Consider the following 57,671-nt stretch of genomic DNA (forward strand, 5'->3'; position numbering starts at 1 on the left):
CCGCGTGCACCATCTTGGCGCCGGCGTCCTGGTGCTGGCCCTCGCCCGCGAACGCGATGGAGAGGACCTCGCCCTTGGCGTGCTCGCCGGTCATCCAGACGGCCGGGTACTTCATCGTCACCTTGGAGCCGAGGTTGCCGTCGACCCACTCCATGGTCGCGCCCTCGTGGGCCACGGCCCGCTTGGTGACCAGGTTGTAGACGTTGTTCGACCAGTTCTGGATGGTCGTGTACCGGCAGCGCGCGTTCTTCTTGACGATGATCTCGACGACCGCGGAGTGCAGCGAGTCCGACTTGTAGATCGGCGCGGTGCAGCCCTCGACGTAGTGCACGTAGGCGCCCTCGTCGACGATGATCAGCGTCCGCTCGAACTGGCCCATGTTCTCGGTGTTGATCCGGAAGTAGGCCTGCAGCGGGATCTCGACGTGCACGCCCGGCGGCACGTAGATGAAGGAGCCACCCGACCAGACTGCGGTGTTCAGCGCGGCGAACTTGTTGTCACCGGACGGGATCACCGAGCCGAAGTACTCGCGGAACAGGTCCGGGTGCTCCTTGAGGGCCGAGTCGGTGTCCAGGAACAGCACGCCCTGGTCCTCCAGCTCCTTCTGGATCTGGTGGTAGACGACCTCGGACTCGTACTGGGCCGCGACACCGGAGACCAGGCGCTGCTTCTCCGCCTCGGGGATGCCGAGCCGGTCGTAGGTGTTCTTGATGTCGTCGGGCAGGTCCTCCCACGAGGCCGCCTGGGCCTCGGTGGAGCGCACGAAGTACTTGATGTTCTGGAAGTCGATGCCGGAGAGGTCCGAGCCCCAGTCCGGCATGGGCTTGCGGCCGAAGAGCTTGAGGGCCTTGAGGCGGCGCTCGAGCATCCACTCGGGCTCGCTCTTGCGCGCGGAGATGTCGCGGACGACGTCCTCGTCGACCCCACGTCGGGCGGAGGCGCCGGCGACGTCGGTGTCGGCCCAGCCGTACTCGTACCGGCCGAGCTGGTCGATCTGCTCGTCCTGGGTCAGCGGCGTGGTCACCGGCTGCTGCGTGCTGGTCATGCGGGCGTCCTCTCCCGGTCGTTCGTGGGGGCGGTGCTGGTGGACTCGGTCGTGCGGGTGCGCGCGCGGTCGGGCGCTGCTCGCTCACCTGGTACAGGGCGTTCAGGGGTCGATCTGTTCCCCTCGCGCATGTGGCCCCGGCCGCTGCCGCGGAGCACCGGCCCGGGGATGTGGGTGGTGCAGACCCCGTCGCCGTGGGCGATCGTGGCCAGCCGCTGGACGTGCGTGCCGACCAGCCGGCCGATCACCGCTGTCTCGGCCTCGCAGAGCTGCGGGAACTCCGCCGCGACGTGCGCCACCGGGCAGTGGTGCTGGCAGAGCTGCCCACCGCCGGAGAGCGCCGAAGCGGTGGCAGCGTAGCCCTCGGCCGTGAGGGCGGCGGCGAGCGCCTGGGCGCGGTCCGCCGGGGCACCGGAGCTGCCGGTCGTGGCCGCCTCCACCGCGCTGGAGGCGCGCGCCTCCAACCCGGCGAGCTGCTGCTCGGCGACGGCGCGGACGGCGTCGGGGCCACCGGCCGCCGCGACGTAGCGCAGCGCCGTGAGCGCGAGGTCGTCGTAGGCGTGCGGGAACGCCGAGCGGCCGGCATCGGTGAGGTGGAAGCGCCGGGCGGGGCGCCCTCGGCCGCGGTGGGCGTCCCGTACCTGCCGCTCCTCGACGCGACCGGTGGCGACCAGGGCGTCGAGGTGGCGGCGCACCGCCGCCGGGGAGACGCCGAGCCGGTCGGCGAGCTCGGTCGCGGTCTGCGGCCCGTGCTCGAGCAGCAGCCCGCTCACGCGGTCGCGGGTGCGCCCGTCGTCGGCGGTCGCCGACGGCCGGGGGTGCGCCGCGAGAATTTCCACAACACGAGTGTGTCCTATTTCGGGGACCTCGCAAGCAAGGCCGACCTAAGAAGGACGCCGACGGGACGCCTTCGTGATCAGCCTCACGGGGCCCGGGCTGCAGGGCCCCGCGGCGTGCTCGCGGGCCGCGGGGCAGCGGCGTCCGTCAACTAGCATCGGAGCGTGCCGGTCCTGCCCGCCTCCTTCTCCACCACGACCATCTCCCGGGTCGCCCTCGCCAACGTGGTGGCCAACGGGGCGATCGTGCTGACCGGGGGTGTCGTCCGCCTCACCGGCTCCGGCCTCGGGTGCCCCACCTGGCCCCGGTGCACCGACGAGAGCTTCGTGACGACGCCGGAGATGGGCATCCACGGTGTGGTGGAGTTCGGCAACCGGCTGCTGACGTTCGTCCTCGCCGTCCTCGCCGTGACGCTCGTCGTCGTGGTCGTCCGGTCGCCGCGCCGTGATCTCCGCCCCCTGGCCGTGGCCGCGTTCCTCGGCATCCCCGCGCAGGGGGTCATCGGGGGCATCACCGTCCTCACCGGCCTCAACCCGTGGACCGTCGCCGCGCACTTCCTCGTCTCCATGGGCCTGGTGGCGCTCACCACCGTGCTCTGGCTGCGCTCACGGGAGCCGGGGGTCGGGCAGCCGCTGCTGAAGCCGCCGTTCCGCCTCCTCGTCGGCGCCATCGCCGTCGTCACCGCGCTCGTGCTGGTCATGGGCACGGTCGTGACAGGCAGCGGCCCGCACAGCGGCGACCCCGACGCCGGGCGCACCGGGCTGGACCCCGAGCTGGTCAGCCACCTGCACGCCGACGCCGTCTTCCTGCTGCTGGGCCTCACCGTCGCCCTGCTCGTCGCCCTCTACGCGACCGACTCCCCCGGCCGGGTCCGCCGGGCCGCCCGCGACCTGCTCGTCGTCCAGCTGGCCCAGGGCGTCGTGGGCTACGCCCAGTACTTCACCGGCCTGCCGATCCTGCTCGTGCTGCTGCACATGCTGGGCGCCGTGCTCATCACCGCGTACACCGCACGGCTCGTCTGGTCGGTCCGCGGGCCGGCGTCCGAGCTGCCGGTGACCGCCCCCGCCGAGCCGGCGGTCGCCGCCCGCTGACCGGCGCGGATCGCTGAGCGTGTACGCCGACGCCCGGTTCGGGCCGGTGCAACCGGGCGTCAGCGCACGCCCTCGCGCAGAAGGCGTCGCCTCGCGGCGTGTACCGACCGCATCTCCCGGCGGCACTCCTCGGGCTCAGCGGTCAGCCGGCGGTAGCTGGAGCGGAGCGTCCGCCGGCCGGCGGTGGCCAGCAGCGCGTCCCGGCGGATGTCCCGCTCGCGCTGCTCCCGCGAACCGTGCCGTGCCGCGCCGTCCATCGCGACGGCGAGCAGGACGTCGTCGTACGCGGCGTCCAGGTGGTGGGTCCGGCCGCCGACGGTGACCTGCCGCTGCTGGGTGGAGCGGGGCATCCCCGGCGCGCGGAGCATTTCGACGCACCCCCAGATTCCCGGTTCGCTCTGGCACCCCTCCGCGAAGAGCTCGATCAGCTCGACCAGCGCCGCGCGCCCCGGCAGGCACGGTCGCCGCTCGATCTCGCCGAACAGCTGCCCGGGGAGGCACAGCCGTCGGCGGACGGCGGTGATCGCGGCGGCCCGGAGATCCGCCCGGCACGTTCCGTGCGGCCGGCCCCAGGTGTCCACGACCGCGCGTCCCGCGCAGGTGACCGGGAGCCCGTCCACCCGGCGGAGGAGCCCCCAGAGCACGAGAGCGGCGCGTGGTGGCTGAGCGCCCCGTCGCGCGCCTGCACCGCGGCACGGGCCCGGAGGCGCCAGTCGTCGGCCAGGGCGGGGAGCGCGTAGACGCCCGACTGGATGCGGCGGAGCCGGCCGGTCGACACCCAGGCGGCCAGGGCCTTCCGGTCGATCCGGGCAGTCGCGTGTGCGCTGGGGCCGGGTTCCGAGCGCTGGAACCGGGCGCCGGCGCGCACGCTCGGCGGGGCCGGGGCTCAGACGATGGCGTCGACGATGATCGCGACCGACAGCAGCGACAGGTACGAGATCGAGACGTGGAACAGCTGCATCGGCTTCATGTCGCCGCCGCGCTTGATGCGGCCCAGCAGCCGGTGGGACTCCACGACGAACCAGGCACCGAGCAGCGCCGCCGGGATCGCGTATCCCAGCCCGATGCCGTAGTCGGCGGCCACCGGCCAGAGCAGCAGCGAGACCACCGCGGTCGCCCAGGCCCAGGCCACCGACTGCCGGCCGACCGAGAGCGCGGTGGTCACGACCGGCAGCATCGGGACGTCGGCCCGGGCGTAGTCGTCCTTGAACCGGAGGGCCAGCGCCCAGAAGTGCGGCATCTGCCAGCAGAAGACGACGCCGAAGACCACGACCGCCGGCCAGTCCAGCGACCCGGTCACGGCCGCCCAGCCGATCAGCACCGGTGCCGCGCCGGGGACGCCGCCCCACTCGGTGCTGCGGCGGGTGTGCCGCTTGAACACCATCGTGTACAGGACGGCGTAGTAGAAGATCGCCGCCGCCGCGAGCACCGCGGCCAGCGGCGTCGTCGTCACGAGCAGCAGCACGATGGAGCTGACCGTCAGGACGGAACCGAAGACGAGGGCGGCCCGCGGCGTGACCTCACCGGTCACCAGCGGCCGCTTGCTGGTCCGCTGCATCAACCGGTCGATGTCCCGGTCGAAGTAGCAGTTGAAGACGTTGGCCGCGCCGGCGGCGAAGGTGCCGCCCAGCAGGGTCCAGAAGAGCAGCGACAGCGACGGCCAGCCCCGGTCGGCCAGCATCATCGCCGGCACCGTCGTGATCAGCAGCAGCTCGATGATGCGCGGCTTGGTGAGGCCGACGTAGGCGCCGACGCGGGCACGCAGCCGGCTGGTGAGGCGGGGAGCAGGGGCGACGCGCTCGGAGAGCGCCGTCACCGGGTGCCCTCGTGCGCGGTCGCGCGCGGGCAGCAGGGCACCACGGGATCCCTTCGAGCCTGGAGGCGGAACTCCCCCACTGTAGCCCCGGCCGGTCCCGACGCAGGCGCGCGGCATGACCTCGGATGACTAGGGTTGATCACGTTGCTGCCGCCGGTGCAGCGGGTAGGGGCGACGACGACGCCGTCACGCCCCCCGGTTCCGCACCGGTCCACCGCCGGCCGGCCGCGCGCCCGGGCACGACGTCAGGCCTACCTCGAGGGAGAACCGACCAGATGGACACGCGCAGCACCGGGCCGGAAGCGCCGGCCGAGGCCGCGACCGACGCGCCCACCGGCAGCCCGTCGCAGCCGCAGCCCACCCTCCCCCAGGACTTCGGCGACCTCGACCGCCGCGCCATCGACACCGCGCGGGTGCTCGCGATGGACGCCGTCCAGAAGGTCGGCAACGGCCACCCCGGCACCGCCATGAGCATGGCGCCCACCGCCTACCTGCTGTTCCACAAGTGGCTTCGGCACGACCCCAGCGACCCGCAGTGGATCGCCCGCGACCGGTTCGTGCTCTCGATGGGTCACTCCAGCCTGACGCTCTACGTGCAGCTCTTCCTCTCCGGCTACGGCCTCGAGGTGGAGGACCTGCAGGCGCTCCGCACCTGGGGCTCGAAGACCCCGGGCCACCCCGAGGTCAACCACACCCCCGGCGTGGAGACCACCACCGGCCCGCTGGGGCAGGGCGTCGGCAACGCCGTCGGCATGGCGATGGCCGCCCGCCGCGAGCGCGGCATGCTCGACCCCGACGCCGCCGAGGGCGAGAGCCTCTTCGACCACCACGTCTGGTGCTTCGCCTCCGACGGCGACATGGAGGAGGGCGTCAGCGGCGAGGCCTGCTCGCTGGCCGGCACCCAGCGGCTCGGCAACCTGACGCTGGTCTACGACGACAACCGGATCTCCATCGAGGACGACACGACCGTCGCCTTCACGGAGGACGTCGGCAAGCGCTACGAGGCCTACGGCTGGCACGTGCAGCACGTCGACGACGGCGAGGACCTCGCCGCCGTCGACGCCGCCTTCGCCGCGGCCAAGGCCGAGACCGGCCGGCCCTCGCTCATCGTGCTGCGCACGGTCATCGCCTGGCCGGCACCGACCAAGCAGAACACCGGCGCCTCGCACGGGTCGGCGCTCGGCGAGGACGAGGTGCGGGCCACCAAGGAGATCCTCGGCTTCGACCCCGAGCGGACCTTCGAGGTCGACGGCGAGGTGCTGGCCCACACCCGCTCCGTCGTCGAGAAGGGCCGCGCCGACCGGGCGGAGTGGGACGAGGCGTTCGCCGACTGGGAGCGGGCCAACCCCGAGGGCGCGGCGCTGCTGGCCCGCATGCGCGAGCGCCGGCTGCCCGACGGCTGGGCCGAGGAGCTGCCCTCCTTCCCCGCCGACGAGAAGGGCGTGGCCACCCGCAAGGCCTCGGGCAAGGTGCTGGCCGCCCTCTACCCGCGGCTGCCGGAGCTCTGGGGCGGCTCGGCCGACCTCGCGGAGAGCAACAACACCGCGGTCGAGGGCGAGCCGTCGTTCCTGCCCGCCGACCGGCAGACGAAGATGTGGTCCGGCGGCCCCTACGGCCGCACCATCCACTTCGGCGTCCGCGAGCACGCCATGGGGGCGGTGATGAACGGCATCGCCCTGCACGGCGGCACCCGGGTGTACGGCGGGACGTTCCTCACCTTCTCCGACTACATGCGGGGCGCGGTCCGGCTGGCCGCCCTCATGCAGCTGCCGGTGACCTACGTCTGGACGCACGACTCCATCGGCCTGGGCGAGGACGGCCCGACCCACCAGCCGATCGAGCACTTCGCCGCGCTCCGCGCGATCCCGGGGCTCGACGTCGTCCGGCCCGCCGATGCCAACGAGGTCACCGTCGCCTGGCGCACGATCCTGGAGAACAACGACCGGCCCGCCGGCCTGCTGCTCTCCCGGCAGAACCTGCCGGTCTTCGACCGCGAGCAGTTCGCCTCCGCCGAGGGCGTGGCGCGCGGCGCCTACGTCCTGGCCGAGGCCTCGGGCGGCAGCCCGGAGGTCATCCTGCTCGGCACCGGCTCCGAGGTGCAGATCGCGGTGGCGGCGCGCGAGCGGCTGGAGGCCGACGGCGTCCCGACCCGGGTGGTCTCGGTGCCCTGCGTCGAGTGGTTCGCCGACCAGGACCAGGCCTACAAGGACGAGGTGCTCCCGCCCTCGGTCCGCGCCCGGGTCAGCGTCGAGGCGGGCGTGCCCATGGGCTGGCGCGAGTTCGTCGGCGACGCCGGGCGGATCGTCGGGCTCACCCACTACGGAGCCAGCGCCGCCTACACCGTGCTCTACGAGGAGTTCGGCCTGACCGACCAGGCCGTCGTCGACGCCGCGCGCGAGAGCCTCGAGGCGGCCCGCTCCGGAGCGGCCGTCCCCGCCGGTCCGGTCGCCGCCACCGGCGGCCTCACCCACGCAACAGGCGATCGGTAAACCCTGGCCCCCTTGCAGGGTCCCGCCGCGAGCTCGCGAGTGGTGGGGGGCAAGGGGGTCCTTTCTCAGGAAGGCACCTGACATGGCACCGAACGAGAACCTGGCCGAGCTGTCGTCCGCGGGGGTCGCCGTCTGGCTCGACGACCTCTCCCGCGACCGCATCCGCAGCGGCAACCTCCAGTCACTGGTCGACGAGCACTCCGTCGTCGGCGTGACCACCAACCCGACCATCTTCGCCGCGGCGATCAGCGGCTCGAAGTCCTACGACGACCAGCTGCACGCCCTCGCGGTGCGCCAGGTGAGCGTCGAGGAGGCCCTGCGCACCGTCACGGCGGCCGACGTCCGCGACGCCTGCGACCTGCTGCGGCCGGTGGCCGACCGGCAGCCCGGTGACGGACGGGTGTCCCTCGAGGTCGCCCCCGGCCTCGCCGACGACACCGACGCCACCGCCGCCGAGGCCGCCCACCTGTGGTGGCTGGTCGACCGCCCCAACCTGTTCATCAAGATCCCCGCCACCGAGGCCGGCCTGCCGGCGATCACCACCTCGATCGCCCGCGGGATCAGCGTCAACGTCACCTTGATCTTCAGCCTCGAGCGGTACCGGGCCGTCATGGACGCCTACCTCTCCGGCCTGGAGCAGCGGCTCGCCGACGACCCGGAGGCCGACCTCTCCCAGCTGGAGTCGGTGGCCTCGTTCTTCGTCTCCCGGGTGGACAGCGAGATCGACAAGCGCCTGGACGCCGCGGGCGCCGACCCCTCGCTCAAGGGCAAGGCCGGCGTCGCCAACGCGCAGCTGGCCTACCAGGCCTACGAGGAGGTCTTCTCCTCCGAGCGCTGGCAGGCCCTCGAGGCCAAGGGCGCCCGCCGGCAGCGGCCGCTGTGGGCGTCCACGGGGGTCAAGAACCCGGAGTACTCCGACACCCTCTACATCAGCGAGCTCATCGCCCCCGGCACGGTCAACACCATGCCGGAGAAGACGCTCATGGCCTACGCCGACCACGGCGCCCCCGGCACCCCTGTGCAGAAGTCCTACGACGACGCCGCGGGGGTCATGCAGGCGGTGCGTGACGCGGGCGTGGACCTCGACGACGTCTTCCGGGTGCTCGAGGAGGAGGGCGTGCAGAAGTTCGTCGAGTCTTGGGACGAGCTCACCGAGTCGGTGCGCACGGAGCTGGAGGACAAGGCGTGACCCTCGGGGTCACCTGCACCGGGCTGGAGATCCCGCAGCCCCTCCGGGCGCAGCTCGAGCAGGACGGCGTCGCGGCCCGCCTCGTGCGGAAGGACGCGACGCTGTGGGGCCCCGACGCCGAGGACGAGGCCGCCGTCCGGCTCGGGTGGCTGGACCTCCCGGCCACCTCCCGGTCGTTGCTCGCGTCCCTGGCCGAGCTCCGCGCCCAGCTGGTCGCCGAGGGGCTGGACCGGATCGTGCTGTGCGGCATGGGCGGCTCCTCGCTCGCACCGGAGGTCATCTGCCGGACCGCCGGCGTGCCGCTGGTCGTGCTCGACACCACCGACCCCGGGCAGGTGGCGGCGGCCATGACCGAGCCGGAGCGCACCGTCGTGGTGATCAGCTCCAAGTCGGGCGGCACGGTCGAGACCGACAGCCAGCGGCGGGCGTTCATGAGCGCGTTCGCCCGTGCCGGCCTCGACGAGAGCCGGATCGGCGCGCGCTTCGTCGTCGTCACCGACCCCGGCTCGCCGCTGGCGGAGACGGCCCAGGCCATGGGCGCACGGGCGGTGTTCCTCGCCGACCCCACCGTCGGTGGGCGGTACAGCGCGCTCTCCGCCTTCGGGCTGGTCCCCTCCGCGCTCGCCGGTGCCGACGTCGCCGCGCTCGTCGAGGACGCCGAGCAGCTGGCCGAGCACCTCGCCGACCCCGCCAACCCGGCCATGGAGCTGGGGGTGGTGCTGGGCGCGGCGGTCTGCGCCGGCCGCGACAAGCTCGCCCTCGCCGACGCCGGCGAGACCCCGATCGAGGGCTTCGGCGACTGGGCCGAGCAGCTCATCGCCGAGTCCACGGGCAAGGAGGGGCGCGGCATCCTGCCGGTCGTCCTCGAGTCGCCCGAGGCGCCCGGTCGCTCCGGCGCCGACGTGCTGCTGGGTCTCGTGGGTACGCAGGCCACCGGCGCCGAGCCGGTGCTCGGGGTGACCGGGCCGCTCGGCGCGCAGTTCCTCGGCTGGGAGTACGCCACCGCGGTGGCCGGGCGGGTGCTGGGCATCAACCCCTTCGACCAGCCGAACGTGACCGAGAGCAAGGAGAACACCCGGGCGATCCTCGCCGCCGGGCTCCCCGACGAGCCGGCCGAGGCCACGATCGGCGCGGTGGAGATCCGCGGCACGGCGGCGGTGCTCACGGGGGTGGACCTGTCGTCCCACGACGGGCTCTCGCTGGCGCTGGACGCCCTCCTCGCCGCCGTGCCGCCGCGTGGCTACCTCGCCGTCATGGCCTACCTGGACCGGCTCCGCGACGCCCGCGCCGCCGCGCTGCGCACCGCGCTGGCCAGGCGGACCGAGCAGGCGGTGACCTTCGGCTGGGGCCCGCGCTTCCTGCACTCCACGGGGCAGTACCACAAGGGCGGACCGCAGGTCGGTGTCTTCCTGCAGATCACCGGCGCGATCGCCGAGGACCTGCCGGTGCCCGACCGGCCGTACACCTTCGGCACCCTGCAGGCGGCCCAGGCCGCCGGCGACCGGAAGGCGCTGGCCGACCGCGACCGCCCGCTGCTCCACCTGCACCTCACCGACCGCGCGGCGGGCATCGACCAGCTGCTCACCGCGTTGCGCTGCTGAGGACGCCGGAGCCGCTGCTCGACCCGCCTGCTGCACCCCGCCGTCCGGCTCCCCGGGGCCGGACGACGACCCCTCCGACCACGAGGACGGACGATGACATCTTCCCCGCTGCGTGGCCCGCTGATGACTCCTCCCCCGCTGTGCGGCCCGCTCGTGAACCTCTCCCCGCTGCGCGGCCCGCGATGATCCCCAACCCCCTCCGCGATCCCCGCGATCGGCGGCTGCCCCGGGTCCCCGAGCCCTGCGCCCTCGTCGTCTTCGGCATCACCGGTGACCTCGCGCGCAAGAAGCTCCTGCCGGCCGTGTACGACCTCGCCAACCGCGGCCTGCTGCCCACGAACTTCGCGCTGCTGGGCTTCGCCCGCCGCGACTGGGGCGACACCGAGTTCGCGGAGCTTGCCCGCGACGCCGCACGCCACAACGCCCGGACGCCCTGGCGCGAGGAGGTCTGGGAGCGGCTGGCCGGCACCGTCCGCTTCGTCCAGGGCAGCTTCGACGACGACAACGCCTTCGACGAGCTGGCCCACCACCTCGCCGAGCTGGAGGGCAGCCACGGCATCGGCGGGAACGCGGCGTTCTACCTGTCGATCCCGCCGGCGATGTTCCCCGTCGTCCTCAAGCAGATGCAGCGCACCGGGATGGCCGACAGCACGCCGGAGCGCTGGCGGCGGGTCGTGGTGGAGAAGCCGTTCGGCACCGATCTGGAGTCCAGCCGCGAGCTCAACGCGCTGGTGGACTCGGTCTTCACCGCCGACGACGTCTTCCGCATCGACCACTACCTGGGCAAGGAGACCGTCCAGAACCTGATGGCGCTGCGGTTCGCCAACACCCTCTTCGAGCCGGTCTGGAACGGCCACCACGTCGACTCGGTGCAGATCACCATGGCGGAGGACGTCGGGATCGGCGGCCGGGCCGGCTTCTACGAGAAGACCGGCGCCGCCCGCGACGTGCTGCAGAACCACCTGCTGCAGCTGCTGGCGCTGACCGCGATGGAGGAGCCGGTCGAGTTCTCCGCCGAGGAGATCCGCACCGAGAAGCTCAAGGTGCTGCGGGCGATCTCGCTGCCCGACGACCTGCGCCGGTCGGCCATCCGCGGGCAGTACCAGCAGGGCTGGCTGGCCGGGCAGCGGGTCCAGGCCTACCGCCAGGAGGAGGGCGTCGACCCGTCCTCGACGACCGAGACCTACGCGGCGGTGCGGCTGGGCGTGGAGACCCGCCGCTGGGCCGGGGTGCCCTTCTACCTGCGCACGGGCAAGCGGCTCCCCCGCCGGGTCACCGAGATCGCCCTGGTGTTCAAGCGGGCTCCGCACCTGCCCTTCGCGGAGACCGACACCCAGGAACTGGGAAACAACCAGCTGGTGGTGCGGGTGCAACCCGACGAAGGGGTCACCCTCAAGTTCGGGTCGAAGGTTCCCGGCAGCGTCATGGAGGTCCGGGACGTCTCGATGGACTTCCTCTACGGCGAGCAGTTCACCGAGAGCAGCCCCGAGGCCTACGAACGCCTGCTCCTCGACGTCCTGCTGGGCGACGCCACCCTCTTCCCGCGCAACGCCGAGGTGGAGGCGTCGTGGGCGGTCATCGACCCACTGGAGGAGTTCTGGGCCGGCAACGAGCCCTACCCCTACCGAGCCGGCGAGTGGGGCCCGCGGGCCGCCGACGAGATGCTCGCGGCCGAGGGCCGTCGATGGCGGCGGCCGTGAGCGCCGCCCGCCCGCGCCACCGACCGGAGGAGATTCCATGACCACGCTGTGGGACACCACGGGATCGGCCGTGGTGAAGGAACTGGCCGCCCAGCGGCGCACCGGCGGTGCCGTCCTGTCCGGGGTCGCGCTGACGCTGGTCGTCGTGGCCGACGAGAGCCGGGTCGCCGAGGCGGAGGAGGCGGCGACGCACGCGGCCGAACTGCACCCCTGCCGCCTGCTGATCGTGGTCCGCCGGCAGATCGACGCCCCCGGCCCCCGGCTGGACGCTGAGGTGCTCATCGGCGGCCGGCTCGGCCCCGGTGAGGCCGTCGTGATGCGCATGTACGGGCGGCTGGCCCTGCACGCCGAGTCGGTGGTGCTGCCCCTGCTCGCCGCCGACGCCCCGGTCGTCACCTGGTGGCACGAGGGCCCGCCGGAGCGGATCGCGACCGACGCCCTGGGCGTCTTCGCCGACCGGCGGATCACCGACACCGCTCTGGCGCAGGACCCGCTGGCCGCTCTGCGCATCCGGGCCGAGGACTACGCCCCCGGGGACACGGACCTGGCCTGGACCCGGAGCACCGCCTGGCGCGCGGCGCTCGCCTCGACGCTGGACTCCGTCTCCGGCCGCCGGGGCGACGCCGTCCGGGTGCGCGGCGGCACGATCGAGGGCGATCCGCACAACGCCACCGCCCAGCTGCTGGCCGGGTGGCTCGCCTCCCGCAGCGGCTGCAGCATCGAGATCACGCCGGCCGAGCAGCGGACCGGGCCGAGCGGCGTCGGGTCGATCGCCCTGCAGCTGGACCAGGACGAGGAGGTGCGGGTCCGGGCCGATCGCCGGGGCGGCGCCGTCATCTCCCAGCCCTACCGGCCGGACTCGAGCGTCGCCCTGCCCGAGCGGCCCCTCGGGGACCTGCTGAGCGAGGAGCTGCACCGGCTCGACCCCGACGAGCCCTACAGCGACGCCCTGGAGGCCGCGACCGGCCTCACCGGGCTGTCCGACCGGCCCACGGTCCGGAAGCACGTGTGGTTCGACCCCGCCGCGCCCGACGACACCGACCCCGAGGACGGTGCAGGAGGATGAGCCTCTCCCCCGGCGACCGGGTGTCCGCCGAGCTCCCCCACGCCGGCCGCCCCGTCCCCGACGTCGTGATCGAGCCCGACGCCGACCGGCTGGCCCGCGCGGTCGCCGAGGCGCTCGTCGCGCGGCTCGCCGCGGCCCAGGCGGTGCACGGCACCGCATCGGTGGTGCTGACCGGCGGCGGCATCGGCATCGCCGTGCTGGAGCGGGTGGCCGGCCTGGCCGCCGAGCCGGTGCGCGAGACCGTCGACTGGACCGCGGTCGACGTCTGGTGGGGCGACGAGCGCTTCGTGCCCGCCGGGGACGGCGAGCGCAACGAGGGTCAGGCCCGCACCGCGCTGCTCGACCGCGTCGGCGTCCCCGAGGAGCGGGTGCACGCGATGCCGGCGTCGGACTCCGGCTCCGGCTCGCCCGAGGAGGCCGCCGAGGCCTACCTGGCCGAACTCCGGGCGCACGCCGCCGAGGGTGCGGAGCTGCCCCGCTTCGACGTGCTGCTCCTGGGCATGGGGGCCGAGGGCCACACGGCCTCGATCTTCCCCGGCTCCCCCGCGGTGCGTGACGCGCGCCCGGTGGTCGCGGTGCGCGACTGCCCCAAGCCGCCGCCGACCCGCGTCAGCCTCGGCTTCCCGGCGATCAACAGCGCCGAGGAGGTCTGGCTGCTCGTCTCCGGCGAGGGGAAGGCCGAGGCGGTGGCCGCCGCGCTGGGCGGAGCCGACCCGGTCGACCTCCCCGCGGCCGGGGTGCACGGGACCCGGGCCACCCGCTGGCTGCTCGACGCCGGTGCCGCGTCGCGGCTGCCCCGCGCCGGGGGCTGAGTCAGCCGCCGCGGCGCACGCGGAGCCGGTCGAGGGCCTCCTCGAGCAGGGCGTCGCCGTCGGCGTCGCTGCGCCGTTCCCGCACGTACGCCAGGTGGGTCTTGTACGGCTCGATCCGCGGTGCCGGCGGCGGGGCCGTGCGGTCCTGCCCGGCCGGGAGCCCGCAGCGCGGGCAGTCCCACAGCTCGGGCACCTCGGCGTCGCTCGCGAGGACCACGCGCGTCTCGTGGCCGTTGGCGCACCAGAAGGGGATCCGCCGGCGGGGCGCGGACTCGCCGCGCTCGACCTCGCCGACCGGACCCGCCCCGACCCGGGTGCCCCGGATCGCATTCCCACCAGCCACGTGTGCCCCCTGATCGTCCGTCCGGGCGCGGCGACGCCGACCACCGCGGGAGGAGTCTAGGGCCTGGGAGGCTGTTTCCCGGTCACGATTGCGCGCCGGCTGTGAAGCAGGCCACGTGGGGCAAGGTCAGGGATTGACCTTGATCAGGATGCCCAGGGCGACGATGCAGACCGTCCAGACGATCGCGGTGAGCACGGTCAGGCGGTTGAGGTTCTTCTCCACGACCGACGACCCGGACAGCGAAGAGGACACCGAGCCCCCGAACATCGAGGACAGCCCGCCCCCCTTGCCGCGGTGCAGCAGGATGAGCACCACGAGCAGCAGGCTGCTGAGGACCAGCAGCACGTTGAGGACCAGCTCCATTGACCTCTCCGGAAGTGTCGGCGACCGGCGACGGACGCCAGCTCTCGGTTCGAGCGTAGCCGACGGGCGGCGGTGCACCGGTCAGCACTGCCGGTGCCGCCCGCCGCTGTCAGCGGACGCCGGCGGTGGCGACGTCGTAACCGTCGTAGGGGTGCATCACCAGGCCGTTGCGCAGCCGCTGCCCCGCCAGCAGCTGGATGCGGGTCTCGGCGAGCGGCACGTAGGCCGCCCGCGCCTGGGCCGCCGCGGCGACCTCGGCCCACTCCGCCTCGCCCGCCCGTGCCCGGTCGACCAGGGCGTCGACCTCCGGGTCGGCCAGCCGCGCGTAGTTCGGGTTGCCGACCCGGGCGATGCTGCGCCCGTCGACCAGCGGCACGAGGAACGACCCGGGCGTCGGGAAATCCGCGGTCCGGGTGGCCAGGATCAGGCCGTAGCCGCTGGCGGCGACGTTGTCGGGGTTGCCGACGTCGGTGGCGTAGAAGGTCGCGGGGTCCAGCGGGCGCACCTCGACGTCGATCCCGACCTCGCCGAGCTGCGCGGCGATCTCCTCGGCGACGTCGACGCTGCTGCTCACGTCGGGGACCGCGAGGACGGTGGCGAACCCGTCGGGCCGCCCGCACTCCTCCAGGGCGGCCCGGGCCGCGGCCAGGTCCGGGCCCTCGGCGCCGCCCTCGGGGCCGCCGGACAGGACCCGCGGCCACAGCGAGCTGCTGCGCACCGCGTCGACCGCCCCGCCGAGCGCATCCTGGACGGCGCGCCGGTCGACGGCGGCCGCGACGGCGGTCCGGCAGCCGGCGTCGTCCATGGGCGCGACGTCCGTGGGCAGCGCCAGCAGGCGGACGGCGCCGGTCGTGACGTCGTCCACCCGGTCCATCAGCTGCTCCCCGTCCTCACCGGCGAGGCGCACCGTGGTGGCGGGCATGACCCCGGTGCCGGAGATGTCCAGGTCGGCGGAGCCGGCGAGCAGCGCCTGGTCGCGCGCCAACCCGGAGAGCCCCGTGCGCACCACCACGCTGTCCGGCAGCGCCGTGCGCACCTCGTCGGTCGCCGGGTCCCACTCCGGGTTCCGCTCCAGCAGGATGCCGGTCTCCGGGTCCACCGAGGTGATCGCGTAGGGCCCGGAGGACACCGGGTCGGCACCGTACGCCCCGCGGGTGTCGGCCTCGGCCGGCACCGGGCCGGCCGACGGCAGCGCCAGCACGTAGGGCAGCTCCGGCTGCGCGGTGCGCAGCCGGAAGACGACGGTGCGCTCGTCGGGCGTCTCGATGGAGGTGAGGTCGGGGTCGTCCTCGTCGGTGGAGTACGGCCCCGGGTAGGGGTTGGCCGGGTCGTCGAGCAGGCCCACCAGGTAGGTCGGCCCACCGACGATCACGTCCGACGCGAACGACCGCTGGATCCCGTACTTCACGTCGGCGCTGGTGATGGGGCGGCCGTTCTCGAAGCGGACGCCCTCCTTCAGCGTGAAGGTCCACGTCAGCCCGTCCTCGGAGACGGTGCCGAGATCGGTCGCGAGGTCGGGCACCAGTTCGGTGGTGCCCCCCGCCTCGCTCGAGTACGTGACCAGGGTCCGGGTGTAGAGCCGCATGAGGTTCCACACGCCCGGCAGGTAGGAGCGCTGCGGGTCCAGGCTGTCGACGGCGGGCGCGACCACCCGCAGCGTGCCGCCGCGCTGGTCCGACGGCGACCGCACGCCCTCGACGCCGGCGTCGGGGCCGTCGGCGAGCACCGGCACGTCGGCCCGCCCACCCGTGCTTCCGAGGCAGCTCACGGCGAGGACCACGACCAGCGTGATCACCGCGGCGGAGGCCAGCAGGCGCCGGCGCGACCAGCCCCGCGCCCAGGGCGGGAGCCGGTCGGTCCACCGCTCCAGCGTCGAAGGCTCCACCTGCTGCCCACCCCCATCCGTGTCCGGCCGGCGGCGGGCAGCAGGGCTCAGCTACCCCCGGCGGCGATCCGGCAGATCTGCGCGAACTCCTCGGCGTCCAGGCTGGCCCCGCCGACGAGTGCGCCGTCGACGTCCGCCCCGGCCAGGATCCCGGCCGTGTTGGCGGCCTTCACCGACCCGCCGTAGAGGATACGGACCGTGGCCGCGCTGTCACTCCCGAAGCGCTCGGCGAGCCGCGCGCGCAGGGCGCCGCAGACCTCCTGCGCGTCCTCCGGGGTGGCCACCTCGCCGGTGCCGATCGCCCACACGGGCTCGTAGGCGATCACGACGCCACCGCCGGGCCCGGCGACCTGCTCGGCCGTGAGCCCCTCGAGGGCGGCGTCCAGCTGACCGGTGCAGTGGGCGACGTGCGTGCCGGCCTTGCGGACGTCGAGCCCCTCCCCCACGCACAGGATCGGCACGATGCCGTGCCGCAGGCTGCTGCGCACCTTGGCGGCGACGACCGCGTCGTCCTCGTCGTGCAGCGCGCGCCGCTCGGAGTGCCCGACGGTCACGTAGCGGCAGGCCAGGGCGCTCAGCATCGCGCCGCTGACGTCACCGGTGTAGGCGCCGGAGTCGTGGGGCGAGAGGTCCTGCGCGCCGTAGCCGATGTCCAGCTTGTCGCCGGCCACGAGCGTCTGCACGCTGCGCAAGGCGGTGAACGGCGGGAGGACGACGACCTCGGCCGCCTCGAGCGCCTCCTCCTTGAGCGAGAAGACCACCTTCTGGACCAGCCCGATGGCCTCCAGGTGGGTCATGTGCATCTTCCAGTTGCCGGCGATGAGCGGCCGGCGGCCCTCGCGGGCCGGGGTGGGACGCGTGCGTGCCATGTCCGCTCCTCGCTCAGTCGGCCAGCACCGCGAGGCCCGGGAGGTCCCGGCCCTCGAGGTACTCCAGCGACGCGCCGCCACCGGTGCTGATGTGCCCGTACGCGTTCTCGTCGAGGCCGAGCACCCGCACCGCGGCGGCCGAGTCCCCGCCGCCGACGACCGACAGCCCGGCGACGGCGGAGACCGCCTGCGCCACGCCGCGGGTGCCGGCCTGGAAGGGCGCCAGCTCGAAGACGCCCATGGGGCCGTTCCAGAACACGGTGCGCGCGTCGCCCAGGGTGCTGCCGAACAGCTCCACGGTGCGCGGCCCCACGTCGAGCCCCATCTGGTCACCGGGGATGGCGTCGGCGGCCACGATCGTGGTCGGCGCCTCCGCGCTGAACTCCGGCGCGCAGACGACGTCGACGGGGAGCACGATCCGGTCGCCGGCCTCGGAGAGCAGCCGGCGGCAGGTCTCCACCTGGTCGGCCTCCAGGAGCGACGTGCCGACCTCGTGGCCCTGCGCGGCCAGGAAGGTGAAGCACATCCCGCCGCCGACGAGCAGCCGGTCGACCTTGGGCAGCAGCGCCTCGATCACCGCCAGCTTGTCGCTGACCTTGGACCCGCCCAGCACCACCACGTAGGGCCGCTCGGGGTCTGTGGTCAACCGGGTGAGCACCTCGAGCTCGCGGGCGACGAGGCGGCCCGCGTAGTGCGGGATCCGCTCGGCGACGTCGAACACCGAGGCGTGGGCGCGGTGCACCGCGCCGAAGGCGTCGTCCACGTAGACGTCGGCCAGCGCCGCGAGCCGCTCGGCGAAGGCGGCCCGCTCGGCGTCGTCCTTCGACGTCTCCGCGGCCTCGAACCGCACGTTCTCCAGCAGGAGGACGTCGCCGTCCCCGAGGCCGGCGGCCTTGGCCTGCGCGTCCTCGCCGGCCACGTCGGTGGCCAGCGGCACGGTCGTGCCGAGCAGCTCGCCCAGGCGGGCGGCCACCGGCGCGAGCGAGAACTGCGGGTCCGGCGTGCCCTTGGGGCGGCCGAGGTGCGCCGCCACGATCACGCGGGCCCCGGCCTCCCGCAGCGCCTGCAGGGTCGGCAGGCTCGCGCGGATCCGGCCGTCGTCGGTGATCTCGCGCGTCTGCTTGTCCAGCGGGACGTTCAGGTCGGCGCGCAGCAGCACGCGCCGACCGGAGACGCCCTCGGCGATGAGGTCGTCGACGGAGCGCATCAGAGGGACTTGCCGACCAGGGTGGTGAGGTCGACGAGGCGGTTCGAGTAGCCCCACTCGTTGTCGTACCAGCCCAGGACCTTGACCATCGGGCCGAAGACCTTGGTGAGCTTCGCGTCGTAGATGCACGACGACGGGTCGGTGACGATGTCGGAGGAGACGATCGGCGCGTCGGTGTAGGTGAGGTACTTGCCCAGCGGCCCGGCGGCGGCCTCGCGGTAGGCGGCGTCGATCTCGTCGGCCGAGGCCTCGCGGGAGACCTGGACCGTGAGGTCGGTGGCCGAGCCGGTCGGCACGGGGACCCGGATGGCGTAGCCGTCGAGCTTGCCCTTGAGCTCCGGGAGCACCAGGCCGATCGCCTTGGCCGCGCCCGTGGACGTCGGCACCATGTTGAGGGCGGCGGCGCGCGCACGGCGCAGGTCCTTGTGCGGACCGTCCTGCAGGTTCTGGTCGGCGGTGTAGGCGTGGATGGTGGTCATCAGGCCGCGCTCGATCCCGAACGCGTCGTTGAGGACCTTGGCCAGCGGCGCCAGGCAGTTGGTGGTGCACGAGGCGTTGCTGATGATCGTCTGCGAGCCGTCGTACAGGTCGTCGTTGACGCCCATGACGATGGTGATGTCGTCGTCGGTGGCCGGCGCGGAGATGATGACCTTCTTGGCGCCACCGGCGTCCACGTGCTTGCGGGCGTCGGCGGCCTTGGTGAAGAAGCCGGTCGACTCGACGACGACGTCGACGCCGAGGTCGCCCCAGGGCAGGTTGGCCGGGTCGCGCTCCGAGAGGACCTTCATGGTCTTCCCGCCGATGGTGATGCCGTCGCCGTCGGCCGCGACCTCCTCCTTGAGGACGCCGAGGATGCTGTCGTACTTCAGCAGGTGGGCCAGGGCCTCGTTGCTGGTCAGGTCGTTGACCGCCACGATCTCGATGTCCTGACCGCTGGCCGCGGCGGCCCGCCAGAAGTTGCGGCCGATCCGGCCGAATCCGTTGATGCCTACCCGGACCGTCACTGCAGACCTCCCATGGAACCGTCACGTCGGTTGCCGCACGGACCGCGCGGCCTCGCTCGGTGCAGACCCTATCGGTCCCGCCGCGGCGCGGCCCCCGCTCCCTGGTGATCAGGTCACCTGATCGACAAGGGTCCTGGCCCAGCTCTGGAACGGCCCCGCCGGCGACGCTCTGGAACGGCCCCCTCGCAGGGGCCCGCGCCGAGGTACGAGGCGTGGGGGGCGAGGGGGTCCTTCTACTGGGCCAGCATGTCGTCGGTGACGACGGACTCCGTGTCGGGGATGCCGAGGTCCTTGGCCCGCTTGTCGGCCATGGCCAGCAGCCGCCGGATGCGACCGGCGACGGCGTCCTTGGTCATCGGCGGGTCGGCCCGCTGACCGAGCTCCTCCAGCGAGGCCTGACCGAACTCCAGGCGCAGCCGGCCGGCGACGAGCAGGTGCTCGGGCGCGTCCTCGCCGAGGATCTCCAGGGCGCGCTCGACCCGCGCGCTGGCGGCGACGGCGGCCCGCGCGGACCTGCGCAGGTTCGCATCGTCGAAGTTGGCCAGGCGGTTCGCGGTGGCCCGCACCTCGCGGCGCATGCGCCGCTCCTCCCAGGCCAGCACCGCGTCGTGGGCGCCCATGCGGGTCAGCAGCGCGCTGATCGCGTCACCGTCCCGGACGACGACGCGGTCGGCGCCGCGGACCTCGCGGGCCTTGGCGGCGATCCCCAGCCGGCGGGCCGCGCCGACGAGCGCCATGGCCGCCTCCGGCCCCGGGCAGGTGACCTCGAGCGAGGACGAGCGGCCGGGCTCGGTCAGCGAGCCGTGGGCGAGGAAGGCACCGCGCCAGGCCGCCTCGGCGTCGTTGATGCTGCCGGAGACGACCGCCGGCGGGAGCCCGCGCACCGGGCGGCCGCGCTGGTCGACCAGGCCGGTCTGGCGGGCCAGACCCTCGCCGTGCTTGGCGATGCGGACGAGGTAGCGCACACCGCGGCGGATGTTCCCGCCCGCGAGCACGCTGACACCGCTGGTGTAGCCGTAGACCTCGCTGATGTCCCGGCGCAGCCGCCGGGCGACCGAGCCGGTGTCCAGCTCGGCCTCGATGACCACGCGGCCACCGACGATGTGCAACCCGCCGGAGAACCGCAGCAGCGCGGTCACCTCGGCCTTGCGCTCGGAGGTCTTCGTGCACTCCACCCTGGAGAGCTCGTCCTTCACCATGGCGGTCATCGCCATGCCGTCCACCCCCACGTTCCTCCGGAGGTATCCGCCCCCGCAGTCCGGGTCAGCGTCACGTACGCCGTCCCCTCTCCCCCTCGTGCCGGCCGGTCGACCGTCCACCTGGTACCCGCTCGCACTCCGCTATCCGTTCACCGCAAGCCGACCACGGATGCCAGCGCCGCGGACAGCCGCCCCGGGTCGTGCCGCGGCGCACCGTCCGGCTCGGCGACCGGCGCCAGCAGCAGCTCGGCACCGCACCCGCGGACCGCCTCAAGGAGACCACGGCGGTCAACAACCGACTCCACGTCCGCGACCACCGTGTGCAACGCCACTCCGTCCAGGTGCGCCTGCAGCACCGACAGGTGCTCCTCCGGGGAGAAGCCGTCCGTCTCGCCGGGCTGCGGTTCCAGGTTGAGCACCACCACCACCCGGGCACCGGAGGCCGCCAGCGCCGCGCGGAGCCGCGGCACGAGCAGGTGCGGCAGCACCGAGGTGTACCAGGAACCGGGGCCGAGGGAGACGACGTCGGCCGCGGCGATGGCGTCGAGCACCGCCGGGTGCACCACGGGGTCGGCGGGCGCGAGCCGGATCTCCCGGACCCGGCCGGGGGTCGCAGCGATCGCCGCCTGCCCGCGGATGGTGCGCACGCGGGCCGGGTCGTCGGGGTCGGCGGTCTCCACCCGGGCGACGAGGTCCAGCGGCTCGTCGGCCATGGGCAGCACGCGACCGGAGGCGCCGACGAGCACGCACATCTCGTCGAGGGCGCGGACGGTGTCGCCGCCGAACATCTCGGCCAGCCCGGTCAGCAGCAGGTTGCCGACCGGGTGGCCGGCCAGCACGCCGCTGCCGCCGAAGCGGTGCTGGAAGAGCGCGGCGAGGGTCTGCTCGCGCTCGGCCTCCCCGGCCAGGGCCGCCAGGGCCATGCGGAGGTCGCCGGGTGGCAGCACCGGCATCTCGCGCCGGATCCGCCCCGACGAACCGCCGTCGTCGGCGACCGTGACGACGGCGGTCAGCTCTGGGGTGATCCTGCGCCACGCCGCCAGCGCCGCCGCGAGCCCGTGACCGCCGCCGAACGCGACCACCCGGGGCGCCCGCCCCGGGAACGTCGTCCCGCCCACTACTCGCGTCCCAGGTCGCGGTGCCGGGCCACGGCAGCGATGCCCTCGGCGTGCAGCCGGCGGGCGAACTCCTCGGCGATCGCGACGCTGCGGTGCTTCCCGCCGGTGCAGCCGACCGCGAGCGTGAGGTAGCGCTTGCCCTCGCGCCGGTAACCGGGCAGCAGCAGCCGCAGGACCTCGCTGTACCGGTCCAGGAAGTCACGGGCGTCCGGCTGCCCGAGGACGTAGTCGCGGACGTCGGCGTCGCGCCCGGTGTGCTCGCGGAGCTCGGGCACCCAGTGCGGGTTGGGCAGGAAGCGGGCGTCCACCACGAGGTCGGCGTCCAAGGGCAGCCCGTACTTGAAGCCGAAGCTCATCACCGTCGCGGTCAGCGGCGGGGTGCGGCCGTCGCGCGCGAAGGCGTTCTCGAGCGTGGCGCGCAACTGGTGGACGTTGAGGTCGCTGGTGTCGACCCAGAGGTCCGCCTCGCCGGCGATGCCGGTGAGCAGCGCCCGCTCCTCGGTGATCCCGTCGGTGAGCGTGCCGTTGCCCTGCAGCGGGTGCTCCCGGCGGTTGGACTCGTAGCGGCGGACCAGCACCTCGTCGCGGGCGTGGACGTAGACCACGCGCGGCCGGTGCCCGGCCGCCGAGAGGACCCGGATCGCCTCCTCCAGGTCGCTGGAGAAGGCGCGGCTGCGGACGTCGACGACGGCGGCGAACCGGCGCAGGTCACCGCGGGCGCCCAGCTCCACCATGGGGAGCAGGAGCGCCGGCGGCAGGTTGTCGACGACGAACCAGCCGAGGTCCTCGAGGACGCGCCCGGCGCTGTTCTTCCCGGCGCCGGAGAGCCCGGTGACGACCACGACCTCGAGCGGCTGGACCTCGGTGCTCGCGGGATCCATCGCCGGCGAGAGGCCGTTCTGCGGCCCGACCGCCGGCGCCCCGGAGACCTCGACGCCGGCCTCCCCGACGGCCGACTCATCCGCCGGCGCCGACCCGGTGCCGGCGGTCACGAGGCCACCCGGCCGACCTCGGCGGTGTCGCCGGAGCCGGCGCGCGGGACACCCTGCTCGGCCGGGCCCTGCGGTGCCAGGCTGGTCTCCGCCGGCGGCTGCCCCTCCTCGGGCGCCCGGGCCGGCTCCGCGACCGCCATCTGCACCGCCTCCGCCGTCCGCCGGCCGATCCCCGGCACCGCCATGAGCTCCTCCACTGTCGCGGCGCGCAACCGCTTGAGCGATCCGAACTGCTTCATCAACGCCTTCCGTCGCGTCTCCCCGAGCCCGGGGACGTCGTCCAGGAGCGACACCAGCATGCTGGTGGACCGCTTCTGGCGGTGGTAGGTGATCGCGAACCGGTGCGCCTCGTCGCGCACCCGCTGCAGCAGGTAGAGCGCCTCGGAGGTGCGCGGCAGGATGACCGGGTCGCTCTCCCCCGGCAGCCAGACCTCCTCCATGCGCTTGGCCAGCCCGCAGACCGCGACGTCGACGACGCCGAGCTCGTCGAGCGAGCGGGCGGCGGCGGCGACCTGGGGGGCACCGCCGTCGACGACGAGGAGGTTCGGCGGGTAGGCGAACCTGCGCGGCCGCCCCTCCTCCGCGGCGATGCCCTGCTCGTCCCGGCGGTCCGCCTCGTCCTTGAGGTGGCGGGCGAACCGGCGGCGCACGACCTCGGCCATCGCCGCGGTGTCGTCGGTGCCCTCCGTGACGGAGAAGCGCCGGTAGTCCGACTTCTTCGCCAGACCGTCCTCGAAGACGACCATCGACGCGACCACGTTCGTGCCCTGGACGTGGCTGATGTCGATGCACTCGATCCGCAGCGGCGCATCGGGGAGCTCCAGTGCCTCCTGCAGCTCCGAGAGCGCCAGCGAGCGGGCGGTGAGGTCGCTGGACCGCTTCACCCGGTGCCGGGCGAACGCCTCCTTGGCGTTGCGCTCGACGGTCTCCATGAGGCTGCGCTTGTCCCCGCGCTGGGGGACGCGCAGCGAGACCCGGCCCCCGCGCAGCTCCTCCAGCAGCTCGACGTAGACGTCGGCGTCGGCGGGCAGCTCGGGCACCAGCACCTCGCGGGGCACCGCCTCGCCGGCCTCACCGACGCCGGTCTGCTCGTCGACCCCGCCGTAGACCTGCAGGAGGAACTGCTCCACCAGCTCGCCGGTGGTGACGTCCTCGACCTTGTCGATGATCCAGCCGCGCTGACCCCGCACGCGGCCCCCGCGGACGTGGAAGACCTGGACGGCGGCCTCGAGCTCGTCCTGCGCGAACGCCACGACGTCGGCGTCGGTGCCGTCACCGAGGACGACGGCCTGCTTCTCCATCGCCCGCTTGAGCGCGCCGATGTCGTCCCGCAGCCGCGCGGCCCGCTCGTACTCCATCGCCTCGGCGGCCTCGCCCATCTCACGCTCGAGCCGCTTGATCATCGACTCGGTGCGGCCGGCCATGAAGTCGCAGAAGTCGTCGACGATCCGGCGGTGCTCCTCGGCGCTGACCCGGCCGACGCAGGGCGCGGCGCACTTGCCGATGTAGCCGAGCAGGCAGGGGCGGCCGATCTGGCCGGCCCGCTTGAAGACCCCGGTGGAGCAGGTGCGGGCGGGGAAGACGCGGGTCAGGGTGTCGAGGGTCTCGCGGATCGCCCAGGCGTGGGCGTAGGGGCCGAAGTAGCGCACGCCCTTCTTCTTCGGGCCGCGCATCACCTGCAGCCGCGGGTACTCCTCGTTCAGCGTCACGGCGAGGCTGGGGTAGCTCTTGTCGTCGCGGTAGCGGACGTTGAACCGCGGGTCGAACTCCTTGATCCAGTTGTACTCGAGCTGGAGCGCCTCCACCTCGGTGCCGACGACGGTCCACTCGACGCTCGCCGCCGTCGTGACCATCTGGCGGGTGCGCGGATGCAGGCCCGCGACGTCGGCGAAGTAGCTGTTCAGCCGCTGGCGGAGGCTCTTGGCCTTGCCCACGTAGATGACGCGGCCGTTGGGGTCGCGGAACCTGTAGACGCCCGGGGACTCCGGGATGGAGCCGACCGCCGGGCGGTACGTGGACGGGTCGGCCATGTCTCCACACTAGGTCGCGGCACCGACACGCCGTCAGGAAGCGCACCCGCCCGGCCACAACCGCCCCAGCGGCCCCGGGCGCGGCGACCCGGTCCGGTGGCACCGCACCGGACCGGGCTCGCACGGGTGCGTCAGCCGGCGGGGCGGGACCGCCAGGAGGTGTGCGCGACGATCCCGGCGGTCGCGCGCTGCGCGAGGCGCACGGCCCGGCGGCCGAGCACCAGCGCCGAGACGACGGCGGCGCCGCCGGCGGTGAACGCCATGGCGCCGGTCGCGCCGCTGCCGACCGCGCTCGCGGACGCCGCGAGCACGGCGAGCAGGACGATGGTGGACCGCACGCCGCCACCGGACACGGGCGAGCCGCAGTTGGACAGGTCGGGGTCGCAGTCGGGCGTCAGCGCACTCATCGCTGTCCTCCTCCGAGGGAACTCCGTCACCCCCTCCGGTCGGCCGGGGTGACGTCGGTCACACCGAGAGTAGTGCGGGTGAGGCGACGACTCAACCCCCTGCGTCGACCGCGCCGCCGCACCGGCGACGCATCCCCCCGAGAGCGACGGCCCGCGCTCCCCCCGGGGAACGCGGGCCGTCAACGACGCCGGTCGGTCAGCTCGCCTTCTTGCGCACCCGCTTCTTCACCGGGCCGGCCGCCGCCGCGGCTATCGCCTCGGCGTCGAGCAACGGCACCAGGTAGCGGCCGGTGTGGCTCTCCGGCACCGAGGCGACGAACTCCGGGGTGCCCTCCGCGACGACGGTGCCGCCGCGGAACCCCCCCTCCGGCCCCATGTCGATGAGCCAGTCGGCGCTCTTGATGACGTCGAGGTTGTGCTCGATGACGATCACCGAGTTGCCCTTGTCGACCAGGCTCTGCAGGACCAGCAGCAGCTTGCGGATGTCTTCGAAGTGCAGGCCGGTGGTCGGCTCGTCGAGGACGTAGATGCTGCGCCCGTTCGACCGCTTCTGCAGCTCGCTGGCGAGCTTCACCCGCTGCGCCTCACCGCCGGAGAGCGTGGTCGCGGGCTGGCCCAGACGGACGTAGCCCAGACCCACGTCGGTGAGCGTGCGCAGGTAGCGGGCGATGGCCGGGATGGCCGCGAAGAAGTCCGCCGCCTCCTCGATCGGCATGTCGAGGACCTCGGAGACGGTCTTCCCCTTGTAGTGCACCTCGAGGGTCTCCCGGTTGAACCGGGCGCCCTTGCAGACCTCGCAGGGGACGTACACGTCGGGCAGGAAGTTCATCTCGATCTTCAGCGTGCCGTCGCCCGAGCACGCCTCGCAGCGGCCGCCCTTGACGTTGAAGGAGAAGCGGCCCGGGAGGTACCCGCGGACCTTCGCCTCGGAGGTCTGGGCGAACAGCTTGCGGACGTGGTCCCACACACCGGTGTACGTGGCCGGGTTCGACCGCGGGGTGCGGCCGATCGGCGACTGGTCGACGTGCACGACCTTGTCCAGGTGCTCCAGCCCGGTGACGGTGCGGTGCCGGCCGGGCACCAGCCGCGCCCGGTTGAGCTCGTTGGCCAGGACGCTGTAGAGGATGTCGTTGACCAGGCTGGACTTGCCCGAGCCCGACACCCCGGTGACCGCCACCATGCAGCCGAGCGGGAAGGCGACGTCGACGCCGCGCAGGTTGTTCTCGCGGGCGCCCTTGACCACCAGCTCGCGCCCGGGCGTGATCTCGCGACGCTGCTCGGGGACGACGATCTGCTTGCGGCCGGACAGGTACTGGCCGGTCAGCGACCGCTCGCTGGCGAGAAGTTCCTCGACCGTGCCGCTGACGACGACCTCGCCGCCGTGCTCACCGGCACCGGGGCCGATGTCCACCACCCAGTCGGCCATCTTGATGGTGTCCTCGTCGTGCTCCACGACGATCAGCGTGTTGCCCATGTCCCGCAGCCGCACGAGGGTCTCGATCAGCTTGGTGTTGTCCCGCTGGTGCAGCCCGATCGAGGGCTCGTCCAGCACGTACAGGACGCCGACGAGCCCGGAGCCGATCTGGGTGGCCAGGCGGATGCGCTGCGCCTCACCACCGGCCAGGGTGGCCGCCGGGCGGTCGAGGGAGAGGTAGTCGAGGCCGACGTCGACGAGGAAGGAGAGCCGGGCCTGGATCTCGCGCAGCACGCGGTCGGCGATCGCCTTCTCCCGCTCCCCGAGCTCCAGCGCGCCCAGCCACTGCGACGCCTCGCCGATGGAGAGGTTGGTGACGTCGGCGATGGACCGCCCGTTGAGCTTCACCGCGAGGATCTCGGGCTTGAGCCGGGTGCCGTGGCAGACGGGGCACGGCACGTCGCGCATGTAGCCCTCGTACTTGTCCCGCATGTACTCGCTGTCGGTGTCGTCGTGCCGGCGCTCCAGGAACGGCAGCACCCCCTCGAACGCGGCGTAGTAGCTGCGCTCGCGGCCGTACCGGTTCTTGTAGCGGACGTGCACCTGGTCGGGCGAGCCGTGCAGGATCGCCTTCTGCACCTTGGCCGGCAGCCGCTCCCACGGCTCGTCCATGGAGAAGCCGATCTGCTGCGAGAGACCGGTGAGCAGCCGGGTGAAGTACTCGTTGCTCATCGAGCTCGACCACGGGGCGATGGCGCCCTGGGCGAGGCTCTTCCCGGGGTCGGGGACGACGAGCTCGGGGTCGACCTCCTTGCGGGTGCCGATGCCGGTGCACTCGCCGCAGGCGCCGAAGGGGGAGTTGAACGAGAACGACCGCGGCTCCAGCGCCTCGAAGGAGAGCCCGTCGTCGACGCAGGCCAGGTGCTCGGAGAAGGTGCGCTCCCGCGCGGGGTCGTCGTCGGGCAGGTCGACGAAGTCGAGGACGACCAGGCCGCCGGCGAGGCCCAGCGCGGTCTCCACCGAGTCGGTGAGCCGGCGCTTGGCGCTCTCCTTGACCGTCAGGCGGTCGACGATCACCTCGATGCTGTGCTTCTCCTGCTTCTTCAGGGTCGGCGGCTCGGTGAGCGGGTGCACCGTCCCGTCGACGCGGACGCGGGAGAAGCCCTGGGTCTGCAGCGAGCTGAACAGGTCGACGTACTCGCCCTTGCGGGCGCGGACCACGGGGGCCAGGACCTGGAACCGGGTGCCCTCCTCCATCGCCAGCACCTGGTCGACGATCTGCTGGGGCGTCTGCCGGGAGATCGGCTTGCCGCAGTTCGGGCAGTGCGGCTGGCCGGCCCGCGCGTAGAGCAGGCGCAGGTAGTCGTAGACCTCGGTGATGGTGCCGACGGTCGACCGGGGGTTGCGGTTGGTCGACTTCTGGTCGATCGACACCGCCGGGGAGAGCCCCTCGATGAAGTCGACGTCCGGCTTGTCCATCTGGCCGAGGAACTGGCGGGCGTAGGCCGACAGCGACTCGACGTACCGCCGCTGCCCCTCGGCGAAGATCGTGTCGAAGGCGAGGCTGGACTTGCCCGACCCCGACAGCCCCGTGAACACGATGAGCGCGTCACGGGGGAGGTCGATGTGGACGTCCTTGAGGTTGTGCTCGCGGGCGCCGCGGACGACGAGCCGGTCCATGTGATCCCTGTCGGTCGCTGGTGTGTGGAGCGGTGGTGCGCTGGACGGCGGCCGTCGTGGTCCGGTCGCGGTTCACCCGGTCCAACACCGGCGCGTTCCGCGGTCGTCCACCCGGCGGTGTGAGCTGCGCCCGGTCACCGGGGCCGGGCGCTGCCGGGTCGGGCGCTCAGTCCGGCGTCGCGGTGGGGTCGAAGACGGGCGCGTACCGGCGCCAGGGCCGGCGGGACTCCAGCTCGCCGACGATCCAGAGTAGCCGCTCCTCGGCACCCGGCGGGCCGACGAACTGGACGGGAACCGGGGGCCCGCCGGGCCGGGTGGCGGCCGGCAGGACCGCGGCCGGGATGCCCGCGAGGTTCCACGCCGCCGTCCACGGCGCCCACCGCGCGTTGGCCGTGATGTTGGCCAGGAACCCGCGCTCGTGCCAAGGCCGGGCGGGCAGCGGCGGACCGGTGGTGACCGGGGTGAGCAGCAGATCGAGGACCTCCCCGCCCCCCGACCCCCGCGCGCTCGCACCGGGCTCCTGTGCGGAGGCCTCGGAGCCGAAGAAGTCGATCATCCGCTGCCGGAACCGCACCTGCGTGCGGGGCCGGATCAGCCCGAGCCGGCGCACCAGCCGGCCGATGCGGGCGTGGGTGCGGCTGCGGGGCTGCAGGAGAGCGCGGTCGATCCCGAGGAACTCCGCGTCGTCCTCCGCCCCGGCCATCCAGCGCGCGAGGGCGCCGGCCGCGGCCGCGGGGGTGACCGGCGGGTTCCGGCGCACCACCGTGTGCCCCGCCGCCCGCAGCTGGTTGACCACGGCGTCGACCGCCGCGCGGGTGGACTCGTCGGCGCGGACCCCGGGCAGCGGCGACCGGGTGCTGACGGCGATCCGCAGCGGGCGGTCGGGTGCCGCCGGCGCCGACGGCTGCTCCCCCGCGAGCACGGCGTACGCGACCGCGAGGTCGGCCGCCGTCGTGGCCAGCACCCCGTTGACCGCCATGCCCGACCAGTCGTCGGCCCCGATGCCGCCGGGGACCGCCCCGTTGCCCGGCTTGAGCGTGACCAGGCCGCAGGCGGCGGCGGGCAGCCGGAGGGAGCCCATGCCGTCGTTGCCGTGCGCGATCGGGACCGAGCCGGACGCGACCGCTGCCGCGCTGCCGCCGGAGCTCCCGGCCGGCGAGAGGGCGGTGTCCCAGGGGTTGCGGGTGACCGTGCCAGGGCCGTCGGTGGCGGCGTACAGGCAGAGCTCGGGCACGCGGGTGATGCCGACGACGACCGCGCCGGCCTTGCGCAGCCGCGTCACGACCTCGTGGTCCCGCCGCGCCGGGCCCGCCGGGCAGGCCGGGGAGCCGTCGGTGCAGACCTCGCCGGCCACGGGGGTGTTGTCCTTCACCGCGACCGGGACGCCGGCCAGCGGGAGGGCGAAGCGGGTGAGGCTCGCGTCCACCGCGGCCGCCTCGGCCAGCGCCGCCTCGCGCCGCACGACGCGGAAGGCGCCCACCCGTGCGTCGACCGCCTCGATGTGGTCGAGGTGCGCGCGGACCACCTCCACCGCCGTGAGCTCGCCGGCGCGCACCCGAGCGGCGATCTCCGTGGCCGTCAGCCCGACGATCCGCTGCCCGGCCTGCTGCCCACCGGCCCTCTCCCCCGGGGCATCGCCCTGAGCGGTGCCGACACCTCCGCTAGCGTCCATGCCTGGACCGTAACGGCGCCCGCCGACACTTTCCGAACGGAGTCCGGATGAGCACCCCGACCTACACCGGAGACGTCACCGTCGGCGGCCCGGCCGACGTCCGCGAGCTGCCGGGCCTGACCGTCGCCAAGGTCGCGGTCAGCGAGATGGCCAACAACGCCTACCTGCTCCGCTGCACCGCGACCGGCGAGGCCCTGCTCGTCGACGCCGCCGACGAGCCGGACGTCCTCCGCGCGCTGGTCGGGGACGCCGACCTGCGCACCGTCGTCACCACGCACGGCCACTGGGACCACCACCGGGCGCTGCCCGACGTGGTCGCCGCGACCGGGGCCGGGACCGTCGCGCACCCCGCCGACGCCCTGGCCCTCCCCGTCCCGGTGACGCGGCCGGTCGAGCACGGGGACACCGTGACCGTCGGCGAGCAGGTGCTCGAGGTCGTGCACCTGCGCGGGCACACGCCGGGCAGCATCGCGCTGGTCTGGCGCGGGCCCGCCGACGCCGGCGTGCACGTCTTCACCGGCGACAGCCTCTTCCCCGGCGGCGTGGGGAAGACGTGGTCCGCGGAGGACTTCGCCAGCCTGATCGACGACGTCGAGCAGCGGCTGTTCGCCGTCCTGCCCGACGACACGTGGGTCTACCCCGGGCACGGCCGGGACACCACCCTGGGGGCCGAGCGCCCGCACCTCCCGGAGTGGCGCGCCCGCGGCTGGTGACCGCCGGCCGGGCTACTCGTCGTCCTCGTCGAAGAGGGCGACGAGCTCGTCGGGGGTGCCCGGGACGTGCAGCGGGAGCACCGAGACCGTCCACTCGGGGCGCTGCCCCTCCACGCCGAGGGCGAGGTCCCACGCCGCCCGCGGGGTGAGCGGGCCGAAACAGGCGTCGTCGCCGTCCTCGCCCAGGTCGACCTCGACCAGCCACTGGTCGGAGAGGTCGGCGGCGAGCTCGCCGAAGTCGGGGTCCGCGTCCTCGTCGGGCTCCGGGGAGTCGATCCGCACGGGGTAGATGAGCGCCATCCTGCGCACGGTAGGCCCCCGGACCCTGGCCGGCACCCCCGCACGGCACGAGCCGCCGCCGGCGTCCCCCGGGGGGACGCCGACGACGGCTCGCGTTCGGGAAGGTCAGCTCACGATCTCGTGGCCGTGCACGTGGTCGTGCTCGAGACCACCGCCGCCGGCGGGCACGGCGAACGTGCCCTCCGCACCGGCGGGGGCGGGCAGCTCGAACGCCGGCCCGGGGACCGGCCTGCCCTTCACGCCGTTCACCGACTCCGTGGAGAAGGCGAACGTGAGCATCGCGAACGCGATGAGGTCGCTGTTCACGTCCAGTGCGTCCAGCGCGAGGTTGCCGATCTGGTCGCAGGCCTGGTGGTAGCAGGGGTCGAACTGCTCACCCGCGTCCCCGCCCCAGATCGCCACCTGCTCCTCGGTCTTGCGCACCTCCGCGCCGGTGAAGAGTCCACCGGAGGGGATGCCGGCGTTGATGAACGCCTGGTAGTCGCTGCGGCCGGAGTACTCCGCGTCGTCGTAGGGCACGCCGATCTTGGTGTAGTAGGACTCGTAGACGTCCTCGATCACCGTCGACCCCGGCGGGATGGGAGCGGAGGCGTCCCAGGTCGACTCGTCCGAGTCGTAGACCATCTGCACGTAGTTCGGCGAGGCGACCATGTCGTAGTTCATGTAGAGGGCGATCCGGTCGAGCTCGCTCTGCGGCTGCTTCGCCACGTAGCTGGCCGAGCCGACCAGCCCCTGCTCCTCCGCCGCCCACCAGGCGAACCGCAGGGTGTTGTGCGGCTTGAGGCTGGCCATCGACAGCGCCGTCTCCAGCAGCGCCGCGGAGCCCGACCCGTTGTCGTTGATGCCGGGGCCCTCGGTGACGCTGTCGAGGTGCGCGCCGGCCATGACGACGTTGTTCCTGTCCCGGCCCCGCACTTCGGCGATCACGTTGTAGTCGGTGCGGGTCTCCGCGGGCAGCACCTCGACGAACGCGGTGGCGCCCTCCGCCGCGAGGGCGACGCCCTGGTCGAAGCTGGCGCCGACGACGGGGATCCTGTGCGTCACCGTGCTGCCGTCACCGAGCGTGGCGGCGTTGGCGACGATCAGCTCCATGCGGTCGGGGCCGTTGCCCTGGTTGAAGATGACGACCGCCTCCGCCCCCGCGGTCTGCGCGTTGACCACCTTGTCGCCGAAGTTGCAGGTACCGCGCTGGATCAGCGCGACGTCGGAGCCACCGGTCAGGTCCAGCCCGGCGAAGTCGGCGGCCTCGCACCCGCTGCTGGAGGTCGCGCGGTCGCCGTCGATGACGAGGTCCACGGGGACGACCGCGCCTTCCACGGCGCCCGAGCCGCTGCCGGTGAAGACGCCGGTCTCGTACTCGGCCGGGACCGGCGTCAGCTGCCGGAGCACGGCGGGGAAGTTGAAGGTGACCTCCACCGGATTGAGGGTGACGTCCATGCGGGCGTCCTCCAGCAGGCCTGCGATGTACTCGACGCTGTCGGCGTAGCCGTCCGTGCCCGCCGCGCGGCTGCCGGGGTAGACCGGGTCGTCGCTGTTGTCGGCGATCTTCTGGAAGGCCTGCTGGTGCTCGAGGACGTCCTCGAGGTCCACGCACTCGAGCAGCTTGGCGTAGGTGTTGTTGTGCCGGCGGTCGCACGGGTCCCGGGGTGCGGCGGTGGCCGTGGTGACGGGGAGCGCCAGGGCGATCATGAGCCCGCTGGTGCCCAGTGCGATGGTTCGAGCCGCCGTCCGTCGTGCGGACGCGGTCCGTCGTTCGTTCACGCTCGATCCCCTTCGATCGGTGGTCGGCGGCGCAGCCGCCGGGCGCCGGCTCCGTTGCCGGCACCGGCACTCCACCGGAGTGACGGCCCGGTTGCATAGAGGAAGGTTGCGATCCGGAAGCCCGCGCGGCCCGCCCGGGGACGTCTTCCCGCACCTCGATTGCCGTTCACGACCTGCGACTTCGCGTGTGACGCACGTCACGGCACGCTGAGCGACGTCTTCGACGCTCAGTGATCGACCGTGACGGCGTGTCGAGGGATCACCTACCGGAGTGGGGCCGTGCCGCCGACCGGGAGCCACCGCCCCCACCAGTCGCGGAGGTGTTCCAGGCGCGCCAGGCGGTGCCGGGGACCACCGGTGTGCGGGAGGTCGTGCCCCTCCCCCGGGAAGAGCAGGAGCTCGGCCGGGACCCCGCGCCGCACCAGCTCGACGTAGAGGCGTTCCCCCTGCTCCGACGGCGTCCGCTGGTCCTCCTCGCCGTGGACGACCAGCGTGGGCGTGCGGATGCTCCCGGCCCGGGCCAGCGGGCTCTGCGCCCGCAGCCGCTCCGGATCGGTCCCGAGGTGGGAGTCGACGAAGCACCAGCCGACGTCCGAGCTGCCGACGAAGCTCTCCGGATCGGTCAACGCGCCCTCGACGACGGCCGCCGCGAAGCGGTCCGTCCGGCCGATCAGCAGGGCGGCGAGGGCGCCGCCGTAGCCCCGCCCCATGACGCCCACCCGCCCGGCGTCGAGCGCCGGGTCGGCGAGCACCGCGTCGAGGAACGCCAGGACGTCGTCGGCGTCCGGGCCGCCCCACGCGCCGCGGACGGCCCGCCCGTGCGCCGCGCCGTAGCCGGCGGACCCGCGCGGGTTGCACCGGACGACGGCGTAGCCGGCCGAGGCGAGCACCTGCGTCTCGTCCAGCAGCTCCCAGCCGTCCTGGCGGAACGGCCCGCCGTGGAGGACGAGCACCACCGGGTGGGGCCCCTCCCCCGGCGGCAGCGTCACCCAGCCGTGCACCGGGTACCCGTCGGGCGCGTGCGCGCTCCGCTCGTGCATCCGGTGCAGGCGCCCGGTCGCCCCGAGTTCCCGGCCGAACCCGGTGAGCAGCCGGCGTTCCCCGCCGCGCAGGGCCAGCAGCTCGCCGGCCGAGCGGTCGTGCGCCACGGTGGCGACGACGACCGCGCCGGCGGCTCCGATCCCGCGGACGGTGAACGAGCCGTCGACGAGCGTCTCGGGCGGCCCGCCGTCCAGGGGCACCCGCAGGAGCGCCACCGCCCCCCGCCGCTGGTCGCCCACCAGCACCGCCCCGTCGGCCAGCACGGTCGCCGGGGTGAAATCGCCCCGTGCGTGCTGCTCCGGGTCGAGGAGCGGGGTCAGCGGGCCGCCGTCGACGGGCACCCGGCAGGGCACCGTCGCCCGGGCCGCGGTGTCCACCCCCGCCGGCCCGAGGTCGGGAACGGCGGTGAGCACGATCGAGCCGCCGTCCGGGGCGTACGTGGGCAGCGAGCAGTCGGCGCGCGCCTCCGTGACCCGGCGCAGCCCGGAGCCGTCGGGGCGGACGGCGTGCACGTCCCGGACCAGGTCGGCGCGGTCGTGCCGCGCGGAGACGAAGGCCAGCTCGGCGCCGTCCGGGCGCCAGGTCACGTCGGCGCAGTCGGCGTGCCCCGTGGTCACCTGCACCGGCTCCTGGAGCGGGGCGGCGTCGTCGGCGAAGTCGGCCGGGAGGGGGACGACGAAGACCTGGGCCGGCCGGTCGCGCAGGTGCCCGATCCCCTCCCGCCGGTACCCGAGGGTGGTGATCAGCCGGGGCGGCTCCGCCGCCGGCCCGACCCCGGGCACCGTGCCGTACCGGCCCTGCTCCGGCACCCGGGCGACGTAGGCGAGGCGGCGCGAGTCCGGGGCCCACACCGGGGCCCCGGCACCGAGCGGGTGGCCGGTCAGCCGGCGCGGCGCCCCGCCGGCCGCCGGCAGCACCCGCACCTGGGGACGGCCGCCGGGCTCCGCGCCGAGGTAGGCGATCCACCGCCCGTCCGGGGAGAAGCGGGGGTCGGTGTCGCGGCGACCGGCCGTCAGCGGCCGCGCGGGCGCCGAGCCGTCGGTCGGCACCGCCCACAGCTGGCTGCGGTAGGCGTCGGCCTCCGGATCCGCCCAGCCCACGGCCACCACCGCGATGCGCCCGTCGGGCGAGACCGTCGGCGTCCCCGGCGTCCGCAGGAGGGCGAGGTCCGACGGGCGCATGCCGGCGACGCTAGCCGAGACCCCGGACCCGCCCTCCGGGCGGAACCCCCGCCGTCAGCTCCTGCGGTGGTCGTCCTCGGCGGCCGCGCCGCGCTCGGCGATCTTGGCCTCGGCCGCGGCCGCGGCCTCCGGCCCGCCGGTGGGCACCGACTGCGCCGTCTCCGTGTCGATGTCCGGCGGACCGGCGGTGGCGATCTGGCCGCGGGTCTTCAGGAGGCTGGCCACGGTGGCGATGACCAGGACGCCCAGGATGATGCTCAGCGAGAGCCAGATCGGGATGTGCGGCACCGCCTCGATGGGCTCGCGCTCACCGGCGAACGGCAGCTGGTTCTCGTGCACCGCCTCGAGGATCAGCTTGACGCCGATGAAGGCCAGGATGACGGCGAGCCCGAGGGAGAGGTACACGAGCCGCTTGAGCAGGCCGCCCAGCAGGAAGTACAGCTGGCGCAGGCCCATGAGGGCGAAGACGTTGGCCGTGAAGACGATGAACGGCTCCCGGGTCAGGCCGAAGATCGCCGGGATGCTGTCCAGCGCGAAGATCAGGTCGGTGGTGCCGAGCGCCAGGATGACCACGATCATCGGCGTCCACATCTTCTTGCCGTTCTCGGTCACCCGGATCTTCGCGCCGTGGTAGTCCTGGGTGATCGGGAGCACCGAGCGCATCCGCCGGATGAACGCGTTCTCCTCGTACTCGTCGTCCTCGCCGCGGTGCTTCACCAGGTTGATCGCGGTGTAGATGAGGAACGCGCCGAAGATGTAGAAGACCCACACGAACCGCTCGATGACCACGGCGCCGAGCAGGATGAAGATCCCGCGCAGGACGAGCGCGATGATGATGCCGATCATCAGCGCTTCCTGCTGGAACTTCCGGGGCACCTGGAAGCGGGCCATGATGATCACGAAGACGAAGAGGTTGTCGACCGAGAGCGAGTACTCGGTGAGCCAGCCCGCGTAGAACTCCGTGGCGTACGTGCCGTTGGTGAACGCCAGCATCAGCAGGCCGAAGATCAGCGCCAGGCTGATGTAGAAGCTCACCCACAGCCCGGCCTCCTTGATGGAGGGTTCGTGCGGGCGGCGGGCGACGATGGCGAGGTCGGCGAGAAGCAGGACCGTGAGCCCCACGAACGTCGTGATCTCGAACCAGACGGGAAGTTCCATGCGGGTGAGGTCCTCCGGGGGACGAGTGTCGGCACCGGAGGTCTCTCCCACCGCCGGCCGGGGCCGACGACCGGCAGCACCGGAGACCGTGGGATCTCGTGATGACGACGCTGCCGCGGGGGGATACTCCCCTCCATCGTGCGACCCCGTCGCCGTGCAGGCCCCATCGACTGCGAGCACCGGGGTACGTGGCGCACACCGTACCCCGGCGCCCCGCCGTCTACCGCCGGAGTGATCCGTCCGTCCGGCGCGCCGTCTCCTCGCGCGCGCCCGCAGCCCCGGGCCCGTGGTCGCCCACGCCTTGGCCGAGCGGATCGCCCGCGGTGGCCGACCCCGTCCCGACCGCCGGGTCGGCGCCCGCCGGCCGCTCCTCGGCGGCGAGCCGGGCGGGGGCCTGCGGCAGGTCGGCGGCGAGGGCAGCGTGCTCCTCGCGGTCCCGGCGGCTCCTGGCCAGGCTCGCCACGGTCGTCACGGCCAAGGTGACCAGGATGACCGACAGGGAGAGCCAGGTGGGCACCTCGGGGATCAGGGTGATGTGCTCACCGCCGTTGAGGAACGGCAGCTCGTTGGTGTGCAGCGCGTGGATGACCAGCTTGATGCCGATGAAGCCGAGGATGACCGCCAGCCCGTATGCCAGGTACACCAGCCGGTCGAGCAGCCCGTCGATGAGGAAGAACAGCTGGCGCAGACCCAGCAGCGAGAAGGCGTTCGCGGCGAAGACGAGGAACGTCTCCTGGGTGAGGCCGAAGATCGCCGGGATCGAGTCGACGGCGAAGATGACGTCGGCGGTGCCGATCGCGATCAGCGCGATCGCCAGCGGGGTCAGGTAGCGCTTGCCCTCCTGCTTCACCGTCATCCGGTCGGAGTGGTACTCGTCCGTGGTCCGCAGCCGCTTGCGCGCGAACCGGAGGACGGCGTTCTCCTTGTAGTCCTCCTCCTCGCTGTGCCCGCCGCTGCGCGCCTGCACCCAGGCCGTCCAGATGAGGATGGCGCCGAAGAGGTAGAACACCCAGCTGAAGTTGGCGATGGCGGCGGCGCCCACGGCGATGAAGACCGTGCGCAGCGCGAGCGCGAAGGCGATGCCGAACAGCAGCACCTTCTGCTGGAGCTCCCGAGGCACCCCGAAGCTCGCCATGATGATCACGAACACGAAGAGGTTGTCGACCGACAAGCTCTTCTCGGTGATGTAGCCGGCGAAGTACTCACCGCCGTACGTCGCCCCGTAGAAGACCCAGATCAGGATCCCGAAGATGATGGCGAGCGCGACGTAGATCGCCGACCAGGTGGCCGATTCGCGCAGGGTCGGCGCGTGCGGTGTGCGCACGTGACCGAAGAAGTCGAAAGCGAGCATGGCGACGATCGCGGTGACCGTGATCGCCCAGACCCAGAACGGGACGTCCAAGAAGAGCCTCCGGGGAACTGGCGGTTGTCAGTTGCCGGAGGTCTCTCCCACCGCCCGGACGGGCGGCCGACGGGCCGGGGACCGCAGGGGATCCCGTAGTGACGACCCGCTCGCGTCGGGATACTCCCCTCCACGAACCCGGTCCGCGCAGACGTCATCGCCCGCACGTTCCGTGTGGTTCAGAGCCGTCAACGCCCCGGGTCGCCGAGGAGTTCCCCGCTCCCCGACGAAGATCCGAGGCCCGTCCGGTCGACGGGCCGGCTCCCGCCGGGAGTCAGGCGTGCGCGGCGTCGAACTGGCGCAGCTCCTTCTTCAGCTCGTTGAGCTCGTCGCGCAGGCGGGCGGCCACCTCGAACTGCAGCTCACGAGCGGCGGCCAGCATCTGCTCGTTCATCTGCGTGATCATGTCCGCCAGCTCGTTGCGCGGCAGGCCCTGGACGTCGATCGAACCGGCCTTCGCCCGCGACTTGGACGACAGCCCGGGCACCGGGGACTTGCCGCGCGACTGCTGCCGGCCGGAGCCCCCGAGCAGCTCGGTGGCGCCCTCGGCCTCCGTGGCGTCGCGGTAGATGCCGTCGAGGATGTCGACGATCTTCTTCCGCAGCGGCTGCGGGTCCACCCCGCGCTCGGTGTTGTAGGCGATCTGCCGTTCCCGGCGCCGGTTGGTCTCCTCGATCGCCTGCGCCATCGAGGGGGTGATCTTGTCGGCGTACATGTGCACCTGACCCGAGACGTTGCGCGCCGCCCGGCCGATCGTCTGGATGAGCGACCGGCCCGAGCGGAGGAACCCCTCCTTGTCGGCGTCGAGGATGGCGACCAGTGACACCTCGGGCAGGTCCAGGCCCTCGCGCAGCAGGTTGATGCCGACCAGCACGTCGTACTCGCCCTGGCGCAGCTCGCGGAGCAGCTCAACCCGCCGCAGGGTGTCGACCTCGGAGTGCAGGTAGCGGACCTTGATGCCGAGCTCGAGCAGGTAGTCGGTGAGGTCCTCGGCCATCTTCTTGGTGAGCGTGGTGACCAGCACCCGCTCGTCCTTCTCGGTCCGCAGCCGGATCTCGTGCACCAGGTCGTCGATCTGGCCCTTGGTCGGCTTGACCACGACCTCCGGGTCGACCAGGCCGGTCGGGCGGATGACCTGCTCGACGACCTCGCCCTGGGTCCGGCCGAGCTCGTAGTCACCCGGCGTCGCCGAGAGGTAGACGGTCTGGCCGATCCGGTCGGTGAACTCCTCCCACTTCAGCGGGCGGTTGTCCATCGCCGAGGGGAGCCGGAAGCCGTGCTCGACCAGCGTGCGCTTGCGGCTCATGTCGCCCTCGTACATGCCGCCGATCTGCGGGACGGTCACGTGCGACTCGTCGATGACCAGGAGGAAGTCGTCGGGGAAGTAGTCGAGGAGGCAGCTGCCGGCGCTGCCGGGCGAGCGGCCGTCGATGTGGCGCGAGTAGTTCTCGATGCCCGAGCAGAAGCCGACCTGGCGCATCATCTCGATGTCGTAGGTGGTGCGCATGCGCAGCCGCTGGGCCTCCAGCAGCTTGCCCTGCTTCTCGAGCTCGGCGAGCCGCGTCTCCAGCTCGGCCTCGATGTTGCCGATCGCCCGCTCCATCCGCTCCGGGCCGGCGACGTAGTGGCTGGCCGGGAAGACGTAGATCTCCTCGACCTCGCGCACGACCTCGCCGGTCAGCGGGTGCAGGTAGTAGAGCCGCTCGACCTCGTCGCCGAACATCTCGATGCGGACGGCGAGCTCCTCGTACACGGGGAAGACCTCGATCGTGTCGCCGCGCACCCGGAAGGTGCCGCGCGTGAACGAGAGGTCGTTGCGGGTGTACTGCTCGGTGACCAGGGTGCGCAGCAGCTCGTCGCGGTCGCGCTCCTCCCCCACCTTGATCTTCAGCGCCCGCTCCACGTACTCCTGGGGCGTGCCGAGGCCGTAGATGCAGGAGACCGTGGCCACCACGACGACGTCCCGCCGGGTGAAGAGGCTGTTGGTCGCCGAGTGCCGCAACCGCTCGACCTCCTCGTTGATCGAGGAGTCCTTCTCGATGTAGGTGTCGGTCTGCGGGACGTATGCCTCGGGCTGGTAGTAGTCGTAGTAGGAGACGAAGTACTCCACGGCGTTGTCGGGGAGCAGCTCGCGGAACTCGTTGGCCAGCTGGGCGGCGAGGGTCTTGTTCGGCGCCATCACGAGCGTCGGGCGCTGGACCTTCTCGATCAGCCACGCCGTCGTCGCGGACTTGCCGGTGCCCGTGGCGCCGAGGAGGACGACGTCCTTCTCCCCCGCGATCACCCGCTGGGCGAGCGCCTCGATCGCGGCCGGCTGGTCGCCCGAGGGCTGGAAGTCGCTGACGACGCGGAAGCGCCCCTGGGTGGGCCTGAGCTCGGTGGACGTGCGCACGGGACGACGGTACGTCGGCGGTGTGACAGAACGGGTCGCGAGCGCTGGGCGCGAGCGCTGGGGCGCCCGGGACACCGACCGTCAGGCCGGGTACTTGTCTGCTCCCGCCCGCACCCCTAGCGTGCCGAGTCGCAGGAGCGGTCCGCGCCGAGGACCAGCGCCACCCGGGTCCTCCCCGGGCGAGGTCGGACCCCGGTGCGCCCCCCGGTCCCGGCCCGGCGGGCCCGCGGCCCCCGGCCGGGCCTGCGCACGACGCCCTCTGCGGTCCACCGCGGGGGGCGTCGTCGCACCCGGTACCCGCCCGCCGGCGCGGGAGTCGGCAGTCTCACCCTCCGCGTAGGTGTGGCGAGCCCCGCGCGCGGGCAACGGGGTCCCGACGCCCGTCCCCGGACCCGGGTCGCGCGAGCATGCACCCGGGTCACCCGCCCCCAGCCCCGGGGCGCCCTGCGCAGGAGGAACCCCCCAGATGACCCAGGTGTGGCCCGGAAGTGCCTATCCCCTCGGCGCCACGTACGACGGCACCGGGACGAACTTCGCGATCTTCAGCGAGGTGGCCGAGAAGGTCGAGCTGTGCCTGTTCGACGACGACGGCAACGAGGAACGCGTCCGGCTGCCCGAGATGGACGGGTACGTCTGGCACGCCTTCCTGCCCGGCATCCACCCCGGCCAGAAGTACGGCTTCCGGGTGCACGGCCCGCACGACCCGGCGCAGGGGCTGCGCTGCAACCCGAACAAGCTCCTGCTCGACCCGTACGCGAAGGCGATCGACGGCCAGATCGACTGGGACCCGTCCGTCTTCGGCTACGACTTCGAGACCAAGGAGCGCAACGACGACGACTCGGCGGCGCACATGCCGAAGTCCGTCGTCGTCAACCCGTACTTCGACTGGGGCGTGGACCGCCCGCCGAAGACCCCCTACAACAAGACGGTCATCTACGAGGCCCACGTCAAGGGGCTCACGATGACCAACCCGCGGATCCCCGAGGAGCTGCGCGGCACCTACGCCGGCGTCGCGCACCCGGCGACGATCGAGCACCTCCAGGACCTGGGCATCACGGCGATCGAGCTGTTGCCGGTGCACCAGTTCGTGCAGGACGACACCCTCCAGCAGAAGGGGCTGCGCAACTACTGGGGCTACAACACGATCGGCTTCTTCGCCCCGCACAACGAGTACGCCAGCAACACGACGGCCGGGCAGCACGTCCAGGAGTTCAAGGGCATGGTCCGCGCCCTGCACGAGGCGGGCATCGAGGTGATCCTCGACGTGGTCTACAACCACACGGCCGAGGGCAACCACCTGGGCCCGACGCTCTCCTTCCGGGGCATCGACAACCGCACGTACTACAAGCTCGTCGAGGGCGACGAGCAGTTCTACATGGACTACACCGGTACCGGGAACACGCTCAACGTCCGGACGCCGCAGTCGCTCCAGCTGATCATGGACTCGCTGCGCTACTGGGTCACCGAGATGCACGTCGACGGTTTCCGCTTCGACCTCGCCTCCGCGCTGGCCCGCGAGCTGCACGCCGTCGACCGGCTGGCGACCTTCTTCGACCTTGTCCACCAGGACCCGGTGGTCAGCCAGGTGAAGCTCATCGCCGAGCCGTGGGACGTCGGCGAGGGCGGCTACCAGGTCGGCAACTTCCCGGCCCTGTGGACGGAGTGGAACGGCAAGTACCGCGACACCGTCCGCGACTTCTGGCGCGGCGAGGGGGGGACGATCGGCGAGTTCGCCGACCGGATCTCCGGCTCCTCCGACCTGTACCAGCACTCGGGCCGGCGGCCGGTGGCCAGCATCAACTTCGTGACCGCGCACGACGGCTTCACGCTCAACGACCTCGTCTCCTACAACGAGAAGCACAACGAGGCCAACGGCGAGGGCAACAACGACGGCGAGAGCCACAACCGCAGCTGGAACTGCGGCGTCGAGGGCCCCACCGACGACCCGGAGATCCTGCAGCTGCGCGCGCAGCAGCGGCGCAACTTCATCACCACGATCATGCTGAGCCAGGGCGTGCCGATGCTGCTGCACGGCGACGAGCTCGGGCGCTCGCAGGGCGGCAACAACAACGGCTACTGCCAGGACTCCGAGCTGACCTGGATCGACTGGGAGAACGTCGACGAGGGCCTGCTGGAGTTCACGAAGAAGGTCACCAAGCTGCGCTGCGACCACCCGACGTTCCGCCGTCGCCGGTTCTTCCACGGCCGGCCGGTGCGCCGCGGGCTCGGTGACCCGGTGCCCGACATCGCCTGGCTGGCCCCGTCAGGCGAGGAGATGGCCGACGAGGACTGGGACGCCGCCTACGCCAAGTCGCTGGCGGTCTACCTCAACGGCGTGGGGATCCGGGAGACCGACGAGCGCGGCGAGTACGTCTCCGACGACCACTTCTACCTGGCGTTCAACGCCTCGCACGAGCCGATCGAGTTCACCCTGCCCAGCGACGACTACTCGCGGACCTGGACGCCGGTGCTCGACACCGCCGAGATGCACGAGGTGGAGCCGGTCGAGGTCAAGCCCGGGGAAACCGTCACCGTGCAGGGTCGCTCGATCGTGGTCCTGACGGGTCCCGCGCAGTGAGCCAGCCGATCCAGGTGCCCGGCAGCGAGCGCCGCCGCGGCACCCCGGCGGCGACCTACCGGCTGCAGGTGCACGCCGGATTCCCGCTGCAGGACGCCGCGGAGGTGGCCGGGTACCTCGCCGACCTGGGGGTCACCCACGCCTACAGCTCGCCGCTGCTCCGCTCCGCCGAGGGCAGCAACCACGGGTACGACACCGTGGACCACGCGCACATCGACGAGGCCCGGGGCGGGCAGGCCGGCTTCGACCGGTTCGTCGCCGCGCTGCACGAGCACGGCCTCGGGCTGGTGCTCGACCTGGTGCCCAACCACATGGGCGTGGACGACCCCGCCGCGGCCCCGTGGTGGTGGGACGTGCTGAAGCACGGACGGGACAGCGCGCACGCCGCGGCGTTCGACATCGACTGGGACTTCGGCGGCGGCAAGGTGCGCATCCCCGTCCTGGGGTCGGCGGACGACGTCGACAAGCTCGAGGTCGTCGGCCGGGAGGGTGGGGGCGACGGAGAGGGCGAGCTCCGCTACTACGACAACCGCTTCCCGATCGCGCCGGGCACCATGACGACCGAGGAAGGCCGGAGGCCTACCCCGCAGGAGGTGCACGCCCGCCAGCACTACGAGCTGGTCGACTGGCGCCGCGCCGACTCGGATCTGAACTACCGGCGGTTCTTCGCCATCAACACCCTCGCCGGCCTGCGGGTCGAGGACCCGTCGGTCTTCGACGCCACCCACGAGCTCGTGCTGCGGCTGGTGCACGACGGCGCCGTCGACGGGCTGCGGATCGACCACCCCGACGGGCTGGCCGACCCCAAGGGCTACCTCGACCGGCTCGCCGAGGCGTCGGGCGGCCGCTGGACCGTCGTCGAGAAGATCCTCGAGCCCGGCGAGGACCTGCCGGAGAGCTGGACGACCGCTGGGACCACCGGCTACGACGCGCTCACCGAGGTCGACCAGGTGCTCGTCGACCCGGCCGGCGAGGAGGCGCTCACCGCGCTGGACACCGAGCTCGCCGGCCGGCCGGTCGACTACGCGCAGCTCGTCCACGACTGCAAGCGCGAGGTCACGGACGGGATGCTCGGCTCGGAGGTCGCCCGCCTGGTGCGGGTGATCGGTGAGCTGCCCGGGATCGACCCCGAGCAGCAGACCGAGGCGCTGGCCGAGCTGCTGGCCACCTTCGGCGTCTACCGCAGCTACCTGCCCGACGGCCGGGAGCACCTCGACGAGGCGGTCGCGGCGGTGCGCGCCCGGCGACCCGACCTGGTCGCGGCCCTGGACGCGCTGCACCCGGTGCTGTCGCAGGCGGGCACCGAGGCGGCGACCCGGTTCGAGCAGACCAGCGGGCCGGTGATGGCCAAGGGCGTCGAGGACAGCGCCTACTACCGCTGGTCGCGGTTCGTGGCGCTGAACGAGGTCGGTGGCGACCCGGCCCGCTTCGGGAGCACGGTCGCCGAGTTCCACGCGGCCCAGCAGCGGCGCCAGGAGGTGCGCCCGCTGTCGATGACCACGCTCTCGACGCACGACACCAAGCGCAGCGAGGACGTGCGCGCCCGGCTGGCGGTGCTCGCGGAGGTTCCCGACGAGTGGGCCCGGCTCGTGCGGGGGTGGCTCGACCGGCACCCGCTCCCCGACCGCCCGCTGGCGCACCTGGTGTGGCAGAACCTGGTCGGCGCCTGGCCGCTGTCCCGCGAGCGCGCGCACGCCTACGCCGAGAAGGCCGCGCGCGAGGCCGGCACCTCCACCACCTGGACCGATCCGGACGAGGAGTTCGAGGCCCGGCTGCACGCGCTGGTCGACGCGGCCTTCGACGACCCCGCCACGCGGTCGGAGGTCGACGCGTTCGTCACCCGCATCGCCCCACTGGGCTGGTCGAACTCCCTCACCCAGAAGCTGCTGCAGCTCGCCATGCCGGGCGTCCCGGACGTCTACCAGGGCACCGAGCTGTGGGACCTGTCGCTGGTCGACCCCGACAACCGCCGCCCGGTCGACTACGCCCTCCGCCGCTCGCTGCTGGAGCGGCTCGACGGCGGCGAGGTGCCTCCGGTGGACGAGAGCGGGGCGGCGAAGCTCCTCGTCGTCTCGCGGACCCTGCGCGCCCGCCGCGACCACCCCGACCGGTTCAGCGGGTACCAGCCGGTCGCGGTCACCGGCTCGGCGGCGGACCACCTGGTGGCCTACGACCGCGGCGGCGTCGTCGTCGTGGGGACCCGGCTGCCGGCGGCGCTGGCCGGGACCGGCTGGGGAGACACGGCCCTGCAGCTGGGCACCGGCGCCTGGCGCGACCTGCTGACCGGCACCCGGGTGGTCTCGGACGCGGCGGGGGTCGCGGCCGGCGCGCTGCTCTCCCGCCTCCCGGTGGCGCTCCTCGTGCGCGAGTAGCGGCGGCGGCCGGGGGCGTGACCGACGTGCGCGGCTACGCCGGAGCGGTGGCGCGAGGTCGCGGGGCGCCGGCCGGCCGGGCTTCCTGCGGGGACGTCGGCAGTGTCCACCGCGACCCGAGCCACTCGTCGAAGGATGCCGGCTCGAAGGGCATGACCCCGCCGCCCGGATAGGGGGTGAGTTCCCCGAACCAGATGGTGCCAGCCGAGCTGTAGAGGTCGACCCGCATGAAGTCGTAGGAGCGAGCGAGCACCTCCGCCGCATGCAGCATCGCGGGGAGGTCCACCGGTGCCCCGGTCGGCGGCCCGCTGGGCGCGACGACCTGCACGGGGACGGGCTCCCAGTCGCGGGTGTACAGGTTGCGGGTGTGGTCGCCGGAGAACCGGCCGCGGTCGACCTGGATGGCGGCGACCCGCCCGTCGAAGACGAAGAACTTGTAGTCGTCCAGCGGTTCACCCCCGCCGATGGCCTCCTCGACGAGGAGGAGCTTCCGGGCCTCGCTGTAGGCCCACTCCCCGAGCAGCACGCTCTGGTCGTCCCGGAGCCAGCCCCGCGTCGCCGCCACCGTCGCCGCGTCGACGACCTCCGAGGCCGCGCCGAACCGCACGAGCCCGCTCCGGTGGTTCGGCTTGAGCACCCAGGGGCGGTCGAACCGGCGGCCGGCCACCGCGGCCAGGTCCTCCCCCAACCACAGCGTCTCGGGGACGACCACGCCCGCCTGCTGCTGCAGCCGGTGTGCGTGCTCCTTCATCGCGAGCTTGTCGCAGGTCCACGCCAGCTCGGGCCGGCGGTCGCGCAGGATCCGCCAGTTGACCTTCTCGGAGAAGGTCTGCGGGTCCCGCAGGCGCGGCAGCTGCCGGTGCCCGGCGAGGTACAGGTACCGCCGCCGCGCGGTCGGTGGCAGCAGACCGGCGATCCCGCGGTGCGCGGGCTGAAGGTAGGAGCGGAGGACCGCGTTCACCTGGCTGCGGGGCATCGAGGTCCTTCTCGTGGGACGCCGGCATCCCCGGCGTGCTGCTGACCGTGGCGGCGACACCTGGCCGCCACGGTGAGAAGCCTAGGTTCCGGATCCCGTTCGCGCGTCCCACCGTCGGGGGAGACCGACGCCGCCGACCCGGGCCGTTGGGCCGTCCGGCGCCGGGTTCAGCGCGGGGACGCCGGCAGCGACCAGTGCGATCCCAGCCACGCGTCGAACTCCTTGGGCTCGTACCGCATGCAGCCCCCGCTCGGGTACGGGGTGAGCTCGCCGAACCACACCTCGTCCCCCGTGGTGTACAGGTCGACGCGCATGAAGTCGAAGGAACGGCCGAGCACCTCCGCGGCGCGCAGCATGGCGCCCAGGTTCGCCGGGGCCTCGACCGGCGGTCCGGTCGGCACGACCAGCTCGACAGGCATGCGCTCCCAGTCAGGCGTGTAGTAGGAGCGCGTCTGCTCCGCCGTGAACCTGCCCCGATCGACCTGGACCGCGGCGACCTCGCCGTCGAACACCAGGAACTTGTAGTCGTCCAGGGGGTCGCCCCCGCCGACAGCCTCCTCGACGAGGAACAGCTTCCGGGCCAAGCTGTAGGCCCACTCCCCCAGCAGCGCGTTCTGGTCGTCGCGCAGCCAGTCCCGCGTCGCCGCCACCGTCGCCGCGTCGATGACGTCCGAGGCGGCCCCGAACCGCACGAGCCCGCTCCGGTGGTTGGGCTTGAGCACCCAGGGGCGGTCGAACCGCCGGCCGGCCACCGCGGTCAGGTCCTCGCCCGACCACAGCGTCTCCGGCACGGCCACGCCGGCCTCCTGCCGCAAGCGGTGCGCGTGGTCCTTCATCGCCAGCTTGTCGCACGTCCACGCCAGCTCCGGCCGACGGTCCCGGAGGATGCGCCAGCTGACCTTCTCGGTGAACGTCTGCGGGGCGCGCAACCGGGGCACCCGCCCCTGGCCGGCCAGGTAGAGGTAGCGCCGCCGGGTGGCCGGAGGCAGGAGGCCGGCGATGCGGCGGTGCGCGGGCCGCAGGCGCGAGCGCAGGACCGCGTTCAGCTGGCTCCTGGGCATCACGAGATCCTTCTCCGGGGAACGCCGGCATGCCCCGGCGTGCGTCTGCACCGTGGCGACCGTGCGCCACCGCGGCGAGAAGCCTAGGTACCGCGATCCCGTCCCCGCGTCCCACCATCGGGGGAAGAGCCGGTCACCCGGCTCCCGCTCGGCCGTCACGGGTCCGCAGCCCTCCGACGGCGCTGCGGCACCGCCCGACGGTTCGACGGCCGCCGTCCGGGCAGAACACCGTCACCGTTCCCGCCCGACCCCGTCCTGGAGGCCCTGCATGCCCGCACCCGTCGAGTTCGCCGTCTGGGCGCCGCTGCCGGAGCGGGTGCGTCTGCAGGTGGACGGCGCGGTCCACGACATGCACCGCGACGAGGGCGGCTGGTGGCGCGCCGAGGTCGAGGCCGGGCCCGAGGCCGACTACGGCTTCCTGCTCGGTGACGACGACACGCCCCGCCCCGACCCGCGGTCGCGCCGCCAGCCCGACGGCGTGCACGGCCTCTCCCGCCGCTTCGACCCCTCCGCCTACGCCTGGGGCGACGACGCCTGGACCGGCCGCCCCCTCGCCGGCGGCGTGGTCTACGAGCTGCACGTCGGCACGTTCACCCCCGAGGGCACCCTGGACTCGGCGATCGCCAAGCTCGACCACCTCGTCGGCCTCGGCGTCGACTTCGTGGAGCTGCTGCCCGTCAACGGCTTCGACGGCACGCACAACTGGGGCTACGACGGCGTCCTCTGGTACGCGGTGCAGGAGAGCTACGGCGGCCCGGCGGCCTACCAGCGGTTCGTCGACGCCTGCCACCAGCGCGGTCTCGGCGTGGTGCAGGACGTCGTCTACAACCACCTCGGCCCCTCGGGCAACTACCTGCCGCTGTTCATGCCGATCTTCAGCGAGGGCGGCGCGAACACCTGGGGCGAGTCGGTCAACCTGTCGGGGCCGGACTCCGACGAGGTGCGCCGCTACATCATCGACAACGCCCTGATGTGGCTGCGCGACATGCACGTCGACGGGCTGCGCCTGGACGCCGTCCACGCCCTCGTCGACGAGCGGGCCACCCACCTGCTGGAGGAGATGGCCGCGGAGGTCGACCGGCTGTCGGCCGCCGTCGGCCGGCCGCTCACGCTGATCGCCGAGAGCGACCTCAACGACCCGCGGATGGTGACGCCCCGGGTCGCCGGCGGCACCGGCATGCACGCGCAGTGGAGCGACGACTTCCACCACGCGCTGCACGCCACGCTGACCGGCGAGGACCAGGGCTACTACCGCGACTTCGCCGAAGCCGGGCTCGGCGGCCTGGCCAAGACCCTCACCGGCGCCTTCTTCCACGACGGCGCCTGGTCGAGCTTCCGCCGCCGGCACCACGGCCGGCCGGTGGACACCGCCCACCTGCCGGGCTGGAAGTTCCTCGGCTACCTGCAGGACCACGACCAGATCGGCAACCGCGCCGTCGGCGACCGCATCTCGGCGTCGCTCTCCCCCGGCCTGCTCGGCGTCGGCGCGACGCTGGTGCTCACCAGCCCGTTCACCCCGATGCTCTTCATGGGCGAGGAGTGGGGCGCCGCCACGCCCTGGCAGTTCTTCACCAGCCACACCGACCCGGAGATCGGCCGGGCGACGGCGGAGGGTCGCAAGGGCGAGTTCGCCGAGCACGGGTGGGACGCCGACGAGGTGCCCGACCCCCAGGACCCGGAGACCTTCACCCGCTCGAAGCTCGACTGGAGCGAGCCGGAGAGGGAGCCGCACGACCGGCTTCTCGCGCTGCACCGTTCGCTGCTGGCGCTGCGCCGGGCCCACCCCGACCTGGTCGACCCGGACCTGGCGTCGGTCGAGGTGACCTGGGACGACGCCGACCGCTGGCTGGTGGTGCACCGCGGCGCGCTGCGGGTCGCGGTCAACCTCGCCGACCAGCCGCGCGAGGTCGACCTGGACCGCACGGTGGGCGACGTCCTCTTCTGCACCGGGGAGCTGCCCGAGGTCGACGGCGCGACGGTGACCCTGCCGGCCGAGAGCGCGGCCGTCCTCGCCACCCGCTGATGCGGCGGCTGCTGCCCGAGCCGGGGCCGGTCGACGACGACGGGCTCGTGGAGGCCTACCGGCTGCCGCCCGGCCCCGCGCTGCGGATGAACTTCATCGCCTCGCTCGACGGCGCGATCACCGTCGGCGGGGTGAGCGAGGGGCTGGGCTCGCCCGGCGACAAGCGGGTGTTCCGCGTGCTGCGCGCGCTCGCCGACGTCGTCCTGGTCGGGCACGGCACCGCCTCCGCCGAGGGCTACCGGCCGGTCCTGCCCGGCTCCGCGGTCGGCCGGCTGCGCGCGGCGATCGGCCGACCGCCCACGGCGCCGATCGCCGTGGTCTCCCGGCGGGCCGGCCTCGACCCGTCGAGCCGGCTGGTCACCGAGGCGGCCTCCCGCACCGTCGTCGTCACCTGCGGGGCCGCCCACGCCGACCGCCGCGCCGCGCTCGCCGCCGCCGGCGCGGAGGTGCTGGTGTGCGGGGACGACGACGTCGACCTGCCGGCCGCCCTCGCCGCGCTCGCCGGGCTCGGTCTGGAGCAGGTCACCTGCGAGGGCGGGCCGCAGCTGCTCCGGACCGCGCTCGCGGCGGGCGTCGTCGACGAGCTCGACCTGTCGCTCTCCCCGGCCCTGGTCGGCGGCGAGACCCGGCTGCTGGACGGCGCCCTGGGTGCCCCCACCCGGCTGGAGCTGCGCCAGCTGCTCGAGGAGGACGGCATGCTCTTCGCCCGGTACGCGATCGGGTCGGCGGAGCGGTAACCGGCGGGCGCCGGCACCACGGACTCCGTGGCGACGTCGTCCGGCGCCGCCCAGAGGTCGACCCCGTCGTGCGAGCCGAAGGCGTACCCGGGGCCGTGGGGCATCCCGCCCTCCCACTCGACGGAGGTCCTCGCGGGGGTCCTGGGGGTCCGCGATCAGCCGCCTCCAGGACTCCGGCGTGCAGCTGGATCTCTTCAGGTGCACGGGCATCTGCGCCTCCCGGGGGTCGCCCCCCGCGCCCGGAGCGCCAGGACGGCCGGCGCACTCCGTCGAGGCCCCCGTGCGCGCCCCGGCTGCTTGACTGACCGGCATGGACCTGCCGCTGCAGCCGCCGGTGAAGCCGATGCTCGCGAAGCCCGCCACGAAGGTGCCGGTCGGCGACGAGTGGTTCTACGAGCCCAAGTGGGACGGTTTCCGCTGCATCGTCTTCCGCGACGGCGACGAGGTGGAGCTCGGCAGCCGCAACGAGCGCCCGCTGACCCGCTACTTCCCGGAGGTCGTCGCGGCGGTGAAGGAGAACCTGCCCGAGCGCTGCGTCGTCGACGGCGAGATCGTCGTGCCGCGGGACGACCGGGTGCACTTCGAGGCGCTGCTGCAGCGGATCCACCCGGCGGAGTCGCGCATCACGCTCCTCGCCGAGCAGACGCCGGCCTCCTTCGTCGCCTTCGACCTGCTCGCCCTGGGCGACGAGTCGCTGCTCGAGGTGTCGTTCGCCCACCGGCGGGCCCGGCTGGAGGACGCCCTGGCCGGGGCCCGCCCGCCGGTGCACCTGACCGGCATCACCCGGGACGCCGCCACCGCCGAGCGCTGGTTCGAGACGTTCGAGGGCGCCGGCCTCGACGGGGTCGTCGCCAAGTCCGCCGACCTGCCCTACGGCCCGGACCAGCGGCTGATGACCAAGGTCAAGCACGTGCGGACGGCGGACTGCGTCGTCGCGGGTTTCCGCTGGCACAAGAGCGGGCCGATCGTCGGCTCGCTGCTGCTGGGCCTCTACGACGACGGCGAGCTGCAGCACATCGGGGTCGCGGCGTCCTTCCCGATGAAGCGCCGCGCCGAGCTGGTCGAGGAGCTCGCGCCCTACCGCGCCGAGGCGCTCGACGGCCACCCGTGGCAGGACTGGGCCAACGCCCAGGTGCAGGCCGACGGCGAGCAGCGGATGCCCGGCGCGGTGAGCCGGTGGAACGCGAAGAAGGACCTCTCGTGGGTGCCGCTGCGCCCGGAGCTGGTCGTGGAGATCAAGTACGACCAGCTGGAAGGCCGTCGACTTCGTCACACGGGCCAGTTCCTCCGCTGGCGCCCCGACCGGGACCCCCGCAGCTGCACGTACGACCAGCTCGAGGTGCCGGTCCGCTACGACTTGGCCGAGGTCCTGGACGGGTGAAGGACCCCCTGTCCCCCCACCACTCGCGGGCTCGGGCGGGCCCCCGCAGGGGGCCGGGGTAGCTCGTGCGAGCGGTGGGGGGCGGTGAGGTACCTATGCTCGTGATCATGCGTCTGCACCGTGGCCTCCCGGCCGCCGCCTCCGGCCTGCTCCTGGCCCTGCCCCTCGTGCTGGGCGGCTGCACCTCCTTCGCCGAGACCACGGAAGAGCCCGCGGCGACCAGCACGGCACCGGCCGAGCCGGAGGCCGCTCCGATCGAGTGGACCGACTGCGACGCGCAGATCCAGCCGCTCATCGAGGGGCAGCCGGGCAGCGAGCGCGACCTCGCCTTCGAGTGCGGCCGCACCGACGTGCCGATCAGCTACGACGAGCCGGGCGGCGCCACGCTGCCGCTCTTCCTCGTCCGCGCGGTGCTGGCCGGGCAGACCGATCGGATCGGGTCGCTGATGGTGAACCCCGGTGGCCCGGGCGGCTCGGGCGCCGACGCCGCCATCGGCCTGGCGCTCACCCTCCCGGAGGACGTGCTGCGCCGCTTCGACATCGTGGGCTTCGACCCGCGCGGCGTGGGCCTGTCCACCCCCGTGGAGTGCATCCCCAAGGAGCTCAAGGACCGCGCGATCGCCGCGGAGCCGCGTCCGACGACCGACGAGCAGCTCGACGACGTCTTCGCCCTCTCCCGCGAGGTGGCGGAGGGCTGCGCCGACGAGTACGGCGAGGCGCTGGGCACCTTCAACACCGTCGACACCGCCCGGGACATGGAGCAGCTGCGCCTGGCCCTGGGCGAGGAGCAGCTGAACTTCCTCGGCTACTCCTACGGCACCACGCTCGGTTCGACCTACGCCGAGCTCTACCCCGACCGCGTGCGCGCCATGGTGCTCGACGCCGCCGTCGATCCGGACGTCGACGCGGTCGCCGACGCCGAGGCCAACGCCGCCGGGTTCGAGCGGGGCTTCGACGCCTTCGCCGAGAACTGCCGGGCGCTCATCGCCGGCTGCCCGCTGGGTGACGACCCGCGCCGCTTCCTCGAGGAGCTCCTCGCCCAGGCGCAGGCCACGCCCGTGCCGAGCAGCGAGGAGGGCGAGACCCGGCAGGCCACGCCGGGGGTCATCCTCACCGCGGTGCAGGCGGCGCTGTACGACACCGCATCCTGGCCGCAGCTGGCGCAGGGCCTGGCCGCCACCCGCAACGGTGACTCGCGCCTGCTCTTCTCGCTGGCCGACGACTACAGCGGCCGGCTCGAGGACGGCACCTACTCGAACCTGCTCGACGCCAACCTGGCGATCAACTGCGCCGACACCGAGGAGACCGTGCCCGAGGACCGGGTGCGGGAGCTGGTCGGTGAGTGGAGCGCCCGCTACCCGCTCTTCGGTGCGGGCGCGGCCGCCGGCCTGTTCACCTGCTCGGTGTGGGAGGCCGACCGCACCCCGCTGCCCGAGCGCGACGCCGAGGGCAGCGCGCCGATCCTGGTCGTGGGCACCGAGGGCGACCCGGTCACCCCGCTGCCCGGCGCCGTCGACCTCACCGAGGACCTCCAGAACGGCGCCCTGCTGACCTGGCAGGGGCTGGGCCACACCGCCTACCCCAAGACCGAGTGCGTCACCGCGGCGGTCAACGCCTACCTGATCGACCTCACCGTCCCCGTGGACGGGCTCACCTGTCCTGCGTGAGACTCGGCAGCCCCCGGACGAGCGGAGCGCGGGAATGGCCAGCAGCAGCAAGGACGCCGTCGTCCTGCAGGTGGACGGGCACGAGGTGCGGGTCTCCAACCCGGAGAAGCCGTACTTCCCCGAACGCGGGATCCGCAAGATCGACGTCGTCGAGTACTTCATCGCGGTCGGCGACGGGATCCTCTTCGCGCTGAGAGACCGGCCGACCACGCTGGAGCGCTGGCCGGGGGGGTTCTCCCCCGACGCGAAGATGGCCACGCGGGCGGACACCCACGGCGACGCGTTCTACCAGAAGCGGGTGCCGAAGAACGCCCCCGACTGGGTGCCGACGGCGCACATCACCTTCCCCAGCGGGCGCACCGCCGACGAGATCGCGCCCGACTCGGTCGCCGTCGTCGCCTGGTGCGCCAACCTGGGCACGCTGACCTTCCACCCCTGGCCGGTGGGCCGGGACGACGTCGAGTCGCCCGACCAGATCCGCATCGACCTGGACCCGCAGCCGGGCACCGACTTCTCCGACGCCGTCCGCGTCGCCCCCCACGTGCGGGCGCTGCTGCACGAGTACGGCATGGAGGGGTGGCCGAAGACCTCCGGCGGCCGTGGTGTGCACGTCTACGTGCCGATCCAGCCGCGGTGGACCTTCACCGAGGTGCGGCACGCGGTCATCGCCTTCGGGCGGGAGCTCGAACGGCGCCTCCCCGACCAGGTGACGATGTCGTGGTGGAAGGAGGAGCGCGGCGAGAAGATCTTCATCGACTACAACCAGATGGCCAGGGACCGCACGATCGCCTCGGCCTACTCGATCCGGCCCCGGGCCCACGCGCCCGTGTCGGCACCGGTCGACTGGGACGAGCTCCCCGACGTCCACCCCACCGACTTCGACGTCCGCACCATGCCGGCCCGGTTCGCCGCCGTCGGTGACAAGCACGCCGGGCTGGCCGACCACGCCTTCGGCATCGAGCCGCTGCTGGAGCTGTTCGAGAAGCAGGAGGCCGACGAGGGCCTCGGCGACCTGCCCTATCCCCCTGACTACCCGAAGATGCCCGGCGAGCCGATGCGGGTGCAGCCCAGCCGGGCCCGGAAACCCCCCGCGACCGCCGGGTAGTGAGGGCGGGGATCAGTCGACCGCGGCCGCCACCTGCTGCCGGACGGTCTGCCCCCTGCACGTCCACGGTGCAGCCGACGAGCAGCCCGTCGAGCCACGGGAGGACGACGGGGACCTCCAGGCGGGCCCGGACGGTCCGGCGGCGCCGGCTGCGCTCGGCCGGGCCGGTGGCCACGAGGTGCCAGAGCGGCTCCTCACCGGCCTCGACGCTGGTGGTCGTCGCGCGGAGGGAGCGCTCTCCGTACCCGCTCACCCGGTGGAGGGCGACCGGGTCCCCGGGCTTGATCTCGTCGGAGACCTCCACCTGGGCCGTGACCGTCAACCCGCGCGCCACGAGGGTGACGTCGGCCTGGCTGCTCTCCTCGGGCCGGCCCCTGCTCCGGCACGGTGGTGGTGGTCCTCCACGGGGGTACGGGACGTCCGGGCGCCGTCGTGCCCGGACGGGGGCCGGCGCGGCCACCTGCGGGAACCGCAACGGCTGGGCGGTCCTGTGGACATCGCCACGCGGTCGAGGCTCTGACGCGCCGGCCGCCTCCGGATACCTGTGGAAGGAATCCGCTCGTCGGGCGACGGAGGGATCGTCGGCGCGAACCGCCACCGACCGAGGGAGTGCGCTGACGCCCACTTCTGGCCCCGCGGGTCCAGGGGTCGACGCAACGCCTCGATGAGACGGGGTGGTGTCGATGGGAGCAACAGGACATGTGCCGCTGCCGCGAGAGGTGCGTCGGGGGTCAGCCGACGAGCCGGTGCGCGGTCGCGGGGAGCGCGTGCACCCGGCCGGCGGCCGGCGCCGTCCCGGGCTGCGCGATCTGCTCCGCGAGCCGGGCCGCGATCACCACGGCGCGCAACGCACCGGCGGGCTCGGCCAGGCGGTCGGCCAGCAGCTGGTCCAGGTCGGCGTCGTGCAGGTCGTCCACGTCGCGCAGGAAGACGGCACCGGCCGGGACGGCGGTGCGGGTGGGCACGGGCGAGGCGGCGAGCGGCTGCATGGCGGTCCTCCTGGATCGGGGGTGCGCCGGATCCGTCCGGCAGGTCCCACCGTCGGCGAGGAGCCGCACGGCGGTGCGGAGGGAACCGCAGGAAAACCGCAAGACCAGGGCGGACCGTCTCCCCCGCCGGCCGTCCTCCTCCGCACGGACGGTCCCGCTCCCCCGGAGGGGTGAGCGGCGATCCCGGGACGCCTCCCGGAGCTCCAGCGGGGGGTAGCGGTGGTCGATGCACCTGTCGACCACGGCGGAGGAGCACGGGTGAGGATCTGGTTGCTGGCGTACGGCGTGCTGTACGTCGTCGTCGAGATGGTCGGCCACCAGCTGGAGGCCATCGGCTGGCCCCGGATCACCGCCCTCGACGTGGCCACCGCGGTCACCGACGCCTTCCTCACCGTCTCCATCGCGCTCGCCGTCCTGCTGGCCGGCCAGCTCGGGCTCCGGCGCTGGGCCTCGGTGGCGCATCCGCCGGCGGCCCCGGTCCTCCTCGCCGAACGACCGATCGGCGTCCGTTCCTGGCGTCCCGAGCCGGCCGCCCTGCCCGCCGCCACGCCGGTGCGCGGGACGTATTCCGTCGGCGCCCACGGGCCCGCCTGGCCCCGCCGGGGACGACGGGTTGCGCCCGCGTTCCCGGAGGATCCGGGCCACTTGCTCTGAGACCGGAGCGGTTCCGCATCGACCCGCGGAAGGAGTCCCAGGTCACAGTTCTGCCGCACCGGTGTCCCGATCCGGTCATGGGCCGCTAGGGTTGTCGCGTCGGGAAGGCCCTGCGCTATGGCAGGACCCCGATGCACCACCTCAGCTAGGAGCGAGCAATGCCCGAAGGAACTGTCAAGTGGTTCAACGCGGAGAAGGGGTTCGGCTTCGCCACCCCCGACGGCGGCGGACCGGATGTGTTCGTCCACTACTCGGCCATCCAGACCAGCGGGTACCGCTCGCTCGATGAAGGCCAGCGGATCGCGTTCGACATCGAGCAGGGCCAGAAGGGCCCGCAGGCTGCGAACGTCACCCCGCTCTGATCACCTGATCAGCACGACGCCCCCGTCCGGTTCTCCGGGCGGGGGCGTCGTCGTTCGCGGGCCGGTCAGCGGGCGCGCGGCACGTACCCGCCGATCAGCGCCGACATGAGCAGCGCGCCGTCGTGCTCGCCGACCCCGCGGGCCGCATCGGCGAACGCCTGCCAGCGCTGCCGCTCCACGTCGGTGGGCGCGTTCGCGGCGCGGGCGGCCAGCTGCTCGAGCAGCCGCTCCCACTCGCCCTGCGGGGTCGGCCACAGCCCGGCCAGCCGGCGGGCCTCCGCCGAGATCCCGGTGATCCGGACGATGTCGCCGGCGTGGTTGGTCAGCGGCTCGATGTAGCCCGCCGACGCCAGCGCCCTCGCCGCGGCGACGACGTCCGCCTTCGGCAGCCCGCTGCCCGGGACCACCGAGCCGAGCAGGTAGGGCGCGCCGCCGTGCTTGGGCTCGTCCACCAGCCGGGCGATCGCCCGCAGCACAGGCAGGTCGCGGGTGAACCAGACGTCGGGCAGGAGGCCGCCGGGCGGCTGGGGGGCGGAGGTCACTCCCCCAGTCTCCCCCCTGGCCCCGAGCACGACGGTGCCCCGCCTCCCGCGTGGGAGACGGGGCACCCAGGCCTTCCTGCACGGTCCCGCCGCGAGCTCGCGAGTCGCGGGGGGCAGGAGGTCCGTCAGCAGTCACGGGCCCCGGTGAGGTGCGGCCGGGTGGCGAGGATGACGCCCAGGACGACGTACCCGACGAGCAGGTGAGCGGCGCCCACGTACTGGGTGATCGCCGGCAGGAGGAACGCGGTCGGGACGGTGACCGGCGCCCAGCTCTCGGCGACCATCGGCCAGAAGCGGGCGATGCCCTGCCAGCGGCCGGCGATCGCGATGCGGACCCCCAGGGCGGCCATGCCCAGCATGGACAGCGGCCAGAAGAGGTCGACCACGAAGAAGAAGCCGGTGTCGTAGAGCCCGGGCGTGAACGCCCACATCAGCGAGGACACGATGGCCACCGACAGCAGGCCGTGCTCCACGTGCAGGAGGCGCCGGGCGAGGCGGCCGGTGCCGATGGCGCCGGTCCGCATCTGCACGGTCACCAGGAACATCAGGCCGACCTGGAAGGCCACGGCTGCCACGTTGACGACGGTCGCCTGCCAGGTGCCGGCGGGCGGCGTCGTCCCGAGGGCTGCGCAGGCGATCGCCCAGGACCCGGCGCCGGCGGCGACGGCGACGCCGGCGCGGCGGACCAGGCTGGTCGAGGCGCCGGGGACCGTGCCGCGGGCTTCCGCGACGTCGGTGCGGGCGGGGGCGGGGGTGGTGCTGAGGGACATCACGTCTCCGGTGGTGAGGTGCGGTGCCCTGTGCACCGCCTGGGAGAACGGTCGCGGGAACCCGTCCCGGGCACCCAGGGCCCGCCGCCCTCGATCGGGTCCCGAGAACTGTCCCGGGGAACCCGGGACAACTGCCCCGTGACGACCGGGACGCCGGCAGGCGAGGATGCGCGCGTGCAGACACAGGCGCCGGCGACCGGGCGGATCGGGGCGTCGCGGTCGCAGGGCCCGCCACCGCCGCCACCTCGCCGGGTCCGGGTCGGCCGGCCGGCCGCCTGGGCCGTCCTCGCCCTGTCGCTGGCCGCCTGCGCCGCCGCCGCCGTCCTGGACGTGCTCACGCCCTCCGCGGCGCGGGCCGCCGTCGACGTCGCCCCCGGCTCGGTGGCCGCGCTCGCCGGTGTCGCCGTCGCCGTCCCCGGGGCGCTGCTGCTCCTCCGGGCGCCGGGCAACGCCGTCTCCTGGGTGCTCGCCGGCACGGGGCTGTTCTGGGCGGTCGACGGCCTCGCCGAGTCGTGGCTCGCGTACGCGGTCCAGCACGACCCGGCGCTGCCCGGGGCGAGCTTCGCCTTCTGGTTCCTGCAGCGGCTGGGCGCCGCCCTGCTGCTCGGGCTGCCGCTGCTGCTGCTCCTCTACCCCGACGGGCGGCTGCCGGGCGGGCGGTGGAGGCCCGTCGCGAT

General features: G+C 73.5%; 46 protein-coding genes (2 of these 46 only partly in view). 18 read left to right on the plus strand and 28 right to left on the minus strand.

Annotated elements, in window-relative coordinates; translation table 11 throughout:
• Both sufB and ACI792_RS10150 read right to left on the minus strand, forming a co-directional pair.
• On the minus strand, positions 1 to 1,045 hold the 5' portion of the coding sequence (gene sufB / locus ACI792_RS10145) for a Fe-S cluster assembly protein SufB (protein WP_456580501.1). It extends 395 nt beyond the left edge of the window; 1,045 of the gene's 1,440 nt are visible here — the first part of the coding sequence; the start codon lies at positions 1,043 to 1,045; its stop codon lies beyond the left edge, outside the window.
• Complete coding sequence (locus ACI792_RS10150) at positions 1,042 to 1,884, minus strand: helix-turn-helix transcriptional regulator (RefSeq protein WP_456602492.1); 843 nt, start codon at positions 1,882 to 1,884, stop codon at positions 1,042 to 1,044. The genes sufB and ACI792_RS10150 overlap by 4 nt, the downstream gene beginning before the upstream one ends.
• A gap of 162 nt (positions 1,885 to 2,046) precedes the next feature.
• On the opposite strand from ACI792_RS10150, the gene ACI792_RS10155 reads away from it, so the two are divergent.
• Complete coding sequence (locus ACI792_RS10155) at positions 2,047 to 2,973, plus strand: COX15/CtaA family protein (RefSeq protein ID WP_456602493.1); 927 nt, start codon at positions 2,047 to 2,049, stop codon at positions 2,971 to 2,973.
• A gap of 59 nt (positions 2,974 to 3,032) precedes the next feature.
• On the opposite strand, the gene ACI792_RS10160 is transcribed toward ACI792_RS10155, so the two are convergent.
• Together ACI792_RS10160 and ACI792_RS10165 are read right to left on the minus strand one after the other, a co-directional pair.
• On the minus strand, positions 3,033 to 3,617 hold the full coding sequence (locus tag ACI792_RS10160; RefSeq protein ID WP_456602494.1) for a hypothetical protein: 585 nt from the start codon (positions 3,615 to 3,617) through the stop codon (positions 3,033 to 3,035).
• A 242-nt stretch (positions 3,618 to 3,859) separates the two neighbouring features.
• Positions 3,860 to 4,789, minus strand: a complete 930-nt coding sequence (locus tag ACI792_RS10165; RefSeq protein ID WP_456602495.1) for a heme o synthase — start codon at positions 4,787 to 4,789, stop codon at positions 3,860 to 3,862.
• Between the two features lie 275 nt (positions 4,790 to 5,064).
• Between ACI792_RS10165 and tkt the strand changes: the two genes are divergently transcribed.
• The 6 genes from tkt to pgl all read left to right on the plus strand — a co-directional run bounded on the left by tkt (position 5,065) and on the right by pgl (position 13,646).
• Entirely contained in the window at positions 5,065 to 7,278 is a 2,214-nt protein-coding gene (tkt, locus tag ACI792_RS10170) for a transketolase (RefSeq protein ID WP_456602496.1), read from the plus strand.
• An 82-nt stretch (positions 7,279 to 7,360) separates the two neighbouring features.
• The gene (gene tal, locus ACI792_RS10175; protein ID WP_456602497.1) at positions 7,361 to 8,467 is read left to right on the plus strand and encodes a transaldolase; all 1,107 of its coding nucleotides are present in this window, start codon (positions 7,361 to 7,363) and stop codon (positions 8,465 to 8,467) included.
• Positions 8,464 to 10,068: a glucose-6-phosphate isomerase gene (locus ACI792_RS10180; RefSeq protein ID WP_456602498.1), complete on the plus strand. Its 1,605-nt coding sequence runs from the start codon at positions 8,464 to 8,466 to the stop codon at positions 10,066 to 10,068. The genes tal and ACI792_RS10180 overlap by 4 nt, the downstream gene beginning before the upstream one ends.
• Positions 10,069 to 10,250: 182 nt before the next feature.
• Entirely contained in the window at positions 10,251 to 11,768 is a 1,518-nt protein-coding gene (zwf, locus tag ACI792_RS10185; RefSeq protein WP_456580493.1) for a glucose-6-phosphate dehydrogenase, read from the plus strand.
• A 37-nt stretch (positions 11,769 to 11,805) separates the two neighbouring features.
• The gene (locus ACI792_RS10190; protein ID WP_456602499.1) at positions 11,806 to 12,834 is read left to right on the plus strand and encodes a glucose-6-phosphate dehydrogenase assembly protein OpcA; all 1,029 of its coding nucleotides are present in this window, start codon (positions 11,806 to 11,808) and stop codon (positions 12,832 to 12,834) included.
• Entirely contained in the window at positions 12,831 to 13,646 is an 816-nt protein-coding gene (gene pgl / locus ACI792_RS10195) for a 6-phosphogluconolactonase (protein WP_456602500.1), read from the plus strand. Before ACI792_RS10190 ends, pgl begins: the two co-directional genes overlap by 4 nt.
• Before the next feature lies 1 nt (position 13,647).
• Here the strand turns inward: pgl and ACI792_RS10200 are convergent, their stop codons facing one another.
• From ACI792_RS10200 to ACI792_RS10260, 13 genes are all read right to left on the minus strand, one after another.
• Positions 13,648 to 13,989 (minus strand): RNA polymerase-binding protein RbpA, encoded by a 342-nt coding sequence (locus tag ACI792_RS10200; protein ID WP_456580490.1) that lies wholly within the window; start codon positions 13,987 to 13,989, stop codon positions 13,648 to 13,650.
• A gap of 126 nt (positions 13,990 to 14,115) precedes the next feature.
• Positions 14,116 to 14,352 (minus strand): preprotein translocase subunit SecG, encoded by a 237-nt coding sequence (gene secG, locus ACI792_RS10205; protein WP_456580489.1) that lies wholly within the window; start codon positions 14,350 to 14,352, stop codon positions 14,116 to 14,118.
• Positions 14,353 to 14,461: 109 nt separating this feature from the next.
• Positions 14,462 to 16,237, minus strand: a complete 1,776-nt coding sequence (locus tag ACI792_RS10210) for an ABC transporter substrate-binding protein (RefSeq protein ID WP_456602501.1) — start codon at positions 16,235 to 16,237, stop codon at positions 14,462 to 14,464.
• 47 nt (positions 16,238 to 16,284) lie between these two features.
• Positions 16,285 to 17,106, minus strand: a complete 822-nt coding sequence (tpiA, locus tag ACI792_RS10215) for a triose-phosphate isomerase (RefSeq protein ID WP_456602502.1) — start codon at positions 17,104 to 17,106, stop codon at positions 16,285 to 16,287.
• 13 nt (positions 17,107 to 17,119) lie between these two features.
• On the minus strand, positions 17,120 to 18,313 hold the full coding sequence (locus ACI792_RS10220; protein ID WP_456602503.1) for a phosphoglycerate kinase: 1,194 nt from the start codon (positions 18,311 to 18,313) through the stop codon (positions 17,120 to 17,122).
• Positions 18,313 to 19,317 carry a type I glyceraldehyde-3-phosphate dehydrogenase gene (gene gap, locus ACI792_RS10225; RefSeq protein WP_456602504.1) on the minus strand — a complete coding sequence of 335 codons (1,005 nt, stop codon included), beginning with the start codon at positions 19,315 to 19,317 and terminating at the stop codon, positions 18,313 to 18,315. Before gap ends, ACI792_RS10220 begins: the two co-directional genes overlap by 1 nt.
• Before the next feature lie 233 nt (positions 19,318 to 19,550).
• A complete protein-coding gene (gene whiA / locus ACI792_RS10230; protein WP_091930636.1) occupies positions 19,551 to 20,531 on the minus strand; it encodes a DNA-binding protein WhiA in 981 nt (326 codons plus the stop codon).
• 134 nt (positions 20,532 to 20,665) lie between these two features.
• Entirely contained in the window at positions 20,666 to 21,634 is a 969-nt protein-coding gene (locus ACI792_RS10235) for a gluconeogenesis factor YvcK family protein (protein WP_456602505.1), read from the minus strand.
• Positions 21,634 to 22,626, minus strand: a complete 993-nt coding sequence (rapZ, locus tag ACI792_RS10240) for an RNase adapter RapZ (RefSeq protein WP_456602506.1) — start codon at positions 22,624 to 22,626, stop codon at positions 21,634 to 21,636. The genes ACI792_RS10235 and rapZ overlap by 1 nt, the downstream gene beginning before the upstream one ends.
• Positions 22,623 to 24,656, minus strand: coding sequence for an excinuclease ABC subunit UvrC (uvrC, locus tag ACI792_RS10245; RefSeq protein ID WP_456602507.1), 2,034 nt, complete (start codon positions 24,654 to 24,656; stop codon positions 22,623 to 22,625). The genes rapZ and uvrC overlap by 4 nt, the downstream gene beginning before the upstream one ends.
• Positions 24,657 to 24,787: 131 nt before the next feature.
• Positions 24,788 to 25,063 (minus strand): hypothetical protein, encoded by a 276-nt coding sequence (locus ACI792_RS10250; RefSeq protein WP_456580481.1) that lies wholly within the window; start codon positions 25,061 to 25,063, stop codon positions 24,788 to 24,790.
• A 196-nt stretch (positions 25,064 to 25,259) separates the two neighbouring features.
• Entirely contained in the window at positions 25,260 to 28,157 is a 2,898-nt protein-coding gene (gene uvrA / locus ACI792_RS10255) for an excinuclease ABC subunit UvrA (protein WP_456602508.1), read from the minus strand.
• A gap of 166 nt (positions 28,158 to 28,323) precedes the next feature.
• On the minus strand, positions 28,324 to 29,829 hold the full coding sequence (locus ACI792_RS10260) for an amidase (RefSeq protein ID WP_456602509.1): 1,506 nt from the start codon (positions 29,827 to 29,829) through the stop codon (positions 28,324 to 28,326).
• A 47-nt stretch (positions 29,830 to 29,876) separates the two neighbouring features.
• Here ACI792_RS10260 and ACI792_RS10265 point away from each other — a divergent pair, with 47 nt between their 5' ends.
• Positions 29,877 to 30,542 (plus strand): MBL fold metallo-hydrolase, encoded by a 666-nt coding sequence (locus tag ACI792_RS10265; RefSeq protein WP_456580478.1) that lies wholly within the window; start codon positions 29,877 to 29,879, stop codon positions 30,540 to 30,542.
• A gap of 12 nt (positions 30,543 to 30,554) precedes the next feature.
• Here the strand turns inward: ACI792_RS10265 and ACI792_RS10270 are convergent, their stop codons facing one another.
• The 6 genes from ACI792_RS10270 to uvrB all read right to left on the minus strand — a co-directional run bounded on the left by ACI792_RS10270 (position 30,555) and on the right by uvrB (position 39,777).
• Positions 30,555 to 30,842: a hypothetical protein gene (locus tag ACI792_RS10270; protein WP_456602510.1), complete on the minus strand. Its 288-nt coding sequence runs from the start codon at positions 30,840 to 30,842 to the stop codon at positions 30,555 to 30,557.
• A gap of 105 nt (positions 30,843 to 30,947) precedes the next feature.
• On the minus strand, positions 30,948 to 32,603 hold the full coding sequence (locus tag ACI792_RS10275; RefSeq protein WP_456602511.1) for a M28 family peptidase: 1,656 nt from the start codon (positions 32,601 to 32,603) through the stop codon (positions 30,948 to 30,950).
• 263 nt (positions 32,604 to 32,866) lie between these two features.
• Positions 32,867 to 34,825 carry a S9 family peptidase gene (locus ACI792_RS10280; protein ID WP_456602512.1) on the minus strand — a complete coding sequence of 653 codons (1,959 nt, stop codon included), beginning with the start codon at positions 34,823 to 34,825 and terminating at the stop codon, positions 32,867 to 32,869.
• A gap of 54 nt (positions 34,826 to 34,879) precedes the next feature.
• On the minus strand, positions 34,880 to 35,983 hold the full coding sequence (locus ACI792_RS10285; protein ID WP_456602513.1) for a TerC family protein: 1,104 nt from the start codon (positions 35,981 to 35,983) through the stop codon (positions 34,880 to 34,882).
• 220 nt (positions 35,984 to 36,203) lie between these two features.
• Positions 36,204 to 37,385, minus strand: coding sequence for a TerC family protein (locus tag ACI792_RS10290; protein WP_456602514.1), 1,182 nt, complete (start codon positions 37,383 to 37,385; stop codon positions 36,204 to 36,206).
• Between the two features lie 274 nt (positions 37,386 to 37,659).
• Positions 37,660 to 39,777 (minus strand): excinuclease ABC subunit UvrB, encoded by a 2,118-nt coding sequence (gene uvrB / locus ACI792_RS10295; protein ID WP_456602515.1) that lies wholly within the window; start codon positions 39,775 to 39,777, stop codon positions 37,660 to 37,662.
• A 466-nt stretch (positions 39,778 to 40,243) separates the two neighbouring features.
• On the opposite strand from uvrB, the gene glgX reads away from it, so the two are divergent.
• Positions 40,244 to 42,355: a glycogen debranching protein GlgX gene (gene glgX, locus ACI792_RS10300; protein WP_456602516.1), complete on the plus strand. Its 2,112-nt coding sequence runs from the start codon at positions 40,244 to 40,246 to the stop codon at positions 42,353 to 42,355.
• Positions 42,352 to 44,727: a malto-oligosyltrehalose synthase gene (treY, locus tag ACI792_RS10305; protein ID WP_456602517.1), complete on the plus strand. Its 2,376-nt coding sequence runs from the start codon at positions 42,352 to 42,354 to the stop codon at positions 44,725 to 44,727. Before glgX ends, treY begins: the two co-directional genes overlap by 4 nt.
• 34 nt (positions 44,728 to 44,761) lie before the next feature.
• Here treY and ACI792_RS10310 read toward each other — a convergent pair whose 3' ends face one another.
• On the minus strand, positions 44,762 to 45,703 hold the full coding sequence (locus tag ACI792_RS10310; RefSeq protein ID WP_456602518.1) for an ATP-grasp fold amidoligase family protein: 942 nt from the start codon (positions 45,701 to 45,703) through the stop codon (positions 44,762 to 44,764).
• A 167-nt stretch (positions 45,704 to 45,870) separates the two neighbouring features.
• The gene (locus ACI792_RS10315) at positions 45,871 to 46,764 is read right to left on the minus strand and encodes an ATP-grasp fold amidoligase family protein (RefSeq protein ID WP_456602519.1); all 894 of its coding nucleotides are present in this window, start codon (positions 46,762 to 46,764) and stop codon (positions 45,871 to 45,873) included.
• Positions 46,765 to 47,032: 268 nt separating this feature from the next.
• Here ACI792_RS10315 and treZ point away from each other — a divergent pair, with 268 nt between their 5' ends.
• The 5 genes from treZ (at position 47,033) to ligD (ending at position 53,677) form a co-directional block, all read left to right on the plus strand.
• Complete coding sequence (gene treZ, locus ACI792_RS10320) at positions 47,033 to 48,787, plus strand: malto-oligosyltrehalose trehalohydrolase (RefSeq protein ID WP_456602520.1); 1,755 nt, start codon at positions 47,033 to 47,035, stop codon at positions 48,785 to 48,787.
• Positions 48,787 to 49,524, plus strand: coding sequence for a dihydrofolate reductase family protein (locus tag ACI792_RS10325; RefSeq protein ID WP_456602521.1), 738 nt, complete (start codon positions 48,787 to 48,789; stop codon positions 49,522 to 49,524). Before treZ ends, ACI792_RS10325 begins: the two co-directional genes overlap by 1 nt.
• Positions 49,525 to 49,834: 310 nt before the next feature.
• Positions 49,835 to 50,905 carry an ATP-dependent DNA ligase gene (locus tag ACI792_RS10330; RefSeq protein WP_456602522.1) on the plus strand — a complete coding sequence of 357 codons (1,071 nt, stop codon included), beginning with the start codon at positions 49,835 to 49,837 and terminating at the stop codon, positions 50,903 to 50,905.
• A 107-nt stretch (positions 50,906 to 51,012) separates the two neighbouring features.
• On the plus strand, positions 51,013 to 52,572 hold the full coding sequence (locus tag ACI792_RS10335) for an alpha/beta hydrolase (protein WP_456602523.1): 1,560 nt from the start codon (positions 51,013 to 51,015) through the stop codon (positions 52,570 to 52,572).
• Between the two features lie 34 nt (positions 52,573 to 52,606).
• Entirely contained in the window at positions 52,607 to 53,677 is a 1,071-nt protein-coding gene (gene ligD, locus ACI792_RS10340; RefSeq protein ID WP_456602524.1) for a non-homologous end-joining DNA ligase, read from the plus strand.
• 731 nt (positions 53,678 to 54,408) lie between these two features.
• Here the strand turns inward: ligD and ACI792_RS10345 are convergent.
• Positions 54,409 to 54,666, minus strand: a complete 258-nt coding sequence (locus tag ACI792_RS10345) for a hypothetical protein (protein WP_456602525.1) — start codon at positions 54,664 to 54,666, stop codon at positions 54,409 to 54,411.
• A gap of 258 nt (positions 54,667 to 54,924) precedes the next feature.
• On the opposite strand from ACI792_RS10345, the gene ACI792_RS10350 reads away from it, so the two are divergent.
• Both ACI792_RS10350 and ACI792_RS10355 read left to right on the plus strand, forming a co-directional pair.
• Positions 54,925 to 55,320: a hypothetical protein gene (locus tag ACI792_RS10350; protein ID WP_456602526.1), complete on the plus strand. Its 396-nt coding sequence runs from the start codon at positions 54,925 to 54,927 to the stop codon at positions 55,318 to 55,320.
• 158 nt (positions 55,321 to 55,478) lie between these two features.
• A complete protein-coding gene (locus ACI792_RS10355; RefSeq protein ID WP_040339721.1) occupies positions 55,479 to 55,682 on the plus strand; it encodes a cold-shock protein in 204 nt (67 codons plus the stop codon).
• A gap of 65 nt (positions 55,683 to 55,747) precedes the next feature.
• Here the strand turns inward: ACI792_RS10355 and ACI792_RS10360 are convergent, their stop codons facing one another.
• Both ACI792_RS10360 and ACI792_RS10365 read right to left on the minus strand, forming a co-directional pair.
• Positions 55,748 to 56,224, minus strand: a complete 477-nt coding sequence (locus tag ACI792_RS10360; protein ID WP_456602527.1) for a hypothetical protein — start codon at positions 56,222 to 56,224, stop codon at positions 55,748 to 55,750.
• A gap of 125 nt (positions 56,225 to 56,349) precedes the next feature.
• The gene (locus tag ACI792_RS10365) at positions 56,350 to 56,994 is read right to left on the minus strand and encodes a hypothetical protein (protein ID WP_456602528.1); all 645 of its coding nucleotides are present in this window, start codon (positions 56,992 to 56,994) and stop codon (positions 56,350 to 56,352) included.
• Between the two features lie 174 nt (positions 56,995 to 57,168).
• Here ACI792_RS10365 and ACI792_RS10370 point away from each other — a divergent pair, with 174 nt between their 5' ends.
• Positions 57,169 to 57,671 carry the 5' end (the start) of a sensor histidine kinase gene (locus ACI792_RS10370; protein ID WP_456602529.1) on the plus strand. It continues 1,789 nt past the right edge of the window, so 503 of the gene's 2,292 nt are visible here — the first part of the coding sequence; it begins with the start codon at positions 57,169 to 57,171; its stop codon lies beyond the right edge, outside the window.

The sequence above is a fragment of the Blastococcus sp. SYSU DS0669 genome, assembly GCF_054050895.1.

What these genes read in the sequence shown, in the direction of transcription:
- ACI792_RS10280 (WP_456602512.1), bottom strand. Translation starts at nt 34,825, where the DNA reads ATGCGCCCGTCGGACCTCGCCCTCCTGCGGACGCCGGGGACGCCGACG.
- secG (WP_456580489.1), bottom strand. Translation starts at nt 14,352, where the DNA reads ATGGAGCTGGTCCTCAACGTGCTGCTGGTCCTCAGCAGCCTGCTGCTC.
- pgl (WP_456602500.1), top strand. Translation starts at nt 12,831, where the DNA reads ATGAGCCTCTCCCCCGGCGACCGGGTGTCCGCCGAGCTCCCCCACGCC.
- ACI792_RS10270 (WP_456602510.1), bottom strand. Translation starts at nt 30,842, where the DNA reads ATGGCGCTCATCTACCCCGTGCGGATCGACTCCCCGGAGCCCGACGAG.
- ACI792_RS10315 (WP_456602519.1), bottom strand. Translation starts at nt 46,764, where the DNA reads ATGCCCAGGAGCCAGCTGAACGCGGTCCTGCGCTCGCGCCTGCGGCCC.
- ACI792_RS10355 (WP_040339721.1), top strand. Translation starts at nt 55,479, where the DNA reads ATGCCCGAAGGAACTGTCAAGTGGTTCAACGCGGAGAAGGGGTTCGGC.
- glgX (WP_456602516.1), top strand. Translation starts at nt 40,244, where the DNA reads ATGACCCAGGTGTGGCCCGGAAGTGCCTATCCCCTCGGCGCCACGTAC.
- ACI792_RS10220 (WP_456602503.1), bottom strand. Translation starts at nt 18,313, where the DNA reads ATGCGCTCCGTCGACGACCTCATCGCCGAGGGCGTCTCCGGTCGGCGC.
- uvrC (WP_456602507.1), bottom strand. Translation starts at nt 24,656, where the DNA reads ATGGCCGACCCGTCCACGTACCGCCCGGCGGTCGGCTCCATCCCGGAG.
- ACI792_RS10260 (WP_456602509.1), bottom strand. Translation starts at nt 29,829, where the DNA reads ATGGACGCTAGCGGAGGTGTCGGCACCGCTCAGGGCGATGCCCCGGGG.
- ACI792_RS10285 (WP_456602513.1), bottom strand. Translation starts at nt 35,983, where the DNA reads ATGGAACTTCCCGTCTGGTTCGAGATCACGACGTTCGTGGGGCTCACG.
- whiA (WP_091930636.1), bottom strand. Translation starts at nt 20,531, where the DNA reads ATGGCGATGACCGCCATGGTGAAGGACGAGCTCTCCAGGGTGGAGTGC.
- ACI792_RS10365 (WP_456602528.1), bottom strand. Translation starts at nt 56,994, where the DNA reads ATGTCCCTCAGCACCACCCCCGCCCCCGCCCGCACCGACGTCGCGGAA.
- ACI792_RS10335 (WP_456602523.1), top strand. Translation starts at nt 51,013, where the DNA reads ATGCGTCTGCACCGTGGCCTCCCGGCCGCCGCCTCCGGCCTGCTCCTG.
- ACI792_RS10310 (WP_456602518.1), bottom strand. Translation starts at nt 45,703, where the DNA reads ATGCCCCGCAGCCAGGTGAACGCGGTCCTCCGCTCCTACCTTCAGCCC.
- ACI792_RS10325 (WP_456602521.1), top strand. Translation starts at nt 48,787, where the DNA reads ATGCGGCGGCTGCTGCCCGAGCCGGGGCCGGTCGACGACGACGGGCTC.
- uvrA (WP_456602508.1), bottom strand. Translation starts at nt 28,157, where the DNA reads ATGGACCGGCTCGTCGTCCGCGGCGCCCGCGAGCACAACCTCAAGGAC.
- ACI792_RS10345 (WP_456602525.1), bottom strand. Translation starts at nt 54,666, where the DNA reads ATGCAGCCGCTCGCCGCCTCGCCCGTGCCCACCCGCACCGCCGTCCCG.
- tpiA (WP_456602502.1), bottom strand. Translation starts at nt 17,106, where the DNA reads ATGGCACGCACGCGTCCCACCCCGGCCCGCGAGGGCCGCCGGCCGCTC.
- ACI792_RS10265 (WP_456580478.1), top strand. Translation starts at nt 29,877, where the DNA reads ATGAGCACCCCGACCTACACCGGAGACGTCACCGTCGGCGGCCCGGCC.
- ligD (WP_456602524.1), top strand. Translation starts at nt 52,607, where the DNA reads ATGGCCAGCAGCAGCAAGGACGCCGTCGTCCTGCAGGTGGACGGGCAC.
- ACI792_RS10330 (WP_456602522.1), top strand. Translation starts at nt 49,835, where the DNA reads ATGGACCTGCCGCTGCAGCCGCCGGTGAAGCCGATGCTCGCGAAGCCC.
- zwf (WP_456580493.1), top strand. Translation starts at nt 10,251, where the DNA reads ATGATCCCCAACCCCCTCCGCGATCCCCGCGATCGGCGGCTGCCCCGG.
- ACI792_RS10250 (WP_456580481.1), bottom strand. Translation starts at nt 25,063, where the DNA reads ATGAGTGCGCTGACGCCCGACTGCGACCCCGACCTGTCCAACTGCGGC.
- ACI792_RS10190 (WP_456602499.1), top strand. Translation starts at nt 11,806, where the DNA reads ATGACCACGCTGTGGGACACCACGGGATCGGCCGTGGTGAAGGAACTG.
- treZ (WP_456602520.1), top strand. Translation starts at nt 47,033, where the DNA reads ATGCCCGCACCCGTCGAGTTCGCCGTCTGGGCGCCGCTGCCGGAGCGG.
- tkt (WP_456602496.1), top strand. Translation starts at nt 5,065, where the DNA reads ATGGACACGCGCAGCACCGGGCCGGAAGCGCCGGCCGAGGCCGCGACC.
- tal (WP_456602497.1), top strand. Translation starts at nt 7,361, where the DNA reads ATGGCACCGAACGAGAACCTGGCCGAGCTGTCGTCCGCGGGGGTCGCC.